Genomic DNA, 55500 nt, shown 5'->3' with positions numbered 1-55500 from the left:
ATAAGTCTAGTTGTAATTTTGCTGCTATGAAAATTACATGTTTGGACATATCAGCGATGGATATATTTTACCATATAAAAATAAATTCAGTTATAGGGTAGGGTTTTCATTTGTTGCTAAAAAATAGTGAAATATCTATTCCGGTTATCAAATGCAATATTGCATATTTTATTGGGGGGCTAAAAAACAAGGCGTATATTAATATTTTTAACTTTCTCAAGTATTTTCAGAATATGAGAGAATAGATGTTTGGGTTATTTGTGATAGAATATTCTTAATAATATAATTTGACGGAACGAAAAAGACCCATAGCGTGTGTAATTGTGCTGGGAACACTTTTACACCGTTTGCCCTAATTGTAGTAGGGAAAACATTTGCCATGAGCCTTTCAGTTACGACTATGCGTAACATATACGGCTAGTATAACACAACTTTTAGATGTAATTCATCATTAAGGTGCGTTTTCATGATAGGGAAGTGTGTCTTGTTCCAATAAGGGGGACAAAACATGTGGAAAGCTCTAAATCAAATTGAAAAAGAGTTATGTGCAGCTGGAATAAGGAAAAATAAACTAGCAAATTATTGGGGAGTTAAGCCAAGTACTGTTACAAAAATTTTTAAAGGTAACACAGACATGAGTTTTGGTTTTCTTTCCAAAACAGTCATCCTATTAAACAAAGGCATACAGGTTCAAGAAAATCTTTTAACGGATTATATATATATAACGAAACCGAAATCAGAAAACTTACGTGAGGCAATGGAAGATTTAGCTTTAAGGGGAAAGTTTAATCTATTAATTAATATTATAAATAGTGAATCACAATCAAAGGTAGCAGAAAATAGAGAATTCGCTAATGTGTATCGAATTATATATAAACGATATATAGGTGAAATTGATGCTGCACAGTACCATAAGGCATTAAGCTTGGAAAGTAAATCAATAAGAACATCAGAGATGGAAGTGTTAATTGAAATTTTATTATGTCAAGCGCAATATCAATCGGGTAACTTTACTTCTTTAATTGAGCGATTAAAATCTCTTGAAATAAAAATAAATAAAATAAGTAATAGGTACATTCGAGAATGTTATAAATTACGATATAAAGAAGCAATTGCCGTTACTTCGTTGCAGGGTGGTGAAGTCATTGAAGCAAGGCATGTTAGTATGGAACTATTAGATGATCTTGAATGGGATAACTTTTTTTCTTTTCCAAAAGTAAATGCATATTTAAAGTTGGGTGAATCGTATATTTTTTCAGCGAATGAATATGAGAGGTCCAGATATTATTTGGAAAAGACTCTAGAAGTGATAGGAGATAGTAAGACTAATGGAATTGAGAAAAAAAGAAAAATGGTGCAATATACATTATCATTTCTAAAGATTCATCATGATAAAGAAATTAGTAGTTTAGATGTTGTTCATTCAGGTGAACTAGCATATTTAAAGATTAAACAGGGTAACAGAATGGAAGCGAGAAAACTATTGAATCAATTAAAAGAGAAGAATGGAAGTTTAACAGACATACAGACTGCATATTTAGCTTTAACATATGAAGGTATTAAAAAAGAAGAGTTAATGAAACGTTCTCTTTTGATGTGTCAAAAGTCAGGGAATATATTTTATTCGAATTTACCAAAAATACACTTGGGTTTAATTTGAATAATTGGTATAATTGTCTTCGGAAAGAGGTGAAATAATGAAAAAAATAATTACAATCGTTCCTGCACTATTAATAGCTGCTACCTTATTCATTAACACTGATTCTATAAAAGAAAAACCTAGTACAAATGATTCAAAACCTACAGTTCAACACATGATGGTTGACCCTGGTGGCGGTTGGTAAAATACATAATAAAAGTTTATATATATTACAAATGACATCGTCTTAATTGACGATGTCATTTGTAGTTTTAGGAGAAATTTCTTTTTTTGCCGAAAGAAGAAAAAAGAAATTTTTGTAAAAAAAATACAAAAACACAAAAAGGGAGATAGAAGAAGATGAAGAGCAATGAAGGGGAAGTTAATCTAATTAAACAAGCTTTATTACTTTTGCAAGAAGAGGATGATCCGAAAGAGACGTTATTTTCTATCTGTTTGAGTGAACCAAAAAAAGAAAAAGTTATGTAAAGAAGACTATCTAACTTTTGGATAGTCTTTTTACACTACATATTTCCTTTAGATTTCTCGTAGTTCACAAACATCTCTAATTGTTCTAATGCTTTTTTTCGTTGTTCTTCGGGTAAGTCATTAATGATTTGAAGAATTTCATGTGCTTCTTTTGTTAGCTGTAAATCTTGGCCCGCTGTTAGATCTGGTGAATCAGATAAATCTAACAAATAATCTGTTGTTACTTTTAAATAATTTGCTATCTTCTGAAGTGTACGTGTACCGGGTGCTTTTTTTCCCTCGACATAATTATAAACAGAAACATGACTAACACCAATTGCATCAGCTAACTGTTGTTGGGTGATGCTCTTCTTTTCAATTAATGATTTCAACCTCTCATGACTAAACATAATAAAAAACACCCCAAGTTTATTTTATATGAAATTATTTTTTAAAATTACAATTATGGTGTCACACTGTCATTATATATTAACTATCAGTTAAGTGGAAAGGTAATTTTTTTAAAAAAAGTTTTGGGAAACCCTTGAACTTAACCTTAAGTTAAGTTATTATGTAAATAACAACAAAAACGGAAGAGAGGAGTTGTTTATGAAAACTCTAAAACAGCTACGTGTAGAACAGGGGTATACATGTAGGGAAGTAGCTGAAGCCGTGGGTATTACTGAAGTTTATTATTGGTATATAGAAAACGGGAAGCGTCGACCTTATTATGACTTAATTGTGAAAATTGCTGATTTTTTTAAAGTGAAGCTAGATGCAATTAAAATTTTTTGTCCATAACTTAACCTTAAGTTAAGTTATGGTTGGTTAAGCGAATTAGAAAGGAGCAAAATGAAATGGGATTAGATCAAATCATTAAAGAGTCAATTCGCGAAGTTGTTCGCGAAGAAATTCAAGCAGCTTTAGCTTCATTCCAACAACAATCACAACCAAACAAGGTAATGCGAGTGAAGGAAGCAGCAGCTTTCTTAAACATAGCGGTTTGTAGGATGTATGAATTAGCAAACCATCCTAAGTTTCCAGTAATACGAGAAGGGCGTAAACTACTTTTTCTACAAAAGGATTTGGAAGCATGGCTTGAAGCACAAAAGGAGGTGATTTAGTGGAAGATACAACATCAGTAGCTATATTTGGAATGTTAATCGCATGCGGTTCATGTTTGTTTTATATCACTTACGAACCTATAAAAGCATGGGCTTGGAGTGATATAAAACAAAATAAAAAGACCCATGGCAGTGGGTCCTTTTCAAAAAAAATGTTGTTATAAGTATACCACGGAAAGCAGGGATATAGTACATGGATTTAATTGAATATCAAGTGCTATTACCTAATAAGTTCTGGGATTTAGCGAAAAGCAAAGATGAATTAAAGCGAATGACTGAACAGTATTTTGCAGTTGGTTATCCGCATTTTGAAATTCAACGAATTATCAAAAGTGGACAAGCATATGTGGCAGTTTGTACAAGGAGGTAAATATTTTATGACAAACATAGTAACTGAAATTGGTGGATTAAATTTCAAAGGTAATGTAGTAGATCATGAATGGTTTAATTACATCACTTTTAGTAATGGTAAGCCTCACATTGTAGCAATTATGGTATTAAGTGAAATTGTTTATTGGTATCGTCCTACAGTTATTCGAGATGAATATACTGGCAAGGTTACTTATAAGAAAAAATTCAAGTCAGATAAATTACAGAAGAGTTATCAGCAATTAGCAGAAACGTTTGGATTTTCAAAACTTCAAGTGAAGCGAGCTTGTGACTTATTGGTGGATATGAGCTTAATTGAAATTGAATTTAGAACAATTATTGTAAATGAAATAACGTTAAACAATGTAATGTTCGTTGAGCCTAAAGTAAATGAAATAAAAAGTATATCAAGTATGTATCAAGAAGTTGAAGAAAACCCTGTTGACTTTGAAGTAAAGAGGGTAATTACTTCAAAGTCGGGTACCTCTTCACATAAAAGTAAAGAAGCACCTAACTTTAAAGTAAAGACAAATACAGAGATTACTACAAAGAATACTACAGAGAATGTAAGTAGTAGTAGCATCTTCTCTTTCTACGAAAATAATTTTGGGATTTTAAATTCGTTCATAGCGGAAAGCATTTCGCAATGGGTAAACGATACAAGCGAAGAACTTGTACAAGCAGCAATGGAACGTGCGTTGAAACAACAGAAGAAATGGAATTATGCGGAGGGCATTTTAAAACAGTGGATTAACAAAAATATCCGTACATTAGTTGATGTTAATGCGGCAGAAATTGAGTTTAAAAACAAAGTTAAAAAAGGAGAGAAAAACAATGCAAGCGTTAGGAAAAAGAGTAGCTTTATCGAAAAATACGATTTTGAGTAAATTTGCTCAAAGTTATGTGTTGTCTCCTAATAGATGTACAAATATTTTCTTGGTCGGAAAAGAAAAAATTAAAGACGTTTGTAATAAACGCTTACTTATAGATACAAAAACAAATGAAGAGTTTTGTCCGCAATGTAGATTGGTAGAGCAAGAGGATCAACAACTTGCAAAGGAAACATTAGCTATTAAGAAGAAAAACGAAATTATTCATTTATACGATTCGTTTTCAGATAACAGCCTTATTAATCCTAAATTGAAAAAAGCAACATTTGATAGTTACACACCACCTACACAGGAATTAGCAAATGCTAAAGAAGTAATGATGGATTTTGCTAGAAACTTTGATCCTAACAAGTCAGAAAGTATTGTAATTACAGGTGACTATAGAGTTGGAAAGAGTCATTTATGTGTAGCGGCTACAAAAGAAATTATGAGAAAAGGCTACAGTGCAATGTTTATAGAAATGAACGCACTTTTTACAAAAATCACATCTACGTGGAATAAAAATAGCGAATTAACAGAGGACAAGCTAATGTCTATTCTCGCAAATGTAGATGTACTTGTATTAGATGACTTCGGAGCTGAGTTTACGGAAAAAGATGCCGAGGGCGTTACTTGGAAGAAAACGAAAACAAAGGATATTCTCGAGCGCAGGTTAGGTAGAACAAACTTATTTACAACAAACTTTGGTGTTATGGAGTTAGCTGGAATGTATGGAGAACGTGAGTTTAGTCGAATTATGGAAGATACCCAAGTGATAAAAATGTACGGTGAAAATTATAGCTTGCGAAATTTCAAAAAGGAGGACTAAAAATGTGCGCATTATGCCATGATACAGGAATTATTCGTAAAGAAACTTATCCAGGTGTAACTCTAACGGAAGGTTGTAACTGTGAAGTAGCAAAGCAACAGCAAGAAGAAAACGATAAGCGTTGGCAAGCATGGCTAGTAAAATTCGAATCAATGAAACAAGAGTTACAACGTAATCAACAACAAAAAGTTAGCTAACAAGAAAAAGGGGGATTTCAGTCGTATGAAGCCTACGAAAATCGAAATCGATGTTACTGATAATAAAATTTATGTGGTCAAGAATGGTGAGGTTACGCCACTGAATCCTCCAGTAACAGGATTCGGAGAACAAGTAATTACTTGGCAAGGCGGAAAAGTTGATCGTGTATCAACTACAATCACAGAAAAAATCAAATAACTGGGGATGCGATTATGAAGCAATTAACAATTGATGATGTTATAGGCAGTTTTAACTATAACGCGATAAGTACCAGTGAAAAGTTTTTGAATCCAAGCTATGAAGTGCATTTCTACGATAAAGAGGAAAGGCAAAAGATGGATTGCTTTGATGCTAGGAGTGAAGCTGAAGCTTGGAATGCAACGTTAGAAGAGCATGGTAAAGGTATTCAGAAGATTAGGGTAATTCATTCGAAGCGTAACAGAGCTGAATTTTTGGCACTAGATTAGGAGAGGAAACAAATGACCTTAAATCGGTGGTTAACGAATGAAGAGTATGAGGTAGCTAAATCTAATGGTATTAGTAGAAGAGCTCTTTACATGAGAGTTTACACATATGGATGGGAATTACAAGAAGCATTAACAATACCGCCAAGAGCATACTGGCATATTGGCAAAGGAAAATTCAACAAATTATTAAAACTAGCAAAAGAAAACGGAATTATTCCTAGTACGTTTTATGGGAGAGTCAATAGCGGATGGAACCCACAAGATGCAGCGACTATTCCTGTTCGTAAACAAAGTGATAGAAAAGATTGGGCTAAGATAGCTGAAGAAAATGGGATTAGTGCTAGTACTTTTAGATCAAGAGTAGCAACTTACGGATGGGATCCAAAGAAAGCAGCTACAACACCAGCTAGGAATAAAAGAGCAAAGAAAAATATTAGTTAAAGGGAGCGGATGGCAATGAAAACAATGGAAAACGGTGTATTTGGAGTAACAAAGTTAATCAGTAAATCAAAGGAAGGACAAGTTGTAATGGATATCAATCAAATTTGTGAATTAAATGATTATCAAGAATCAACTTTACGTACTTGGAATAACAAAACTGATTTTGGAGGACGTGTTTCAAATGCAGCTTTAGGACTTACAGGAGAAGCTGGTGAAGTTGCTGATATTGTTAAAAAAGCAATTTATCATGGACATGGTTTTCAACCATTGCATTGTCCAGGAGAAGAGGACGGAAACACTTATAAATTAGCCTTAGAGCTTGGGGACATTATGTATTATGTATCGATTATGGCGCACGAATTAGGATATACGTTACAAGATATTGCTGAAATGAATATCGCAAAATTAGCTAAAAGATATCCAGATGGATTTAGTCGAGAAGCTAGTCAAGCGCGTGTCGATGTGAAGTAAGACCAAATTTGAATTTTATTAAGAAGAAGGAACGGAGGAATATGTAAAAGACTTTGAAAGGTCCATAAAAAAAAGAATTCAGTAAAACTCTGAATTCTTCTACATGTATTTTTATTTTTTAATCCATTTAGAAATAATAGGATAATGAAAGTCTTTTTCTTGTAGCACATATAAAATTCCTTTTATAGGTCCGAAAATTAATAAAAGAAGCAGTATTAGATATAAAGGAGCTATTCCGAAAATAATCAAAGCGTTGTTTGAAGCTAAGTCTAAGTTAGATAAAGATAACATTAAGATTCTTATTACGAATAGATTCCAAATCATTGTAATTATCCAAATGAATAGTTGGTAAAAAACAGCTTCAAGAATATTTTTTCGAATGTCCTGTGATTTGCATAAGAAATAAAAAATCAATGGTATATAAAAAATTGTGACACTAAAGAAAATAAGAATAAAAAAAGATAATACGGTAAGAAAATGCATAATTAATTTTATGTTCTTTTCTTGAGTTAGGATCATTAAGGTCCTCCTATATGTATGAGACTTGTTGTGCCTATTAATATATATGCTGTAGATAATTATAACATAAAAATTAATTGTAATAGAATACTGCATCGAAAAGAATACGTATTAAATTAAATAAAAGCGTTATTTGAAACCCGAAAGTGTTCTTAGAAAATACATTTTATATTCTGTTTTGAGCTACGATTTTAATATTCTCTGGTGGAATGATATCTCGAATTTTTTCTTTTAAATCTACTTGGACCATTTCTTCAAGATGTTCAAGTGAAACCTCAAAGTTTATGCATTCCGCAGTTGCGATGCTTAATAAAGAATAATTTTCATTCTTTTTAACAACAAGATATTGCGATTGATCTGTTATTACTATACACCCTTGTTGAATGCCTAATTTGCGATTGTCTTCAAAAGTCATAAATGTTTCTCCTTTTATATGTATTGCCGATAAATAGTTTACTACATAAATACATTGGTTCATATTGAGAAACCTTACATTAGTATTACAATTTTATAAGGTTTCTCAATATCTTGTGGACTAGTAATAAGGAGAGTGTTAAAAGGTTCAATTGAATATTTAACAAAATCCTTATTTGAAAACAAGAAGCCCTAGAGTTAGGGCTCTAGGGCTTTTTGTTTTGGTATTCTCACATGGTTTTTCAAAAAGAATAGAACATATTGAAGATAACATGTGAATGTTTCATAAATGTATCAAAAAAGTGAACAAAATTGCTATTGCAGAAGAAGCAGAAATGAAGTTTCTAATACGTAAGTACGTGAAAGGTATTATTTCCAGTGGATAAAATGTGTATGGGGCACCTAATCATTACTTTATCGGAGGAAAAGAATATGTTATGAACTTGGTTGAATGAAAAAATGAAAATTTTACTTTTAGAGTGAAAATGAACAAAAACGCTATTTTATTAGAAAAGGTAGTGATATCTCATGAAGAAGTGTCAAAAGGTTAAAGAAATTGTACGGATGTTAAAAGAACTTGCTGATGAACATAGATTTGGTGGATTTAACGAGTACGATCAAGAAATAACAAATCTATTCGAGGAAATATTGCCTCACCTGTCCCATGAAGGTTTGAATTTTGCAATGGGTTATATAGAGGAAGCAAGTAAGGTAGGGGTTAACAGAAGAAAGCCGATGACAAGTGATGATATGTTCATTTGGAAGATTGATAACAGAAAAATAGTAGGACGAAATATATAAAAAGGAGATTGAGAAATGAACTTAAGGGAGTACGTTGTTTATAAAGGTGAATCATTGCTATGTATCGGAACTATACAGGAATGCGCTGATTATATGGGCGTGCTTCCTGCGACGGTTCGTTTTTATACAAGACCAGTGTATCAAAGGAGAATAGCAAGTCGGAAGAATGCTAGAAATTATATAACTGTTACGGAACTTGAGGAAGATTAATAAAAATTTCATTTTGTAGAAATAAGGAAACTAAAAAAGAGCACCATGCATAAGTGCTCTTTAAGATAGGAGGTAACACTTTGAGCTAGATACTTAGGTTAAAAGTATATGGCGTAGAAGAGAAATAAGACCTAAAATTTATTATTAACTCAATACAAAAGAGCAGTTAACAAGCGTTAACTGCTCAGCCCTCAGAGAAAGGGAAAAGAACATTACAGAGGTCACTGTGAATTCAAGCTGTATCAGCCTATTTATAGTATTGGACATGGTTTAGAATTTTATTCGGAAAAACTCAAAAAAGGCAGCTAGCAAAGGCTAACTGCAATGAGAACATTACAACCATTAATTTAAGGAGTACAAAATCTCATGGTTGAATATTGTATGGACAAAAATATCAAGTTTATGTAACAAAAATTAAAATAGAGCAGTTATTTGAATTAACTGCTCTATTCGATACAACCTGGGTAAGAAGCAGATTGTACGGTGATTAGTATTGGGGAAATATTGAGTTTTAATCATTTTTTAACAAAATGATTAATTCAAATAAAAAGAGCGCTTTTAAGGCGTTCTATGACCAAAACTAATATTGAAAAGAATACCACATGATATTTTATGTATGTTCTTAATAAATGTTCAGTTTTTATACAAAAACGATATTACATTTAAAAAAATAAAAAGGACAGTTAGTTACATTAACTGTCCCGTGCATAAGAAGAATTCGATGGCAATTCATCTTGAACCTTGGTGCAACTATAGTATTAACATATTTTTAAAATTTAACCTTTAAACTAAGAAACAGCTAGCTAAAAGCTAACTGCTTAGTCCCAAGGAAGGGAGAGGAGCGGTTTGTTAGGTCTTAGTCTAAAATAAGGGTTTTAGTTGTTAAGACCTAAATATAGTATGGATTTCACTTTAGAAATTATACATATAGATTTCATTCTTGCAGAAATGGTTAAAATACAAAACAGCTAGTTCAGTGAACTAACTGCTTTGCGATTTACTCGTAGTACAAAGGAAATTAGGCCCTACAAGTACAGATATGTAACTTGAAGTTACAGCTATAGTATAAACGTAATTGGAAATGTTATACGGGAGTGAAAAGGAACCTGAATTTTATTTTGTAACAAAAGGGAAATAAAAAAGAGCACTGTATATAAGTGCTCTTTGACTAAGCTTTTATGAAATGAATTTTGAATGCCTTTTCAATATTAAGGTATGACAAAACTGCTTCGTTGGTGAAGCCGATATAAAAAGAGCACTCGTTTACGGTGCTCTAAAGATAGGAGGTAACTAATTCTGTGAACATAACGAACTTACTAACAATGTATGTTGTATGTAAAAAATAAGAACAACAAAGAACAGTTTGATGTATTAACTGCTTTTTTTGATACAACCTGGGTAAAAAGCAGATTGTAATGTATTTAGTATTAGCGAGATATTTAATTTTAATAATTTTTTTAACAAAGTCCTTATTTAGTAACAAATAAAAAGCACCATAAAAGGTGCTCAACGACTAATTCTGAGCGGATTATGATTATTCTATGTACGTTTCTAATATAAGTGCAGTTTTGTATAAAATCGTTATTTTATCTTAAATAAAAAGAGCACACTTATAAGTGTGCTCTCAAATAAGAAAGGTAGAATGCTATGAATGTAAAGCCTCCATACAATAACATATGCTTGTCCGGTTTAAATGTGAGAAATTTTTAATAAAAACGCTATTTGGTATCTGATTATTTTTCATTCAATGGATAAATAAATATTTTATAATTATAAATTCGAATTGTATAGAAGGTAAAATTCTATAAATATAGAATTTTACCTTTGAGAAAGTTTGTATTCGAGGAGGAAACAATATGTTTATTTATCAAATTGATGAAAATATTACATTAAAGAAATTAGAATTAAAAGATGCAAAAGAGTTATTTGAACTTATATATAGCTCGAGAAATTATCTGCGTGAATGGCTTCCGTGGGTAGACACAAATCAAACTGTAGAAGATAGTGAAGAATATATTAAATCAACGTTGCAACAATATGCAGAAAATAGTGGATTGCGTGCAGGTATTTATTACAAAGGTAATTTGGTGGGAGAAATTGGATATTATGGTATTAATCCACTCCATAAGTGCGCTTCTATAGGGTATTGGTTAGGAAAAGAATTTCAAGGTAAAGGATTAGTGACAAAAGCGTGTAAAGTACTACTTGAATATGCTTTTAGAGAATTGAATCTTAATCGTATTGAGATAAGGGTAGCTTCTGAAAATTATAAAAGTAAAGCAATTGCAAAACGATTAGGTTTTACGTATGAAGGTTGTATAAGACAAAACATGTGGTTATACGATCACTATGTAGACCACATTGTTTTTGGAATACTGAAAGAAGAATTTAATGTTAGTGAGGGAGATTCATTTTGTATACATGTCGAATCATGAAAGGATAGTAGGTAATTAAACAAGATATGAAATTCGTAAAAATATAATAAAAATTTCATTTTGTAGAAATAAGGAAACTAAAAAAGAGCACCATGCATCAGTGCTCTTTAAGATAGGAGGTAACACTCTGAACGGCTAGATTAGAAATATATGATGTGAAAAAGAAATAAGAACAAAATTTTATTATTGATTTAATACAAAAGAGCAGCTAGCAAAAGCTAACTGCTTCAAACAGGAATGCAACTCTAGATGTATATATATTATTGATGAAATATTGATTTTTATTCAGGAAAAATACACTCATTTTGAATTATTGAATTACAAAGAACTTTTAATAAAAACGCTATTTTAATAAGGGAGAGCCCTTACTGAAAGCAAGGGCCCTATGGAAAGTTTCAAAATGTTCTTTTTAGATATGTTAATGGTTAGGAAAACATAAATCTGGAAATAAAACTTGATATTCCGGGATTAATCGAAGATCAATGGTTGAGGTTGCAAAGGATAGATATTTTGCTTCTAATTCATCTAGTGTTACTAGGTGATGAGTACCTAAGCCATTCTGGATGCTATGTTTAGAAAGCGTTGGACCAATTTGTAATTTTCGATTTTTCATAGCTTTGTTCCATGGGCTGTAAAAGAATTTTAAAATGAAAGCAGGATACATGTAAACGATAAATGGATGATTTGATCTATGCCTTCCAGCTGTATAGTTACCATGCAAATAATTGTGGATGAGTCTCCCACCTACGTAGTAAGGTTTGGTTGGCTGAGGATGGAGTATTATCCCATGGTAACGCTGTTTGACAAGGGGAATACCGTATCTTGGATTACTATAACTGTGAGTAGGTTCGTCCACCATCAGAATAGTCCGAATGGAATACATGTTTTCCCCTAAGGTAGCAAGAGAAGAGTAAAAGGCTTTCTTATCAAAATAGCAAAGAAATTCAGTGGTATTTAAAACCATTTTCCAACCCTTAATTTCTTTTTCTATTTCCATTATCTCTTTATCAACTAATATGGCATCAAACTCTAATACTTTTGAATCTCGGATTTCCCAATGAGGTGCAAATAATCTACATATTTCTACTGAACGATCAGTAGATCCTCGATTAATAAGAATACCGTGATTAAATAGTTTTGTGTGGTGCATTAACCACCATGGGAGCAGATACTCTTCATTGTAGAAATGGGAAATTAAAGTTGTATTAATAAAAACATCTCCTTTTTAAAAGTAGATAAAATATTTTTTGTTCTATTTGTAGAAAAGAGGAAGCTAAAAAAGAGCACTATATAAGTGCTCTTGTCGAGAGTGAGTATAAATTCCTATCATTCCATATTAGTATATGCACTGTATTATGTAGTTGCTACTAAAGTTAATGTCAGTTTTTAAAATTAGAGGTTTCTTTTAATGAAACCTCTAAAAAGACAACTAAAGTTACGTTATAGTAAATTCAATTACAATAGGAGTACCTCCATCTAGGACGGCTCCTCCTACAATAGTAGCAGCTGTAGTAGTCACACCAGTAATAGTATCACCTGTTTGAATAACACCATTAATATAAAGCGTGAAAAAAGCATAAGAAGCAGGGAATGTTGTTACAGCACCAGTGTCATCAGTGAAGTCTGTGTTAGCAAAAGTTAAATCTGCTCCAGCGACAGTTCCTGTTGCTGCTGTACTTACAAATCGTCTTCCAGCTATAAAAGGTTTAACAATAGGCATTTATGTTCACTCCTTTTTAAAAATTAACTCAGACAAATTTTTAAAAGTCTTGTCCTGTATTGTATTCTATGTTGTTCTTCCTTTAAAAGATACGGCTTGTATACTAGTAAAAAGTATAATTCTTATGTGTTTAATAGATGCTGTAGAAATTTAAACAAAATAATCCTTTGAATAGAAAGTGAGGTTAGGAGAATGGCTAATTTAAAGAAATGGAAAACAAGAAAAGCTATTGCTCGGCGCAGAAAGGCTTTTGAAAAATATAGAGTTGAAAAGGCTGGGAGAAATATTTTTGTACAGGCTGGTATTTTAAATTGAAGAGAAACCAAATATAGTCCGGCTAGAAAACTAGAGGACACCAATTCATTAAAGCAGCAATTAAAGCTGTTTTAGGAATAGGTGTCCTTTTTATTTTGAAAAGGGAGATGGGGAAATGAAGGTGTTAAAGGATCAGCTACGTGAATGGAAAAAGCAATCGAACCAATCGAAAAAGAAAAATAAGAAAAAACGAAAAGAGAAATTTAGTACTCGTGAAATTGAGGATTTGATGGGGGTGCATAGACCTTGTTATGAACGCAGACGTGGAGCATTAAGACAAAAGTAATTTAAAAATGAAAAGGAGTGGTCTTACATGACTAAACAATTATCTTTCTTACCAAAAATCGATAGAACAGCAACACAAGAGAAGCTAGAAGGTGTACTTGAAAGTGTACGCATATATAGACAGTTTGGAATGATTCGTAAGGAAATGAAAGTCACTCCTTCTTATGAAATGAGAGAACACGGTCCCACATATGCTGTTGGAAAGCCTTTAGAGGATGTAGCAATCGCAAATATACAACAAAGTGAACGTGAAGAGTGGTTGGAGTTAATTTCATTCCGTATTGATCAGTTTTTAAATCGTTTAGGTAATGGCAGTGCGGGAAGAATTCAAAGAGATATTATTAGTAAGCGTTATTTAGAAGAAGAGGACGTATGCGATTATATGATTTATAACGAAATCGGAATGGCTGAACGTACGTATCGTCGTTGGAAATCCAGAGCTTTTTATAATTTAGCTTTTGCTCTTAGATTAGAAGTTTATGAGACTGAAGAAACTGGAGGTAACGAATAATGAACTTTGTTCAACCGATACGTGATCCAGAAGAAATACAGCAGCTAAAAGAGTATTTTAAGGAAAAGAGCTTACGTAATTACATCCTCTTCATTATGGGCATTAATACAGGCCTTAGAATCTCAGATATTTTGAAATTAAAGGTAGGAGATGTCAAAAGCAGTCATATATCTATGAGGGAAAAGAAAACAGGGAAACAGAAACGAATACAAATTACTACAGCACTGAAAAGAGAACTTAAATGGTTTATTGAAGAAAGAGAAGACAATGAGTATTTATTACAAAGTAGACAAGGTAAGAATCGTCCTATTGGTCGTAGCATGGCATATAAGATACTAAGTGGAGCGGCGGCAGAGTTCGGATTAGAAGAAATAGGAACACATACATTAAGAAAGACGTACGGGTATCATATGTACATGCAAACAAAAAACATAGCATTACTCATGGAGATATTCAATCACTCTTCAGAGAAGGTCACGTTACGTTATATAGGCGTAAACCAAGATGCAATGGATAAAGCAATGACTAGGTTTAAAATCTAATCATTGCTTATTTCTTTTTTTATCTAGGGGTATCGCAGCATTTTGGAAAAAAATAAAAAAAGACTCGACCGTTTTTTGGTCAAGCCCTGTATTAAATTACAAACTATTTCCCTTTAAGCACCAGGAATAGTTGGAACCAAATTCTGTACGACTTTGATGAGATTATTTGCGATATCTTGTTGTTGAGATGTAAGTGTATCAGATCCATCAATGAATACTGTAACGCATATCGGGCAAGCTTCGATATGAATCCCCAATAGATTAATTGCTAGACCACCTGGTATATCCACAGTAAGAATCGATGTGGAACCTTCAGGGGGAGTACAAGTCTCACAGTTAGTTTCAAGAGCCATAGAGTCACCTTCTTTCTTGATAGAGTTAATATATAAATATGTTCGAAGATACTCAAAGGACAAAGGTATTTGTACAAGCTTCGAAAATTGTGTTAGTGACTCAGATTTCTCCCCAATGAACTCAAGTCCTTCAGAAGATGTTACAATTATTGGATTAGTATCGGTATCGTGTACAATGAAAATCCCGCCAAGCTTGGTGAATTCATCAATGATTCCTCCTGGTTTCATCATTGTCATGACGTCCAAATCAGTAATATTCCCTTGAATTCCGATCCAAACACACCAGTAATCCGCTGCCAGTTGTTCACCTGTAGTGTATTGATCTTTGATAATTGATGGAGATATCTGCACAACAGTATATTGAGTGAGTGACCAAAGTTGTTTGGCGAAATCATAGGAAGCAACATCATTCTCAAGCAGTAAGACGCCCTTACCAAAAACGAAAGTGCTACTAGGACAATTCATACTGGTTGTCTCAGTCGTAGAAACTGTTTTATTTATATCCAACGTATAATCATTGGATCCCTTTAAATTTTTCATTTGAACCACTGGTTCAGTAACGGTGAGACAACTATCCGAACTCATGATTCCGTCTAATCTTGCAAAAATTTGAGCTTCCCCGGTATTAATTGCTGTAGTCAAACCTTTTGTTTCTTCCTCATTTGAAACTATTGCACTTGAAAGATTGCTAGAGTACCACTCTACAAGTTGTGTAATGTCCCTAGTTGATTTGTCAGAATACGTACCTGTCGCAGTAAACTGATGGCTCAAACTTGAACAAAGAGATAAAGTCTTAGGATCTATCTTGATGGAAACCAAGACAGATATTCTTTTTTCGTAACATTCTTTCTCTTTTGGGATAAACAGAATAGGAGGGTTAAATTGATTGGAAGTGTTCATTTGTGTTAGCCTCACTTTCTTTATCAATACATTTAATCAATATATGTTACATACAGAACTCGGTTTGGACTTGACCGCTCCCCTGATTATTTAGTTCATTTTAATCTGAAACTATTCACTTCCAGTAACGATAATTATGTAAATAAGCTGTCCACATGGGCAGCTTATTTTATTTTTCCTCATAGCGTAGGTTATTTTGCAAAATACTGGTGGTATCCCTATACAGTTACTCATAATTTTCGTACTGTGTAACTCAAAAGAGAAAGTAAAATGAAATCAATGATACCAAGGGATTCAGCAAAAGGGGCAGTTACACACAATATAAGATATGGGTAACTGACTGACACCAGAATGTGAAAAATTGTATACAAATAAATGTAGAAAATAAGGGGAGGGAATATAATTCATGCTAAATGCAGAATTATTAGAAGCGCTAATTAAATATCGAAGGTTTAACGGCAAAAACCCTGATATCTTACAAGTAAATCCAAAGTATTTTAGAAACCTTCTAGAAGAATTGAATTATCCAGAGTGGCTTATTAAAAAGAAAGAAGCAGAAACAGAAACGAAAAAAAGTTTATTAGGAGTGGCAGTTGAGTTAACAGATGCAGTAGAAAAATTTGAACTGTGAAAAAAGTTGGCAGAGTCGTGACCGCTTTTTGGCAGTAAATGTGCCGGTTGTTTTGGAAGTATCGTGTTATATTTGTATTGTGAGAAGTCGCGGAAAACACAACTCACTATGTCGTTTCTAAAATTCTAAACGGTTCGTAATGACGGCACATAAAATCCGAAACCAGCAGATGGTACTGATTGAATGATACCGTTATTAAGGAGAGCTTTTGCTCTTCTTCCATTTACTTAATAATGTGGAAGTAATACTAGGTGATTGGAAGAAGAGTGAAACTTCATTTACCGTATTTATAGTAATGACATAAAGAATTGACGAAAAGGCAACTGGTGCACGGTTGCTCTTTTATGATTTATTCCTATGTAGAAATGGTATAGAATTATATTGGAATTAAATTCTAAAATAGGGGTGAATGGTATGAGTTTAAAAGATAAATTTCCTTTAATAAATATACCGGAAGAGGAAATAAAAAAGGTTTGGGGAGTAATAACTAACGGTCATGAATTGATGAATACACTTTCCGAATATAATCGGTATGCTAAATTTCTAAATAACTGGATAAATAAAAGAATAGAACGTAAGTGTGAAAGATTCCTTGAAGGATTAGCGATGAAAGTATTTTCAAATGAACAATTTAATTCAGAGGATATATTGAAATTGGAAAAAACGTTAAAGAAAAATGGGAATCAAGAGTTAGTTTTTGATATTTTAGAGGAAGCAACTAAAACGGTGTCTGATAATGCTGCAAAAATATTAGGAATAATAGCTGGACAAGTACTAACAGGGAATAGAAGTTTTAATTATAATGATTGGATTCTTGTCAATGGCCTAAAAAACATGAATGATTGGGATCTTGAAAACTTAAAAACGGTGTACCTATACTTTGAGTCATATCCTCTAGAAGAGTATGTAAATTCCGCATGTGTTTATCTCGACTTACCGATGTATGAGTATAGTGATACCACAGATCCTGTAATCTTAAATATTGTAAACGATGATGATTTTCAAATGTTCAAATCTTCTATAATGAGAATTAATAGCTTGCAAATTTTAAGCAATGGGGCTGGGCTAATGGATGATGATGCTATCTCTCTTCGAGGAAATAAGGCTGGGGATGAATTATACGAATTACTAAAAATGATAGATTTATAAGATGGTATAAAAGCATTCCATATGGAGTGCTTTTATCGTGTTGAGAATTGTAACTAAATAGTAATATTATTATAATCAGATTTTAAAGATTGAAATACCTTCTTTCATTGTATTATTATGGTAGGAGGTGATTAGAAAATGAATCAGGTTCAAGAATTAGTTAGTGCACTTACTCCTATTTGGCTTATGGCTGGTGGAGTTGCCTTTCTATCTTACTGTATTTTTGAAGGAATTCCGAAATTGATAGATAGTATAAAATATTAATTAGGTAAGAGGTGAATACTATGAGCTTAAAACCAGGTTTAAATTCGATTGATCAACAAGGTGTGTTTGTTGATGATACTTCGAATGCATTATATGAGTATAAAGTGTTTCATATTGATATTAATCATCCGACGTCACTTATATTTACTAACTTAAGAACAGGAAAGGCATATGGTCCAATCATATTACCAGATGATACAGAAACTATTTCGGACGCTGTTTATAAGGTTTTAAAAGAAAGGGCTAATGAACTTTATCCTAATATATAACAATGAGAAAGTCACAATTAATAAGTTGTGGCTTTTTATTATGCCAGAAATACAAGGTGGTATAAGTAATGGATGCAATGTTAGAAAACATCAAATTGAAAAAGAGACTTGACTATTTATCTAATTTAGCTAACGAAAACCAAGAGTTAAGAGAATCAGTCAAAGTATTAGCATTAACTGTAGAGGACTTAAAAGATAAAGTCGATATGTTAAGTAACCAGGTAAGTTTAAATAATAGTGCGGATATGATCTTGGGTACTCTTGAGGACGCACTTACAAGAATAAGAGAATATGAATTAATGGAGGGTGAATGAAATGGCTAATAACAAATTAAAGATTAATATTGATGCTGATACGACAGAAGCGTTAAAACAAATGAAGGAAGTAACGGAAGCTGCTAATGAATGTGTGGCTGCATTAGAGAAGTTGGAAAAGGTTATGGGTAGATTTGCAAACCAAAGTGATACAGTAGAGCTTTATTGTCAAGGTAAATTAATATCGCAATCTACGATTAAACAAACGACAGATGATATCAAGATGACAGTAACTGATATCAAGGGAGTGAGATAATTGGACAGCGTTTTAAACGGTAAGATTGCTGCACTTGGTCTTATACCTATTGATATGAAAGCGTACATTAAATACCTTAAACCTCTTGAGAAAGCATATAAAAAATCCGGAATAGATGTTCAATATTATAAGTTGTATGGTGAGAAACCTATGTTTTATTCTGTGAAATACCTGGAACAAACATCAATAAAAGAATTATTGGAAAGAGACAGATGGAGAAAGGATTTGAGTATGGATGCAATTAACTAGACTTGAGAAAGCTATTGCTCTTGGGACAATCCTTTCTGCCATCAAAGTGGAAGAGTTTAAAGAGTATGTTGACGTAGAGAAGTTACCACAAGTAATTAAGGAAGTAGAAGCATTGTCTGATAACACATCACAGAAGGTGAAGAAAGAAGCTGATATAAGTTTAATTAGTAAGCTTATTGATTCATTCTTAGAAGAAAAAGAAACTAAAGAAGGTTGTACAGTTTAGATGTATATCGTGCGGATACACAAAGCAATACACAGAGCGACAAGCTAGGACTAAGGATGGATTACAGTGCAAACATTGTAAACATGGTGGTGCAATGATTAATGAAGGAATACAAAACAAAACAACAGAAGCGTAAGTTCTATGACAGTGGTGAGTGGAAGAGTATACGCGAACAAGTAAAGAAGCGTGACAACTATGAATGCCGGGAATGTAAACGCAAAGGTCGTGTTCAAACAGACACCAATGAATACAGTGAAAGTGCCAAGCGTAAGAAGATACAACTCGTTGTCCATCATATAAAAGAACTAGAACATCATCCTGGTCTTGCATTAGACATAGACAACCTTGAAACAGTTTGTGTAAATTGCCATAACAAAGAGCATGGAAGAATTTACGAAAAGAAACAAAATAAATGGGAACATGATGAGAAATGGTGAAAATAAAACAAAAATAACACCCCCCTTAAAATATTTCATGAAAAATTCGTCTTAGGGGCACCGGAGGAGGGGGTTAACTGTCAGATTTTTTTCGAAAATACGCGCGTAAGGGGGGGGGGGTAGATGGCTGTTAGTATTGTAAGGTTAAAGGAACAGTTAATGAATAGTATTGATACGACAGATTTAGTTGAAGTTGAAAAGGTGGAACGCTATATTGATCTAGTTAAAGCATTTCGAAAAATTAATAAAACGATAACTAAAGAAGGGGAATCCGTAACAATCAAAAATGGAACCCAAGTTTTCGTTAAGGCCCACCCTCTTATAAGTGAGAGGAATAAAATTAACAGTTCTTTAATTGCGTTAGGGAGAGATATAAAGTTTGTTGTTAAGAATACTATCCCTGATACAGGATATAACAAAAGTGATCTTACATGATTAAGCAAAACTATGTAGAAGAATATATTGAACTTTATCGAAGTGGGAAAGTGAAGTTCAATAAAGAAAGAAAACTGTTAATTAGATATCTAGAAAAATACGTTTTAAATAGAGACGATTTGTATTTTGATGATGAAATGATTGAGGATTGTATTAACTTCGGTGAGAAGTGGTATTTTCCGATGCAACCATTTCAAAAATTCTTAATAGCATTCGTCTTTTTGTTTTATAAGAAAAATGGACGTGTATTTTATCGTAAATTCCTATGGATGTTAGGGCGTGGCGGCGGTAAAAATGGTCTGATTTCTGTTATTATTCATTTTTTAATTAGTGAATTACATGGCATTCCAGAGTATAACATTTCAGTTGTTGCGAATAGTGAAGAACAGGCGAAAACAAGCCCTGATGAAGTTCATAAATGTGTGAAGAAGAATGAGGTCTTGAAGAGAGCCTTTAAAACAACGTTAACTCAAACGGTTTCAAAGGCTACTGAAAGTGTACTGAAGTTTAGGACTTCAAACGGTGATACAAAAGATGGTTTGCGTGATGGTGCCGTTGTATTTGATGAAATACATCAATACGAAAGTAATAAAGATGTCCGCGTTCATATCAGTGGTTTAGGGAAAAAGAAAAACCCACGTGAGTTTTATATTGGTACAGATGGATATGTTCGTGACGGTTTCTTAGATAAGCAAAAAGAAAAGGCAATGAAGGTATTGAACGGTGAAGCACGTCCGAATGCTGTCTTTCCTTTTATCTGTAAATTGAATGATGAAAACGAAGTGGATGATATTGATAATTGGGAACTTGCTAATCCTATGTTATCTAAGCCATTGAGCGAATATGCTGAGGGGTTACTTGAAACTATAAAAGAAGAATACGAAGATTTAGAGGATGACCCAAGTAATAGAGAAGAGTTCATGACAAAACGAATGAATTTACCTGTTACAGATTTAGAAAGGTCAGTTGCAAAATGGGAAGAGATTGCGGCAACTAATCGCGAATTGCCAGATTTACAAGGTCATGAATGTATCGGCGCACTTGATTATGCAAGTATTCGTGATTTCGCAGCATGTGGATTACTTTTTAGAAGTAAGGGTGATTATTTATGGAAGTCTCATTCGTATGCTAGAAAGGAATTCGTTGATAAATATTATAGTTATTCCAAAAAGCATGATGCTGAAATTGCAGGTAAGAAGAAGTTTGCACCAATTCGAGAATGGGAAGAGCAAGGCCTTCTGACAGTTGTGGAAGGAGAAACAATTGATCCACATACCATCGTTGCTTGGTTCGTTGAAATGCGAAATTATTATGATATCAAAAAAATCATAATGGATAATTATCGTGCAGACTTACTAAGAACACTTTTTGAGGATGCTGGATTTGAAGTTGAAGTAATTAGAAATCCGAGAGCTATTCATGGTTTGCTTGCTCCTAGAATTGAAGTTGCATTTGCACATCGCCAAATTGTATTTGGTGATAATCCGATAATGCGTTGGTATACCAATAATGTACTCGTTGTTATTAAAAAAGATGGAAATAAAATGTATGAGAAGAAAGAACCAGTTCGCAGAAAAACAGATGGATTCCAGGCATTTGTACATGCTATGTATCGAGCGGATGAGGTAAGAGAAACAGATGTTGGTGCAGCGCTAGACTTGCTGAATGCATTGAACTTCTAAGAAGGGGGTGAAGGGGAAATATGAGTTGGTTGTCGGATGTACTTGGTAAAAATAAAGAGATTAATATGATGCTAAATGATTTTGATTTCTTTGGTATTGAAACAGATCAAAGAGCGTATTTAAAAAAGGTAGCATTAGAAACTTGTATTAATTTTATTGCTCGAACCGTTTCGTTGTCTGAATTTCGGATGATGAAAAAGGATACACGTCAATATAATGATTGGCATTACTTATTGAATATTAGGCCGAATACAGATCAAAGCGCAGCTGATTTTTGGCAAGATTTTGTGTATAAATTGATTTTTGATAATGAAGTGTTGGCAATTCTTACAGATCAAAATGATTTACTCATTGCTGATCATTTTGATCGTGTTGAATATGCAGTATATCCTGATGTGTTTAAAAATGTAACCGTAAAGGATTATACATTCCAAAGGTCATTTCAAATGGACGAGGTTATTTACATTACTTATAACAATGAAGAATTGACAAAATTTATGAGTGGAATATTCAAGGATTACACTCAACTTTTTAGTCGTATGATTGAGACAAATATGTTTTCTAATCAAATACGTGCAACTGCTGAGATGGAATCCGCACAGAATTTGGAGGGAGAAAACCTTACTAAATTACAAAGCTTTATGGATAAATTGTTTGGGGCGTTTCGGAAAAACGCTTTTGCAATCGTTCCAAAAATAAAAGGTTTTAACTATACGGAAATTGCCGATGGTTCAAATAATGGAAGGTCTGTAGAGGAACTATCAAAATTAAAAAAAGATTTAATAGATCATGTGGCTAATATTTTAGGTATTCCTACGGCATTAGTTCGTGGTGATATGGGAGACTACGAAACATCAATTAAAGCCTATATAAAATTCTGTATTAGTCCTCTAATTAAAAAAATCGAAGATGAATTAAATGCGAAATTAATTGAAAAAAAGAACTTCCTATTAGGAGAAAAAATTGAAGTAACTGGTGTGAAAGAGAAAGATATTATAGATCATGCTGAGGCTGTTGATAAATTAGTAGCAAGTGGTGCATTCACTAGAAATGAGGTGAGGAAGTTGTTTGGTGCTGAACGCTCTAATAATCCAGCACTAGACGAATTTGTAATTACGAAGAATTATCAATCTGCAAATTCAATTGAAGGAGGTGATAAGAATGAAAAATAAAATACAACATATTCCTTATCAGTTTTCTAATGCAGTTAATCCAGAAAATGATGAGCACGAAATGGTGTTATCAGGTTATATCGGTAGTAGCAGTTGGTGGTACGATGCTATTAGTGCTGAAAGTGTAAGAAGCGCTTTGAAAGAAGTTAGAGCATCTACAGTTAAAATTAAACTAAACAGTGGTGGTGGCGATGCCGATCAAGGTGTTGAGATTTATAATTACTTAAAGGACTTAGATAAAAAAGTCATTGTGGAAGTTACATCACTAGCAGCTTCTGCTGCATCGATTATTGCAATGGCTGCTGACGAGATTGTTATGCGAACAGGCTCACGAATGATGATTCATGAAGCGTCAACAATAGCTTATGGAAACAAGCAGGATATTCAAAAAACATTGAATGCACTCGAAGTGTATGATGAGTCGATAGTTTCAATTTATCAGCAAAAAACAGGTAAAAGTCGTGAAGAGATTACAGATTTATTAGAAGCTGAAACGTGGTTTACTGCTGAACAAGCAGTACAAGAGGGTTTTGCTGACAAAGTAGAATTTGTTAATCGAGAAAGTGATAGTGGTATTACTGATGAACAGTTGGAACAGATTATTAATAGGGTAACGAATAACTTACAACAAAATATGAATTTATCAAATAAACCTAATCCAGAACCACCACATTTACAAGTGGAGGGTAATCAAAAACGGAAAAGGTTTTTTTAATTCTAAAAAATTAGGAGGAAACAATTATGGTTATGAAAATTAAAGGTACAATGGAAAACTTTGAAGCGAAAAAACAAGCATATATGAATCTGGTGAAAGCGGAAGATACAAAAATGGAGGATTTATCCGCTGCATTTGATGATATGTTTGATACTCTTGTAACGGATTTATCAGAAAAGATTTCAGCACAAGCACGTATCGAAGCGCAAGACGCTCAAATTTTGACGTCACGTGGACAAAACGTTTTAACGTCTGAAGAACGTAAATTCTTTAATGCAGTTGTACAAGATGGGGGATTTAAGGATGATTCAATTCTTCCATATACTACACAAGAACGTGTATTTGAAGATTTAGTAACTGAACATCCATTACTTGAAGCAATTGGAATGCAAGATTTAGGAGCAGTAACGAAGTTTATTTATTCTGACGCAACAAAAGCGTATGCATGGGGAGAATTATTCGGTGATATTAGAGGGCAAATAAATGCAGCCTTTAGAGAAGAACAAATTGGACAACTTAAATTAACTGCATTTAGTGCTATTCCAAATGACATGCTCGAATTAGGGCCAGTATGGGTAGAGCGTTATGTTCGAACATTATTAGTAGAAAGTTATTCTGTTGGTTTAGAGTTTGGCTTTGTAAATGGTGGCGGATCAGTAGCGCATCAACCTGTAGGTTTAATGAAAGATGTAAATGCAACTACAGGTGCGGTTACTGATAAAAAATCATCCGGTACACTAACATTTGCTCCTTCTGAAAATGGTGAAGTAATTGCTGGTGAGCTTTATGAAGTAGTAAAAGCTTTATCTGTTGATGGGAAAGGAAAATCCCGTAAAGTATTAAATAAAATTGTGATGGTTGTCAATCCTGTAGATGCAATTGGTGTACAAGCACGTAACACAATTCAAACGGCTAATGGCCAATGGGTAATGGCATTACCTTATAACATTCAAACTGTTGAATCTGAAGAAGTTCCAGTTGGAAAAGCATTATTCTTTGTGAAAGGACAATATATCGCAGCGATAGCAGGTGGATACAAACTTAAAAAGTTTGACCAAACATTAGCGATTGAAGATGCTACGCTTTATACAATCAAACAGTTTGCTAATGGTAAACCAAAAGATAATAAAGCAGCTCTTGTTTATGATTTGAAAATTTCTTTTACACCACCAACTCCACCAGCAACTAAATAAGGAATGATGTGAATGGATAAGGTAATTTCAAATGAAATATTACAGCAATTCAAAGATAGGATGCGATTAGGTGATGATGAAGATGAAAACCTAAGACGCATCCTATTTGCATCCAATAAAGATTTAGCTAGGGTTTGTGGTAATTATGACCTTAATATTGATGAGGTGTTCAAGGAATTAGTCTTTGAACGCTCTCGTTATGTTTATAACGATGCCTTAGAGTATTTCAATAAGAATTTTTTAAGCCAGATTAATAGTTTAAGCATTGGAAAAGCTTTAGAAGAAATTAAGTTGGACGGTGATTAATATGCGTCCTTTTCAGTATAAAAAAACGCTGAATACAGGTGATTTTAGAAATCGAATTAGCATTGAGCAACCTATAGTAATAAAAGATGAATTAAACCAAGTAATCGAAACATCTTGGCAAGAATTAAAGAAAGCCTGGTCAATGATAAAAACGGTGAAAGGTTCCGAGTACATTGAAGCTTCAGCTTCACAAGCTACAAGGGTTTATCGTTTTGTGATTCCATTTACTTCTGATATTACAGAAGAAATGAGAATCAATATGAAAGGTCGTATCTTTGACATTATCGAACCGCCAATGAATGATGATGAAATGTATCAAACATTGACTATTATCGCAAAGGAGCATACTTGATATGAATGATTTTGCGAGTGATCTTGCTAGAGAATTACAAAGATATGCACATGTTGTGGAAGAAGAATTGTTGACAGCACAAGAAGAAGTAGCCGATCTTGCTGTAAGTAAATTAAGACAAAGTGGCCCTAAAAAAACAGGTGCTTATCGTAAAGGGTGGCGTAAGAAAAAAGAAGGTAATAGCGTTGTCGTCCACAATACAAAAGGACAATTAACACATCTTTTAGAAAAGGGACATGCGAAAGTCGGTGGTGGTCGAGTTCCAGCACAAGTTCATATTCGTCCAGTTGAAGAGTATGTAATTGACGAATTGCCAAGACGTATCGAAAGGGCGGTTCAACAATGATATTAGGTGAATTAACAAAAATTCTTGAAGCTACCGGTTATCCTGTGGCTTATTCGCATTTCACAGCAACGCTAAATAATCCAGTTCCGGCACCGCCTTATATCTGTTTTCTTGTGGATGGATCAGCAAATTTAATGGCTGATAACAAGGTTTACCACAAGATAAATGATTTGAATATAGAGCTTTACACAACTAAAAAAGATTTAGTAGCGGAAGCCAAGCTAGAGAAGGTCCTAGACGATCATGATATCCCTTATGAATCGTATGGGACTTTTATTGAATCTGAAAAGTTGTATCAAAAAAATTATGAAACGAGGTTGATATAAATGAATGAAAACAAAGTAGCTTTTGGTTTGAAAAATGTCCATTATGCACTTTTCGATATTAAAGATGGTGTAGTCACATTTAGCACACCGATTCCATTACCAGGTGCAGTTGAATTAACGTTTGATCCACGAGGGGATTTAATTGAATTCTACGCGGATGACATGCTTTACTATGCGGCAAGTAATAACCAAGGTTATGACGGAACGCTATCCATCGCGACAATTCCAGAACAATTTGCTGTTGATGCATTAGGAGAGGAATTAGACGAAGAAGACGGTGTGTTAAACGAATTAGCTGACGCGAAAGGGAAATCATTTGCATTATTATTTGAATTTGATGGTGATGTACGAGCAACGCGCCACGTTATGTTTAACTGTTCAGCAAGTCGTCCAACACTTGCATCTAAAACGAAAACAAATTCAGCGGAGCCAAATACAAATGAACTTAAATTTGTATCAAGCCCTATTGATATTAACGGAAAACGTATGGTTAAAACGAAAACTACAACTAAATCAAAACAAGCGATTTATGATAATTGGTACAAAAAAGTGTATACAAAAGTACCTGCATTACCGAAAGGAGCATAAGTAGATGGAAAAGACAATTTCAATAGATGGAAAACAAATCAGATTAAAAAGTACAGCAGCAACAGTTAAACGATATAAAGCACAATTCAGACGTAATTTATTTGCAGATATGATGGGGTTAGGAGCAATTAGTACATTAACTTCGTCAGATGGATCACAACAACCTATCGATACATCTAATCTTGATTTAAGTAAAGTGGACTTTGAGCTTGTTTATGATTTGACTTGGTTATTCGCTAAAACGGCTGATTCAAGTATTCCTGATCCTATGACGTGGCTGGATGAATTTGAAGAATTCCCAATTGAAGAAATCATGCCAGAAATAATGGAACTAATTCAAGTCACTATGGGAGCAAAAAAAAAATAAAAGAAAACAATGGAGAGCAAGGGACATTCAGTGATGAAGAATTAACCACTGATTTGTTCCTTGCTCTTTGTTATAAAGCGAAATTAACGCGTTGGGATTTAGAAGATATGACAATTGGTGATTGTTTTGATTACATTGCTGAATTCGCTGAAATGGAGAATCCAGACAAAGAAAAAGTTAGAAAAGCAAATCAAAAAGATTACGATGCGTTCTAAGAAATGAGGTGAGAAAATGGCAGGAAGAATTAAAGGGATTACGATAGAAATCGGCGGAAATACTCAACCGTTACAAAATGCTTTAAAAGATGTAAATAAACAAAGTGATGCCTTGGCTAAAGAATTAAAAGATGTTGAACGCCTGTTAAAGTTTGATCCAGGTAATGTGGAAGCATTAGCACAAAAGCAAAAATTACTTACACAACAGATTGAAAATACAACGCAAAAGCTAGATAAATTGAAAGCAGCGGAACAACAAGTACAAGCTCAATTTCAAAACGGTAAAATTTCTGAAGAACAATATCGTGCATTTAGACGTGAAATTGAATTTACAGAAGGGTCACTTAATGGTCTTAAAAATAAACTAGGAAACATGAAAGCTGAACAAGAGAATGTAGCGAGTTCCACAAGGCAATTAGAAACATTGTTTAGAGCTACAGGAAAAAGCGTTGATGATTTTGCAGGAGCATTAGGAAATCGTCTTGTGAATGCAATTAAAAGCGGAACAGCTACAAGTCGCCAATTAGAACAAGCGATTGGGATTATTGGTCGTGAAGCATTAGGAACTGAAGCGGATATTGAAAAGTTACAAAGAGCGTTACAATCTGTGGATGCTGGCAATTCAATACAACAAGTTCGAAATGAATTAAGAGATTTACAGCAAGAAGCCCAAAGGACGGAAAGAGAATTTCAAGAATTAGATATTGGCTTAGAAAACGTTCTTGGTGCAATGGTAGCTGGTGGCGGAATTGCCGGGACAATCGAAAAAGCACTTGATATGTCTAAACTGAAAACAAAAATTGATATAAGTTTCGAAGTGCCTGACTCCTCGAAAAAATCGGTGGAAGAAGCTATTAGGAGTGTCACTACTTATGGAGTTGATGCTGAAGCATCTTTGGAGGGTGTGCGTAGGCAATGGGCCTTAAATAAGAATGTAAGTGATGAAGCGAATGCATCCATCGTTAAAGGTGCTGCAACAATTGCGCAATCCTATTCAGGATTAGATTTTACTGAATTAATTCAAGAGGTTAATGAAATAGGTAATGAATTTGGTATATCACAAGAAGGCGCTCTTGGTATGACAAACGCTTTACTTGGAATAGGCTTTCCACCTGAACAATTAGATATTATCGCTGAATATGGAGGGCAGCTAATACGAGCTGGATACAGTGCTGAAGAAGTCCAAGCAATAATGGCGGCTGGGGTCGAAACCGGCACTTGGAATTAGATTATAGTTCCCTTGTATGGTGACATACAATGAAAAACTCCTTTAATTCAGTGAAACTCTCAAATGAGACAATACTGAGCGAAGCCTTTTAATTAAGGAACGTGCAACGACTAGTCGAAAGACGTAGGGTGTAAGCAAATGACACTCGAAATGGGGAGCAACTCAAGTAGTTGAAGATATAGTCTAATCTATGCGGTGACGTATAGCAGTTCATAAGAGAACGGGCGTGACGTTGCGAATCACGTTGAATATAAATGATTGATAATCTCTTAGATGGATTGAAAGAAGGGCGTATTAAAGCGGCTGAATTTGGCCAAGGTGTCGATAAAGCTATGAAAGAAACGTTAGAAGGTACTAATATTTCAGCTGAACAATTGCAAAAATGGGGGCAATCTGTAGCGAATGGTGGTAAAGAAGGCTCAGCCGCTATGTCGGAGATTGCAGCAGCTTTAGCCAATGTAGAAGATAACACGAAGCGAAACGAGTTAGGTGTCAAACTTTTCGGCACAATGTGGGAAGATCAAGGTGACAACATAACATACGCGATACTTGGAGCTCAAAGTAAAGTAGTTGATTTTGATAAGAACCAGCAAAAATTAAATGAATCTATTAAGAAAATGGATGCAAGTCCAGCTGTGAAATTCCAACAAGCTATGCAAGATTTACAAGTTGCTCTCGAACCATTGCTAGGGGTTGTAGCAGATGTTATTTCTAAATTTGCTGAATGGATTTCTAATAATCCAGAATTGGCAGCAACATTAGCAGCTGTAGCAACCGCTATTGGAATAATCTCAGGTGCAATTATGGCGCTTGCGCCAATAGTTGTAACGGTAATGAGTATTTTTGGGGTTGGTGCGGCTGTAGCAGCTGGGATTGTCGCCATTGTTCCAATTATCATAGCAGCTATTGTTGCCCTTGGTTTTGCTATTAATAAAAACTGGGAAGATATCAAAAATTGGACGATAGATACCTATAATTTTATTAAAGATTATTTAGTAGGATTGTGGAGCGGAATAGTAGAAACCGCATCCTCTTGGTTATCTTCGCTTGTAGAATCAGTGTCTGGATGGTGGTCCTCCCTAGTAGAATCAACGATAACATGGCTATCTTCAATGGTAGAGACGGCATCTAGCTGGTGGTCTTCTCTAGTAGAAACCACATCTCAATTTTTTATGCAATTGTTCCAAAAATGGCAAGAAACTTGGCAGTCTATTCTTACATTCTTAGATCCAATTATTTCATTAATTTCTACCTTGTTAAAAGCAGGGTGGCTATTAATACAAGCGGGGGCGCAAATTGCCTGGGCGGCAATATCTCAATATATTATTCAGCCGATTCAGGAAGCATATAACTGGGTGAGTGTAAAAATCAGTGAATTGGTTGCATGGCTTGGTACGCAGTGGGAATTAGCGAAATCCTATACATTAGCAGGTTGGAATTTAATAAAACAGTATGTTATTCAACCGGTTCAGGAATTGTGGAATACAACAAAGCAAAAGCTTTCTGATTTAGCTAATTGGATATTAAGTAATTGGGAATCTATAAAATCTTATACACTTTCAGCATGGAATTTAGTTAAACAATACGTAATTAATCCAATAACTGAAACGTATAATCAAGCCAAACAAAAATTTACTGATCTATATAATTCAGCGAAAGAAAAATTTGATTCTGTAAAAAATGCCGCACAAGAAAAATTCGATGCGGCTAAACGTAATATTATTGATCCGATCAAAGAAGCGGTTGGTAAGGTAGAAGAATTTATTGGGAAGATCAAGGGATTCTTTGAAGGTTTAAAGCTTAAAATACCTAAGCCTGAAATGCCACCTATGCCACACTTTAGCTTAGAAACTAGTACAAAAAATGTTTTAGGTAAAGACGTTACTTATCCATCTGGAATTAATATTGACTGGCGTGCAAAAGGTGGTATCTTCACTAAACCAACTATCTTTGGAATGATGGGTGGGAATCTACAAGGCGCTGGTGAAGCTGGACCAGAAGCGGTATTGCCTTTAAATAAAAAGACACTTGGGTCTATTGGTGCAGGAATCGCAGCAGCCATGCCACGAGAACAATTTGCTATGCCGGGAGAAATAAATCAATTAATGGGTGACATGAGCCGTATGATGGCTAGCTCTGTGAGTCAATTATCAGGATTAAAGACTGTCATGAGTGGTGTGTATGGAAATATGTCAAATAGCAAACAGGCTATGACAAGCAGTGTATCAAATCAAGTATTTAATAACTCATTTGGATCATCTGGTGACGGAGTAATTCCGATGCTTGGTGGTGATTTGGTTGTTGAGGTTCCTGTTGTTATAGAGGGGCGAGATGTGGCGCGTGGTACGTATCGATATACAACCGAGTACCAAGAAAGAGAAAAACAAAGAGACTCAGCCTTTTAGGTTTGGGTTTCTTTATTTTATAAAGAAATGAGGTGTCAACATGAGTTCTTTTACATTTAACAAAATACGTAAAGGCTTTATTCAAATTGCGAAAGGATGGAAAAGACCTACTTGGGCACCATTGAAACGAAATTTTCTAAACGTTCCAGGATATCCAGGCGCAAGATTGTTAAACACACAAACAGAAATGCGCGTTTTATCTATTCCGGTAGGAATTATAGTGCCTGATGGATCTAACTTAGAAAAGCTGAAAGAAGAAATTGCAAGTTGGCTAATAACAGATCAACCCACAGAACTTATTTTTGATGTAGAACCAAACAGAACGTATTTAGCAATTGTGGATGATAGCTTTGATCCAGATGAATTTGTAACACTTGGAATAGGGACTCTTAAATTTATTTGTCCAATGCCTTACAAATTAGGACCAATTCGAAACGCAAAAGCAAAACTAGAACAAAATAATATTATAAAAATGGATGCTTTGAATGAGGGCAGTGTGTTTTCAGAACCAAAATTCAAGATACAGGTAGAAAATCCCTCCACATTCATCGATATTATAAATAAAAATGGAAATCAACATTTTCGTATAGGATACCCAGTTAAGATAGATGAAACGCCAATAAGTCGGTATGAATTGGTTATGCATGATAAAGCGAATTCTCTAGTGGGTTGGACGGAAGTGGGAAAAGATTTTGTTTCAGATTATGGAATCGTAGCAGGAAAAATGATAGCGGATGGCGCACGTATCATGCCATCTGATTACGGTCAGGGGCAATTTTGGCATGGACCAGCAGTGAAAAGAAGCATTACAGGTGGACCGCTACAAGATTTCACACTTGATGCAATAGTTGAGTGTCGAAACTTAAACCCTGCAACTATGGGACGTGTAGAACTTTATTTATTAGATGAAAACAGCGTTGTAGTTGGAAAAGTAGGTATGTTTGATGCATATAGAAATTCTAGCGAGAATTTCGGTGAGGTTATGGCAGGAAACGGTGACTACAATCATCTGATTATAGCGGAAACTGGTTATTATCGTTCAACTTGGAATAATTTTTATGGCCGTCTACACATTGCACGAGTAGGGAACTATTGGCAAGGTGATATTGCCTTGCTTGATGAGAAAGGAAATTACCATACAGAAAAATTCGCCCAATGGTGGGATACGGGCAATAGCTTTATGAAAAAGGTAGCTCAAATTGTTGTGCATATATGTTCGTTTAATGATGCACCATCATTAATTGCAGCTGTACACGATATTAAAGTACAAAAAGTGAATAGCAATACAGAACGTCAAATACCTTATATTGTTCAAAAAGGAGATCTTGTAGAAATCGATTCATCGGATGCAAGTATTCGTATTAACGGAGCAGATGCGATAAATATAAAGGATTTTATGAGTGACTATATACGTATTGAAAAAGGAAAGAATGAAATCGAAATATCCCCAAACAACATTGGACAGATTGATGTCACGTATAGGGAGCGATACAGATGAGCAAAGCAAATAATCTATTACACATTGTGGATTTTAAAACAGAACAAATCATGGGTGTTATCAAAGAACAGGATTATTGGGATGATTTACGCCAATGGGAGCTTAAAGATAACAAAGATAAATTTGAGTTCACAACAGCTGATGGCACAAAGATAGCGGCATCACTAATACAACAGAACCTTGTCGTTAAACAAACTCGTGACGGTACTTTTGTTTCATACATTATTACAGAAGTAGAACAAGATACAACAGGTCGTCCAAAAAAGATTTATACACTTGGTGAACATACAAAGCTAAAGAAAGCGACTGTAATTAAACCACAAACTTTACAAGCTACTACAGTCAATGAATCTACGGACTTTGCTTTACAAGGTACAGAGTGGAAACGTGGGATTACTGAGTTTGTTGGTATACGTACCATTCATATTAAGGATTTTACAAATTCGCTTGATCTCTTAAAACAAATCGCATCTACGTTTGAACTTGAGATTCGTTTTAGAACAGAAATAATGGGATCTTTTATTGTCGGTCGATATGTAGATTTAATAAAAAAAGTAGGACGTGACAACGGAAAAGAATTCTTGTTAGGAAAAGATGTACAAGGCATCCGGCGTATTGAGAATAGTCAAGATGTAGTAACCGCTCTTGTCGGTGTTGGTCCACAAAATAGTGAAACTGGTGAATTTCTCACATTTGAAGAAATAAACAATGGCAAACTTTATGTAGGAAATAACGATGCGTTACAACGTTGGTCGAAAGATGGCAAACATTTATTTGATATTTATTCACCGCAAACAGAAGATCAAGGTATGACGAAATCACGACTCAAACAGTTAACCGAAGCGGAATTAAAGAAGCGAATTGATAGTTCTACTTCATATGAAGTAAGTGCAGTAGCGCTTGAAAAAGTGTTTGGCTTATCTCATGAATCGGTTCGTAAAGGAGATACGGTACGAATAAAAGATACAGGGTTTAGTCCACCACTTTTCTTAGAAGCTAGGTTAATAGCAGCAGATGAATGTGACACCGATCCATCGAAAGATAAATATATCTTTGGTAATTATCGTGAAATTAAAGATACACGAAGCCTGATCGATAGGTTATACGCACAAATCATGGGTAGCTTATCAAATAAAGCATCTAAAGAATTACTAGATATGTTAGATAAAAAGCTTCAAGAAAACGTAAAAGAAACAGAAGTCATTCGAAAAGAATCGGAAGCAGCAAAGAAAATTGCTGAACAAGTGGCTGAAAGCTTGAAGAATAATACCGTTGATATTATTGAAGGTATAAATCCACCAACAGAAAACTTAAAGGATAGAAAAACGTTGTGGCAAGATATCAGCATAGGTAAGCCTGGTATTCTGAAATTGTGGAAGGATGGTAAATGGGATTCTGTTGTTCCTGATGTGGAATCCGTTAAGAAAGAAACATTGGAACAGGTGAGCAAAGATATCGAGACCACAAAAAATGAATTAAATCAAAAGGTTCAAGAAGCGCAAAAACAAGCAACAGGGCAATTTAATGAAGTGAAAGAAAGCTTACAAGGTGTTAGTCGTACCATTTCTGATGTGCAAAATAAACAGGTTGAAATTGATAAGAAGGTAACAAAGTTTGAGCAGGATTCTAACGGTTTTAAATTATCTATTGAATCGTTAACTAAAAAAGATACTGATATCAGCAATAAATTTAATACAGTCGAGCAAACTGTGGAAGGCACAAAAAAGACAATATCTGATGTGCAACAAACTGCAAATGATCTGAAGAAAACAACAACTGAAATTAAAGAGCAAGCAGGCAAGATTAGTGAGAAGTTAACAAGTGTAGAAAAGCAAGCAAATACTCTAACAAATAAAACAACTGAGATTGCAAAAAGTGTGGATGGAATCAAAGAAACAGTAACAAAAGTAGAAAATAATCAGGGTGGATTTGATAAACGTGTAACAGCAGTAGAGAAAACCGCTGAAGGTATTTCTCAAAACGTTACCAAGATACAAGAAACACAAACGGTACAAGGTAAACAAATTACTGAAGCACAATCTGCAATCAAACAACATTCTGACGCACTTGATCTGACAGTGAAAATGAAAGATGTTGAGAACTATGTAGGCGGTATTGGTTCTATCAACGAAATTAGAAACGCAGGTCTTGAATTAGGTAACAAGTATTGGTCAATTAACCAGGGTACTGTCATTCAGCCAAACTCAAAATACAAAGGATACGCAACTTTCTGGAGTGATTACTCAGGAAAGACTAGTGATCACTGGTCTGGTACCGCTTCTGAATTTATATCAGTTACAAATGGTGAGGATCTTATTTCTTCAGGTTGGTTTGCTACTGACAATATAGCTTCATTGGATCAAAAAGCATGGATGGAAATTGAGTTCTGGAATGCTACAAAAGGAACTAGAATGAGAACGCAGCGTGTAGAAATCCAATGGGCTAAACAAGGCGATTGGGCAAGAATGATGATGGTTTCAAAGGTTGCAGCTAATGAAGAGTGGGTTAGATGGCGTTATTATGTTCAAAGAAACGGGCGTATACGAGCTGCCCTGCCGATGTTACAGCGCGGTAAAGTAGCGACAGAATTTTGGTTACATCCGAAAGATCAAACTGATGCTGATAAAATGATTGAAGATATCGCTAATAGAGTGGCTAATAATGATTACGATAAAAAAACAACTGAATTAGAGCGCCTTATTTCCGCAAATGCGGAGGGGATTAAACTTGCTGCAGTAAAAAACGAAGTATATACGAAACAACAGGCTGACGGAAGATATGCGGATAAAGCGTATGTAGAAAAACAAGAGGGACGTATTGAGGTAACTGAAAAAGCGATTACTAGTACCGTCCAAAAAGGCGATATTATCTCAGCTATTAACCAAACAGCTGAAAAGATTCAAATAAATGTTGCTAAGTTGCAGATTAACGCTGATACCATTGTAAAATGGCTCACCGCTACAGGCATTAATGCAGATGTAATTAAAATCGAAAATGGGAAAGTTACGATTGATAAAAATGGTATTACAGCAAAAATGGCTGACTTCTTTTTTGAAGATGAGCGTGGGCAGAAATTTTCAGTAACACCAAGGAAGAATCTCATTCCAGATCATGACTTTTCACACATTTCTTTTAAGAATTTTAATAATTATTTTTTGAAGATTGAATACAGTCCTACATGGACAATTATGTCTAATCCATATATTGAGAAACCAGTGGTTAATAATTATGAGCCAATGGTTAATCCGTTGCGGATAGATTTAGGAAACTGGATTCGTTTTACATTATTTGATGGTGTAAAACCAGGTAAGAAATACACATTGTCGGCTCATTTCAGAGCAACTACCAATGATAATCGTGTAAACATTACAAACAAGCCAATCATGAGAGCGGTATTCGGTAAATATAACGGTGACACTCCCGTGGAGCTTGGACGAGCATCAAAAACTTACGATGCACCAAGCATTCAAACTGGGAAAATAGTAAGATACGCTTTAACCTTCACTGTGCCGAGTAACTATGTAGAAGGAAATGGTTATGTTTATATTGATTTATTTGGCGAGGGGCTCTTAAATAATATGCAAGCAATTGCTGTATCAGGTGTTCAGTTGGTGGAAGGTGACGTTCCTTCCGTTTATAACTGGGATACAACACATGGAGAACTCGTAAACGGAACACTGCCTTTTTCTACAATTGCACTTGGTACAAAAGATAATGTTATTTACCACAATCATGTGAACAAATGGAATTATATGAATGCGCCACTTGAAATCATAAGCAATGGCGAAATGATGGCACTCGTTGGAGATGATCGTGCGGGACTCAGTTTTTATCCCCGTGGCGGTGGAGAACGTAGAAGTTACATCGGTCACATTTACAACAATGAAAATAGATTCCGAATTGAATCAAAAGATCCTGTTGCAACGACACAATCAATTGAATGTAATGGGATTAACGTATGTGGTGGATACTTTGGTGCTAATGCAGGTTCTATTCATTATACAAATGGTAGCTTAGGTTTAGGGTGGTATTTCCATGATGGTAGATGGAATTATGTTGATTTCACAAACATGACTTCTAGAACATAGAGAGGGAGATGAGTATGAATCCAGACAAATTTATGCGTCCAATGCCACCTAATGAACAGTCACCATTCTTAGGTAGAGTAGTTGATTTGAAGAAAGGTGAAAATCAAGTCACCGTTAGCATTCCAAACGATATGCTAGAATTTTGCGGTATCAAGGAAGATACAAAAATTGAAGTTTGGGGACTTCCTGATGGCACGTTGAATATGCGGATTGCTACTGCATGTGATTTATGTAATAAAGGCGGCAGAGTTTACGAGATTGAGCTTTTCGGTAAAGTAAGCCTTATCTGTGCCGAAGATTATGTAAAGCTAACTGGAAAGAGACCAGGGGCTTCTGATGAAGTAACACTTGAACATGTGGAAGAAGTAGAAAATAGAATGATAGAAGAAGCATTATCAGCAGATCAATATTAACTAAATACGTTTAAATAAGTAGGACAGCCATGAGCTGTTTTTAATTTTGAATAAAATACGGTTTTTCTAACAAAGAGGAGCGATTTTGCTGCTCTTTTTATTTTGAAATGAGGTGGTCAAAGTGGAAGGGTTACAAGAAGTAAAAAGTGATGTTCATGAAATAAAACAAGATATCAAGGAAATTCGTTTGGAAATTAAAAGCTTAGAAATGCGAACAACGGGTAACGAAAAAGACATTATTAATATCACTAAACAGTTAGATAAGATTGGTGCCAATACTACCTGGATATTAAGACTTATTGTAGGCGGACTTGTTGGAGCAGCTCTTACTTTCTTATTGAAAGGAGGTGGTATGTAATGTTTGAAATTACAGTAATGATTGGCATTGTAGTAGGTCTTTCACAAATTGGCAAAACAATTGGATTACAAACAAAATATGTTCCGTTATTGAATGTAACGCTTGGCATTGCGCTAGGCGTTTTATTTTTGGGCGGAGATATAAAAACAAATGTATTTCAAGGAATCATCATTGGACTGTCAGCAAGCGGATTATTTGATCACACAAAAATTATGAAAAAGGATGTTGATGAAAAATGAAAAAGACATTAAAACATATTTCTTCTGTAGTCTTTGCGGTTATTTTAGTTTTATCTATTGCAACAAGTGCTTTTGCTGATAGAACGCTTATTATTCCTGATTTACCTAAACAACCATATCGTTATGGCGTGGGTGCATATGAGGGTGTTGTAGCTCATTCTACAGCAACTCCAGAAGCTCCAGCTATTAACATTCAAAAATATGAGTCTCGTACATGGAGAAACGCATTTGTTCACTATGCAGTCGATTGGAACGAAACAATCCAAATTGCCGATACAAAGTATATTGCTTATGGCGGTGGACCTGCTGCGAATAAGCGCTTTGTCCACGTTGAATTATGTGAAACAGCAGACTATGCAAAATTCAAACGTTCATATGAAAAATACGTAAAACTATTAGCAAAAATTTTAAAAGATAACAAGATATCTGTAGAAAAAGGATTATGGACACATAACGATGTAACACATCACCTTGGAGGTACAGATCATGAAGATCCAATTGATTACTTAAAGTCTCATGGTGTTTCAGAAGCTCAATTTAGAGCAGATGTACAACGAGCATATAATAATGCTAATGTGGATGTTTCTGTGCCTGAAAAGCCATCTAAACCAGCAGAGGTACCAACAGCTGTAACAGATGGCATCGCTTATATTGAAGGTTACAACGTTAACTTACGTAAAGGACCAGGTACAAGTTATTCTAAGATTCGTCAACTAAACAAACCAGAATCTTATATTGTGTGGGCGGAAAAGGATGGTTGGTTAAATCTTGGTGGAAATCAGTGGATTAAGAACGATCCATTTTATGTGAAGTTTAACAAGAAAAGTACAGTGGATTCTTCTATTGTAGGGAAGCGTGTTGTTTCAAAAGTTAACAATCTACGTTTCTATGATGCCCCATCTTGGCAGGATAAAGATGTTGCTGGCTCTGTAGATACAGGATTAGGATTTACGATTGATGCGAAAGTGAATGTTAATGGTTCACCACAATATAAAGTACACAATAGCAAAGGTAAAACATACTATGTAACAGCAAATGAAGCCTATATAAATGTGAAGTAAGGATAAGAGCCGTCTCTTTTCGTGGGAACGGCTTTTTTTATTTGTGGAAGCTAAATAATAGATAGTGAATTTCTCAATACTTGCTCTTCTTTTAGGATGTATATTTAAGTAAAAAGTTAATGTGCAAAGGAAGGTGTGGGCAAATATGGAAATTAAATCACAAGAGTTAATAGCGACTGTAATACCTCGTGAAATTTTTAGTACGGAGAAGCTTCCTCCTGGAACAAGGTTTATAAAATGGGAAGTAGAAAATGATGATGCTGAGCATATTAGTTTTGATGTAATGAAAAATGTATCCGAGGGAATAGGGACTACGATATTCAAAGATGTATTAAGTGGAAATCGAACAAATTTAATAAGAAATAATAGCCTTTGTATCGCCAGCCCCAAGGGTTCTAATTTTCCTTTTCAGGTAAGTGTATATGCTATTGTTATTTAATAAAATAAAAACAAAAAACAACTTTCTCAATACCTTTAATTTACACAAATGATATATTTTAGGAGAGGTTACTAATGTAGCCTTCCTAAAAAACTTTAATTGAGAAAAGGGGAATGTTAATGGAAACGCAAGCGCAACAATTAGTAGCAACGGTATTATCTCAACCAAAACCTTTAGATGGACAAAAAAACCGCTCAAGTGGAAACTTTAGTACGGAGAGTCTTCCTTCAGGTACACAATATTTAAAGTGGGAAGTTGAAGGGGGAGGGAATCCAGATTTTGTTAGCTTTAATGTTATGAAAGATGTATCTGCCGGTACAGATCCTGTTGTTTTTCACGATGTATTAAGCGGTAATAGAACAAGTGTAGTATCAGCGAGATCATTGTATATTGCGAATCCTAAAAATGCATCGGAACCATTTACTGTAAGTGTGTATGCAATTTATTAATTCTTAAACAGTACAATATATTAAAAGTAAAACATGCCATGTAACTGTAAATGAGACATATGTATATGTGAAATGATTCTTTACAAAAGATAAAAAAAAGAGCCGTCCTGCTGGGCGGCTCTTTTTTATTTAATATTAAAATAAACCTTTTGCATACCTAATGTTTTATAAACAAATTTGAAATCATCATTCTTTTTTATGTATTGTACAGAATAACCTTCAGCTTCAGCACCTTTAAATACTTCACTTTGTAATGGCGTCGGAATGACAGGGTGATGTTCTGTATCCATCTGATATACTTTTCCATCTGCAGAAACATATTCTGTATTCATAATATCATCAGAACGATACGCGAAATCAGCTGTATCTGCATCTACTACTTTGGTTTTTACTTTTACTAGAACATATTCCATGTCGTCAGCTGGAGCTTTATTGAATTGATTTTCCTGTTGAATTAATTTCCATGCTTGTTCACCTCGAAGAACCTCTTGAATAGAAACCTCGACTTTTGCTTTGTAAGACTTTGAAGTTGCCTGATCAAAAATTTTATCTTCAAAAGTTGCTGATTGTCCTATAGCTACTGGGTTTGAGCGAGAACCTGCTTTTGATTCTTCTTTCTTCTCTTCTTTTTTAGGTGAAGAACTTGATTGTTGTTCCTGTTTTGGTTCGGAATCCTTCTTTTTAACTTCCACATTTGAAGATTCTGAACAAGCACCAAGTACACTTGTAATTAATGCACTTGCAGCGACTACCTTAATTAAATTTGTTTTCATTTCTTATCCCCCTTGATATGTATAACATTGTTAATAAGTATATCAAATTATCAAGGGAAATTTTACAAAATTTTTTCTAATATAGACTTTTTTGTAAGAATTTAATAAAGCTAACTCTCAAAAGAGCTAGCTTTACGAATTTATCATGTTAATAGGAGCATCCCCATCGACAATGGCACTATGAACCTTTTGGATGTCAGGTCTGCTGATAGGTCATTAATTATAGCCTGTTGATAATCATTTATTCTTCATCAATCCAAATCTCTTAAACATGCATATTTAGAGCTTTTGCTATTCTGATTGCTACTGGGAGTGTAGGGATACTTTTTTCATTTAAAATTAAACTCATTGTGGAACGATAGAAGAACTATAAAAAAGTGCTAACAAGTTTGCAAACGAACTTGCTAACACATATAAGAAATAGATAAAAAATATCGCTGATATGTCACCTTCAAATATAGACTTAATCATATATAAAACACTAATACTGAATACTCATAAAATCATTCGTGATACCAAGAATATAACCATCCGGATATCCCTTTACTTTTGCGACGAAAACGAGGCATGATATTGATTTCTACTTCAGAATTTGCATCAGATAATAAAAAAATGCGGTTTGTAAAGTTAAAAGTACAACAAGCTACAAACGGTATGAAATGGATTAAGTTATTTAGAACATTAAAAGATGATTTTCAAATAGGTGGAGAAATTGAATTAGACCATATTATCCAATATCCGAAAGATTATATTGTCGGAACAAACAGAAGAGTATTACTTCCGTATAATGAGAGAATATATAAAGTGCAAGGTACTAAAAAAAAGCTAGGTATAAAAGTAAAGGAGAAAGGATATCTATTTAAAGAATTTCAGCGGAAATTTTCACATTTCACATTACTGCCAGAATGCAAAAGGGTAGCAACAAATAATGAAAATGAATTATTTCCTTTAGTTGCACCAAAAGGATTAGAGACCATAATATTAGAAATTTGGTCCGAAAATATAGTATTGGAAATAGAACAAGCATTATTTGATAGTGAAATAGTTTTAGCTAAAATAGGAGCAACATCTTATGTAGTAAATGCAGATTCACCAGTATTATTAAAGATTGTAAGATTTAATATGGAAAAAGTGTTACAAAATCCATATAAAATGCAGTATTGCCAAAAATATAAAACAAATCTTGTAGATGATGTTGTAAAAGCAGTTCATGCTACGGCAGGTAAGCGAAGTGATACGACATTAGCATTAATCGCAATGAAGAAGTGTGATGGAAGAGAGAAGATTGATCCGAAACAAATTATTCGTGAAGGATTTGCACGAACAAAACGTATTTCAACATTTATTAATTTATTTATAGGTCAAAGTGTATCTCGTGAAACAATTGTAACTAGTATTTTTAATTTATTAGAACAAAAAGGATTTTTGAAAGGCAATTGGAATAAGAGGAATTTGCCTTGTACATATGTCAATTTATCAGTTGAACGAATCTCGAAGTTTGATTTCTTGCCTATTATTTCAAAAATAAAAGGTAAAGAAATATCATATAAATTATATGGGGATACGGAGTGGCAACCAATCGACTATATGTTATTACATATAAATAAACATAATGTATTTTTACCACAACCATCAAAAAGAAATGATGTGGGTGCCCGTTTTAAGGAATTTGTATCTGAAACATTAATGGGAATGTTACAACATACGCAAAAGGAAAATGAACAAGTTTATTTCATTGTAGATGCGAATTTGAGAAAATATTGGATTAAAGAGTTGCAAAATGAAAAAATTAATATAGATATTGTACCTGAGATTATTCCAGATATGTTAAAGGTTCCGAATTTAAATGTTATAAGAATAAATACTGCTTTTGATGTACCAAGCTTTGTTGTAATAGAGCGTGAAAATGATATGGATAGAACTGGATTATATGCGGATCAAACAGGGATGTATTATAGCACTGGTGAATATCCATTAAATTGTAGTGACACAATTCAACAATATATACTTGAAATTCTACCATTAGGTGTAAAACATGTAGAAAGGGAATATATCGCTAAAATGATACATTTCATGTGTTGTAATTCAAGTATACTTTCGGAAAAAAATGTGCATATGCCATATTCTATGCATATGGCTAAAGTAATAAAGAGTTATGCCACTGATATAGATGCAAGAGAGTTTAAAGAATTCGATGATGAATTAGATGTTGATGTAATAAAGAGAGAAAAGAAAGATTCAATAGTGCTAATTTAAATAATAGTAAACAAATCCTGTTCATTATACCGATCAGGATTTGTCATTTGTACATGTAAATATAGCTATCCTTTGTCATGTATCTTTTCTATTTTGTATTTACTTTATAAACATTCAGGATTAAGATGTTTTTTAGAAATACAAAAACTGAATCACATGGAAAATTAATTTTAAAACTTAATAGAAATTTGAAAGGAATGGGGAATTGTGAAGAAATTAGATGTATTATTAATGCTACTGAGCGGCCTCTTTCCAATTGCAGGAATGTTAAAGCAAATCCCTCTTGAACAATCTTTATATATTGGAGGACTTTTATTTTTTACTAGTTTCGGTAGTTACTTTGCAAAAAAGATATATTCACGTATATGTAGCTGGATAGCATATGCACCATTTATAACACTACTGTTAGTTATTTGGAATCAGGATATTTCAACAAGTGCTATAATAGCAAATGCCAAAATTGCCGCCTGTATCGCTTTAATACCTTGTATATTTCGCTTTCGTACATACGGGCTTACTTTAGGTTTATTCTCATTATGGGCCGCTTTATTATGGGATATAAAAGAAGTACAGTCGTTAGTCATACTTGAGCGTATGACGAGTTTAATGACAAGCAATTACGTATATCTTCTACTCTTAGCTGGAGGACTTATATTAGGTGGATTACTTGCGACGTTAATACACCGTAAAGAGAAGGATGATAATAAAGAAAATATAAATCTATTTCAACAAAAAAAGAAACGCAAAAAACTATCATTTAAGATGCCACTTCCAAGATTACCGAAATTTAAGATGAATTTATTTAAGTTTGGTGGAAAAGGTTCTAAACGTAAAACGCCAGAAAAAATACGTAAGCATAATTACGAAGAATCAGCTCCAGCTGCAACATATGAAATGTCGGAGCAAATAGATCAATATAAAGAAGATACTGTTCAAGGACAAACGAGGATGGAACGTCGTAAAAATAGGTATAATGCATAATAAATTTCAGTAAACCTTTAATGATTTATCGTTAAATTGATAAATTATTAAAGGTTTTTTATGTAATTAAATATAGATTGCCAATGAGAAATTCATAGCATATTCTAAAGTTGAGGACTTAAATAAAATAATGGGAGGACAAAATGCTTATTATTGCATATATTTCTGTCTGTATATTATTTTCAGTTAGTTTTTTACATATTTATTGGGCTTTCGGGGGTAAGTGGGCGACAAATAGTGTCATTCCAACTAAAGCTGGAGAAAAGGCGTTTACACCAGGTGTAGGAATGACATTGTTCATTGCGTTATTATTAAGTATGGCAGCAATGATTTTATTACAACAAACAAATATTGTTCATTTCAAAGTTCCCAATATTTTTATTCAAATGGGATCCTGGGTTTGTATGGTTGTTTTTTTCATAAGAGTAATTGGTGAGTTTCATTATTTTGGTATCTTTAAACGAAAAAAAGGTACGCAGTTTGCTAGAATGGATACTGTTTTATATATACCACTTTGTGCATTTTTATCATTATCCTTTTTATTATCAATTATAAAGTGAACTTAGGAAAGATAATCATGTAATGTATTTAGTAAATAAAGATGCGGATATTAAATAAGAGGTTTCTGTGCAATCAGAAACCTCTTATTTTTTGTGATTGTAAACATCGGTTATTAGGGAGCTTATTTATTTAATTAAGATAATAGAATGTTTATATTTGAAAGAAATGAATTGGGATTTAGTTATTACTTCTATGAATGATGCATTTTCTTCATTTTTTTGGTCCCTAAAATACAACTAATAATTGCGAGTAATGCATTTGAAGAAATAAAGTTTACGGTCCAATAAATTCCTGTTCCAGCGATTATATCGATAATTATAAATCTTTTAATTGCCGAACTTTTGACTACATGAAAAACAAATTGATTGTTATCCAATGTTATCACATCCCTTATCTAATATATGACAAGGCATGCTTGTTCTAGTCTCCATGATAGATAATACACAAAAGAGTAATTAGCAGAAGCATATAAAGTAGTTATATATAAAGGATAACTTATTGGAAGTTAAATTCTTAAATTCAGTGAAAAAAATAAAAATCATAATTTATCCTGTGTTATTGATGGAATATTATGTTTTACTTAAGAGGTTATGCGGAAAGTTTGAAGAAGAATTCTTTCATTAAAAGTACGATTCCCAGCAGAAACAAGACTTCAATTGAGAACCAAAACATACTTTTTTGAGGTTTTTTAAACTCCATAATAATTGATGAAAATAAAAAAATTGCAATCAGTATGATGATTAAGAGTCGGATTATATCAACCATTCATAACACTCCTATTATTTAATCAATACTATTATATAATCTTTTCCAAAGATATAGAATGCTAGAAACATTTTATTATAATTTCAATAAATAGAACAGACGGTGTATAGTATCTGTTTTTCTGCAAATTATTTCAAACGTGTAGTGGAAAGTAATAAAAGTGATAAATCCACGTTTTAATAAAAGGATGTAAGCGTATTCTTAACGAAGTATAGATAATTAAGAGAGGCGGTGACACTATGAAATATGTAAAAGTTAGCATGAATGGTGGAAGTGAGCACAAGTTCTCAATGACTTTAGAACGATTTGAAGAGCTTATTACTACAGAGAATGGATTATTAGAAAATAAATTAGTTTGTATTGAAAATGTATTGATTAACCCTACTAATATATCTTCCGTAGTTGAAAAAATTGGTGTACCTGCTAAATTTATGGAAGTTTAAAGGTAATTAGATAAAAAACATCCATGGGGATGTTTTTTGTTTATAAATAAAGTAATTGTACAATGAATATATGAGCAGATTTTAATAGTAATCATGTAGGCTATCAAGAATGAATGGATATAGAAAGGTCTTTTCTAGCTCTCCAATGTGTATGTATCTCTTTGGCATCTAGATATTGTGCTTTTTCATGCACAATGTAATACGTACAAGCATATAGTATGTAATAGGACAAGATCTTCGTGTCCTACTAAATACTCAGAAAAAACCTCTAATCACAATAGAGCATCCAATAGCAGGGTGCTCTTATTTTTTATGAAAAATGTAGCTACATAAAGGTTTCGTTACAATTATAGTTTTCATTAACTTTTGATTTTAAACTTATCTTTAACGTTAATAAATATTATGGTTAATATAATAGCAATAATTAAATTAGACAAATAGAAATTTTGGTGAATCAGTAGTTCGAAGATGACATCGAATGTATACAATAAAGCGAAAGCAGGTAATATACAAATAAATATAAATCTCCAATTTTTTAAATAATGTTTATAATTAGTAAGTACTTTCTCCATTCATATTGCTCCTGTATTTTTTATTTTCTATATAATTATACATTTAAATAAAAAGATTTACAAAGTATTTAAAAAATATTTAGCAACTAATGTGATTTTGGGAGATAGATAAGGAGAAAGCAAAAAACATTATAGATCTATAGATTGAGAGAAATATAGAGAAAGCTTTTGTTAAAAACTTAGATGGTTGCAGCAATATGTGTAATAAACGATTTGGCTTTAAAAAGACTTTTAAACATCTAGACTAAAATGATACACTATAATCTACGTTATTTTAGAAATGAATAGAGGGATTTATATGATAGATAAAATTAAAAATGTTGTTGAGGATATGTATGAAGATGAAGCAAAACATTTACTTCAAAGTATTCTCATACAGTTAGATGTATTAGACGGGAATTATAGCGAAGATATGCTAAAAAATTTAACGAATATCCCTAAGCAATTGACGAGTCATACAACTCAGGAAAAGAATTTAGAAGAAAGTACACACATTCATATTGCCTTTGATGATTCAACAGCTGGATGTTTAAAATATATGTTGAAACAAGAAGGATTACACGAGGAGAATGTTGTTTCATACTCTGAATTCTTTTCAATTGGTCCCATACATCAATTACATACGAATGAAGGTCAATTAGCAAGGTCACAGTGGTTATTAAATAACTTAACTTCTTATGATTGTTATTTTGAAGAAGAGTATTTACCAAGATTTAAGGAGACTTTAGAAGAGCTACATTCAATTCCGAATGAAACACCGATTACCATTTGGAAGGCGGATAATGCCCATGAGCATGTAGGACTTTGTTTTGCAACTGCGCAATTAAAAGATAAGAAAAATATTCGTGTTATAAATACTTCTGAAGCGAGTAGAGAAATATTAAAACAAGATTATGATATTCGTGGAACTGGAGAATTATCTCCTGAAAGTTTAGCTCTTTTTCTAAAACGTTTTGTGGAATTTCCGTATTTAACTGAAGAGAAGCGAATGAAGTTTGCACATGAGTGGGATATATTTTCGCAAAGCATGGAGTTTTTAAGAGTTTGGAAAGACGATGAAGTGCATTCTGTACAAGAAGGTTATTTTGATCAATTCATTATTGAGTGTGCAAAAAATGTAGGAGCAGATAAAGAATTTCATAAAGCTCCGAGAGTAATAGGTGAAGCACTTGGTCTTGCGGATCAATTGGTTGGGGATACGTTTTTGGAATATCGCTTGAAAGAATTAATTAAGCAAGAAGTATTTGAATCTGAAGGTTCATTAGATCAAATGCGTTTTTATAGTGTGAAGTTAAAAAAATAATAAATATATCCAGTGTATGAAAAAGTTCGTATTTTAAAATGCGAACTTTTTTCAATTGAATTTAGGCTATACATAAGCTTCCTATAGTTAACGAATTACATATGAATGTTAAAGGAAATGAAAAGAAGGTGATTTGTTAATATGTATAATCAGCAAAACTATCCATATGATCAAGGGATGTATTATAATCCACAAAACTACGGTTATGAATCTACAAATGAAGTGAGAGATATTGAACAAGAAGATTACAGACCAGATGATGCGGAAGATGCTCCAACGTCACCACCACCGTCACAAGCTCCGTCGTTACCGTCCACATTTGCTTCTCCTGCACAAGCAGGTAATATGAAATCATGGATGTGTAACTGTCTAGGAAGATGGGGCTATTTACGTTTACATCGATCTGGGCCTTTCGGAAGAGATTTATGGTTCTTTCCAACTGAGGTAAGAAGAAATGGGGTTTCAGGTTATACTTGGCAAGGTGGTCGCCGTCGTAAAGTAAGTTACCGATATCAACAAATTAGTAACTTTATGTGCTTCGCATAAAGAAAAGTGAGCGAGTAGAATACTTTTACTCGTTCACTTTTTTATTTTTCAATATACGAAGTAAGATTTTAATTAAAAATTTACAATTTTCACGTTTTTATTAGAGTATAATGCATATGTTGGTTGATTTTCAAAAACAAGTGAGAGTGAGGGAATGCAATGTCAATGAAAAACAAAGTGGGCCTAAGAATAGAGGATGGCATTAATTTAGCTTCAGCTCAGTTTAAAGAAGATGCGTATGAAATTTATAAAGAATCGAGAAAAGTGCAGCCTATATTATTTGTAAATCAAATTGAAATCGGTAAAGAATGGCTCATTACAAGATATGAAGATGCTCTGCCGCTTTTAAAAGATAATCGCTTAAAAAAAGATCAGGCAAATGTGTTTCCTCAAGATACAAAGAACATGTATCTTTCCGTTGACAATAGTGATCATTTAACAACGCACATGTTAAATTCAGACCCACCTAACCACAGTCGTTTACGATCTTTAGTTCAAAAAGCTTTTACACCAAAGATGATTTCACAATTAGACGGAAGAATTCAGAGAATAGCGGATGATTTAATAAGTGAAATAGAGCGGAAAGGTACATTAAATCTTGTGGATGATTATTCATTCCCATTACCGATTATTGTAATAAGTGAGATGCTTGGCATTCCAAAAGAGGATCAAGCGAAATTTAGAATTTGGTCTCATGCGGTCATTGCATCGCCGGAAACACCTGAAGAAATAAAAGAAACCGAAAAACAACTATCTGAGTTTATTACATATCTTCAATATATAGTTGATGTAAAACGAAAAAATCCAAAAGAAGATTTGGTTAGTGCGTTAATACTTGCAGAAAATGAAGGGCAGAAACTTAGTGCTCGAGAGCTATATTCAATGATCATGTTATTAATTGTAGCCGGACACGAGACAACAGTGAATTTAATAACAAATACGGTATTAGCACTTCTTGAAAATCCGAAGCAATTACAGTTATTAAAAGATAATCCGAAATTAATTGATTCAGCTATTGAGGAAGGATTGCGTTATTATTCTCCAGTTGAGGTGACAACTGCAAGATGGGCGGCTGAGCCGTTTCAAATTCATGACCAAACAATCCAAAAAGGAGATATGGTTATTATCGCATTAGCTTCCGCAAACCGTGATGAAACAGTATTTGAAAACCCAGAAGTATTTGATATTATGCGTGAGAATAACCGTCACATTGCTTTCGGACATGGTAGTCATTTCTGTTTAGGAGCTCCACTTGCTAGGTTAGAAGCAAAGATTGCTATTACTACTCTGTTTAAAAGAATGCCGGAACTACAAATAAAGGGCGATCGTGAAGATATTAAATGGCAAGGAAATTATTTAATGCGTTCTTTAGAGGAACTGCCTTTGACTTTCTAGAATAGTTAAAATGAGACATGCATACATTGAAAATGTTTTACATAGAGTATGTATGTGTTATTTAAATTCGAAACGGAAGGGTGAAAACATCCCAATGATCAACTAATTCTATTTTTAAGAGATCTTCGTTAAAAAACGAAATATTCTTCTGAATAGGATTAGTATGTACATATATAGAAAAGGGATGTGTTTCGCACTGCGAAAAATATAGTCTTTTCATATGATTTGTGCTGCCTCCTGTTCAGAACATGAAATAGGAGGCTTTTTTATGTCGACGACTATAGAACCGAAACAAAATCATGGGGTATCACAAGTATTGAAAAATCGATTTGTACAGGGAATTCTTGCATCAGCATTATTTTTACAAATAGGAATATGGGTTCGAAACTTTGCGGTATTATTGTATGTTATGGAAATGACGAAAGGTGATGCTTTCGCTATATCAATGATTTCAGTTGCTGAATTCGCCCCGATTTTTATATTCTCATTCATTGGTGGAACTTTTGCTGATAGGTGGAAGCCGAAGAGGACAATGATATGGTGTGAAACGTTAAGTTCTATTTCAGTATTCGCTGTATTAATTACACTTATGTTTGGAACGTGGAAAATTGTGTTTTTTGTGACGCTAATCTCTGCAATCCTTTCGCAGTTTTCTCAACCATCTGGAATGAAGTTGTTTAAACAACACTTATCGACGGAACAAATTCAATTAGCAATGTCGATATATCAAACGATTTTTGCGATATTTATGGTGTTAGGGCCAATTCTCGGAACATTTATTTTTCATAGTTTTGGAATTTATATTTCAATCATTATAACAGGTATCGCGTTTTTACTTGCTGCAGGTGTATTGTTATTTCTTCCGAAAGATCTTGAAAACGAAGCAGAAAAGAAAGACATCACGCTGTTGCAGGAAATGAAGGATGGTATTAAATACGTCAAAAAGAAAAAAGCATTAACTTTACTTGGATTATGTTTTATGGCAGCAGGACTAGGAATAGGCTTAATTCAGCCACTAGGCATATTTATTGTAACTGAGCAGTTAGGGTTATCAAAAGAGAGTTTACAATGGTTACTAACAGTAAATGGCGCAGGGATGATTGTTGGCGGAGCTTTAGCGATGGTATTCGCGAAAAACGTTGCGCCGCAAAAAATGTTAATCGTAGGTATGCTTGGTCAGGCTATTGGAATTGGTATAATTGGTTACTCCACAAATTTATGGGTGACACTTACGGCACAACTTTTTAGTGGGTTAGCTCTACCATGTATTCAAATAGGTATTAATACACTTATTATACAAAATAGCGATACGGATTTTATTGGTAGAGTAAATGGCATTTTAAGTCCACTGTTCACCGGTTCAATGGTAGTAACGATGAGTATTGCTGGTTCATTAAAGGAGATGTTTTCGTTAAGTATGATGTACGAGGGGACGGCTCTACTATTTGTTATTGGATTATTGTTTATTTTACCTATATACAATTTAAAGCCAGTAATAGCAGTAGAAAGTGAAATGAATGGTAAAGGAAGTGCTGTGCAACATGAATCCTAATCCAAACGTTAAATACCCAATTGAAGGAAATCAAAACGTTCATTTTATAAAAAATACAATAACGAAATCTAATATACTTGTTGGTGACTATTCTTATTATGATGCGAAACATGGGGAAACATTAGAAGATCGAGTATTATATCATTATGAATTTATCGGAGATCGTCTCTTCATTGGGAAGTTTTGCTGTATTGCATCTGGAGTTACCTTTATTATGAACGGAGCGAATCATCGAATGGATGGATTTTCAGCTTATCCGTTTAATATTTTTGGGAATGGATGGGAGAAGTTTACACCAGATTTGTCTGATTTACCGTATAAAGGAGATACAGTTATAGGAAATGACGTTTGGATTGGTATGGATACAACGATTATGCCCGGAATTAAAATAGGAGATGGTGCAATCATTGCAGCGAAATCTGTTGTGACTAAAGATGTCGCACCATATACAATTGTTGGTGGAAACCCTGCAAATAAAATAAAAGAGAGATTTTCAAATGAAATAATAGAAGAATTATTGCAAATTCAATGGTGGCATTTTGACATTGAAAAGATAACTGAAAATATCGATGCTATTGTACGAGGGTATATAGAAACATTAAGAAAGCTAAAAAGGTAATAAAAAATAGATGACAAAGAGTATCATACCTCCGAATTTTGTTAATGATAATAGAACAAGGAGGTGTGATACTATGGCACAAGACGTTTTATGTGAAGTAAACAATTGTAAATTTTGGGCTAACGGTAATAAATGTAGTGCAGATGCAATTTATGTAGTTAGTCATAAAGGGAAACAAGCATCTACAACGGAAGAAACAGATTGCAAAACTTTCGATCCAGAATTGTAAATTTTTGAAGGGTAGCCAAATCGTGGTTGCCCTTTTATTAATACTAGTATTGATAATAAATCTCATTTTCATTCATTATTTTTAACTTTTTCTGTTATTTTTTTATATTTTCTTCATAAGTGATGTAATCCAACGTAGTTCATGCTCAATACGTGATTTAGTAAATTCAACAACTTCTGTAATAAAAGGTGAGACAACGTCAAGGGATTGGATGGCTGTAAGTTGTTTTTGAAGCACGTTTTGGCGCGTAGTTAAAATTTCTATTCTAGCCTCGTAATCAAGTTTGTCGAAAAGCGCGATACGTACAAGGACCTCAGTGTTGTTTGTCGCAATCTTTTCGGGGAATTCTCTTAACATTTCATAAAAAATTTCTTCTCCTGTTTCTGTTATATTGTACATATTTCGGTTTGGTTTTCCGACTTGTTTCTGTACATTTTTCGTTATGGCTCCCATGTTTTCAAAACGCCGAAGAGTAGGGTAAAGCATGTTATGATTTAATTCAAAATTATTGCCTAACCGATTTTGAATATTTTTCTTTATTTCATAGCCATGTTTTGACCCTGTTGTTAATTCTGCAAGTAATAAAATATCAACATACATAAAAAAGCCTCCTCATATATTTCTCAAGTTTTTATTTGAAAAGTTTTGCTATGTATATGTTAAAATAACATATGTTAGTTTATACAACTTTGAATTACCTACCTATCACTTTTATTGTAAAAGAAAAGGGAGGAAAGAACTATGGACTCACCTGAAAATGTTATTTTAGTTCATGAAATTTCAAAGCTAAAAACAAAAGAAGAGCTGTGGAACCCGTATGGATGGTATCAATTTATGAGGGATAATTACCCAGTACATTATGATGAAGAGCAAGATGTTTGGAATGTTTTTTTATATGAGGACGTGAATCGTGTTTTATCAGACTATCGCTTATTTTCAAGTAGAAGGGAGCGGAGACAATTCGCAATCCCTCCTTTAGAAACTAGAATAAATATAAACTCTTCAGATCCGCCAGAACACCGTAACGTACGTTCAATTGTTTCTAAAGCATTTACTCCAAGAAGTTTAGAACAGTGGAAACCTCGTATACAAGCTATTGCAGACGAACTTGTAAAAAATATAAAAAAGTATGATGAAGTTAATATTGTTAATCAATTTGCTGCACCTTTACCTATTACCGTTATATCAGACCTATTGGGAGTACCTACTACAGACCGTAAACAAATTAAAGAATGGTCTGATATTTTATTTATGCCGTATAGTAAAGAAAAGTTTAATGATCTGGATGCCGAGAAAGGGATCGCATTAAATGAATTTAAAGCATATCTTTTACCGATCGTTCAAGAAAAAAGATATCATTTAACCGATGATATTATTTCAGATTTAATACGAGCTGAATATGAAGGTGAAAGATTAACCGATGAAGAAATTGTAACTTTTTCATTAGGTTTATTAGCAGCTGGTAATGAAACGACTACAAATTTAATTATTAATAGTTTTTATTGCTTTTTAGTGGATTCACCTGGAATTTATCAAGAATTAAGAGAAGAACCTAAATTAGTTGCAAAAGCGATTGAGGAAGTATTACGCTATCGCTTTCCTGTTACATTAGCTCGGAGGATTACAGAGGATACAAACATATTTGGTCCTTTAATGAAAAAGGATCAAATGATTGTTGCATGGGTTAGTGCAGCAAATTTAGATGAGAACAAATTCTCACATGCTTCTAAGTATAATTTACACCGCATAGGAAATGAAAAACATTTAACCTTTGGTAAAGGTCCGCACTTTTGCTTAGGGGCACCGCTTGCACGTTTAGAAGCGGAGATTGCATTAAGTACCTTTATAAATGCTTTCGAAAAAATAGAGTTATCTCCATCTTTTAATTTAGAAAGATGTATATTAAAAAATGAGCAAACTTTAAAATATTTACCTATTCGCTTAAAAACTCAATAAAACGTTCAACAAGGTACATTGTATTGTACCTTGTTTTTTATTTCTCAATTGTAAAATTTTAGTGTGTTTTATAGTATGGAGGTGTGTGAAAAAAGCGTAGAGGAGGATGCTTATGTTAACGTGCAATGGGAGTAAAACGTTTCAAACATTTATTAAAGCTGTAACTGATTTAATAAATGGTGATTTATTAGAAGAAGAAATCGTGTGTAAAATTGAAACATTACTAGAAGAACTTTTAGAAAAGAAAACATGGCTTCCGTTAGATAAACAGAAGTCAAATTCGGCTCAATATGCACGACACTTACTGTATGAAGATCCATTAAAACGTTTTGAAGTATTAGCTCTCGTATGGAAAGATGGACAATCTACACCATTACATGATCATGATGGCACATGGGGAGTAGAAGGCGTTTTTTCAGGAAGGATAATGGTGCAGAACTTTGTTCAAACGAAGCAGCTTGGAAATTCACTTTCTTATTTAACACATACAGGAAATCTTTATTTGGGAGAAGGCGAAACAGATAAAGTAATTCCACCAGCTGATTGTCATATTCTAGAAATATCCGAAAATGAAAGCGTAATCACTATTCATATATACGGAAAGCGTTTAGAAAAGTTTAAAGTATATATCCCAACAGAAGAAAAAAATGTATATATGTGTGAGACAAAATATATTAGTTATAATTCATAGCATAAAATCCAAAGCTTTTCTTTAAAAAGAACAGCTTTGGATTTTATTTTTAATTATTTCTTGACCTGAAACGCTTTTCATAAATTATAAATAAGGAGTACTTCACGAGATTCGTATGAAAACGATACCTTTTATTTAATAAAAACTCGTGTATTTATAGAAAGTGGTGAAGAAATAATGAAATTAATCGCAATTGATCTAGATGGAACTCTTCTTTCAGGGAATAAAATGATTAGTAAAGAGAATGCAGAAGCAATTCGAAAATGTCAAGAAGCTGGCCATGTTGTAGCAATTTGTACAGGACGTTCTATTGTGGATATTGAACGACTATTGTTAGAAGTTGGTTTGGAGTGTCCGATTATCGCAGAAAATGGTGCGCTTATATATAAAGATAAAAAAATGATGAAGAGATATCCAATTCAAAATATGCAGGCACTTGAGATTGTAGAATATCTTGAAGAGAATGGCTTGTATTATCAGCTCTATACTAATAAAGGTGTGTATGTACCCGATTATGGAGTAGAGAGTGTACGTAATGAAATCGAGTATGTGAAGAATGCAAAAGGAAATTTCGATTTGAAAGAGTTAGAAACGATTGCTGCATTATACCTTGAGCATACAGCATTTCATAGCATAGAAAGTTGTAAACCAATTGTAGAAATGGATATACATGTGCATAAACTTTTACCGTTTTCTTATGACATAGAGAAATTAAAAAAATTAAAAGAAACGTTTCTGCATAATACGGATTTAGCTATTACATCTTCCTATTGGCATAATTTAGAGATTAATCATCGAGATGCTCAAAAAGGAAATGGATTATATACTTTAGCAGAACATCTTAATATTCCAGTTGAAAACACTGTAGCAATAGGCGATGGCTTAAACGATGTTTCTATGATGGAGAAAGCAAATATATCAATTGCAATGGGAAATGCAGTTGAAGAAATAAAAGCGATGTGTAAATACGAAACGTTAACAAATGAAGAACATGGTGTCGCACATGCTTTATATAAATATGTAATGTAATAAAAAGAAAAAAAGAATCCAAAAAGATTCTTTTTTTCTTTTTATTAGGGGTAAGGTATTCTATGAGATTCATAGAAGCCTTATTACACCTCATTATATAGAATATATTGGAATAAATGTTTATATTTTTCATGAAAGTTGTGAATTTTTTGTGAATTTTATGATTATTATATTTTTATCCCGCATTAACGGGCAGTAAGACCCCCCACCTCAAAATTCAGCGGAAGCAAAGAAGTTAGGTGGGGGATCAACTGCCCGTAAAAGCCCGATTGGTTCAAC

73 protein-coding genes and 1 pseudogene are annotated in these 55500 nt (G+C 33.7%); 64 read left to right on the top strand and 10 right to left on the bottom strand.

Features of this window, described 5'->3' with window-relative positions; all coding sequences use genetic code 11:
* The first annotated feature begins 508 nt into the window (after positions 1-508).
* The 3 genes from JDS92_RS08010 (at position 509) to JDS92_RS31230 (ending at position 2128) form a co-directional block, all read left to right on the top strand.
* Complete coding sequence (locus JDS92_RS08010; protein ID WP_199631782.1) at positions 509-1660, top strand: AimR family lysis-lysogeny pheromone receptor; 1152 nt, start codon at positions 509-511, stop codon at positions 1658-1660.
* Between the two features lie 37 nt (positions 1661-1697).
* Positions 1698-1844 carry a complement C1q protein gene (locus JDS92_RS08005; protein WP_098652993.1) on the top strand — a complete coding sequence of 49 codons (147 nt, stop codon included), beginning with the start codon at positions 1698-1700 and terminating at the stop codon, positions 1842-1844.
* Between the two features lie 155 nt (positions 1845-1999).
* Positions 2000-2128, top strand: coding sequence for a hypothetical protein (locus JDS92_RS31230; RefSeq protein WP_257151872.1), 129 nt, complete (start codon positions 2000-2002; stop codon positions 2126-2128).
* 35 nt (positions 2129-2163) lie between these two features.
* Here the strand turns inward: JDS92_RS31230 and JDS92_RS08000 are convergent, their stop codons facing one another.
* Entirely contained in the window at positions 2164-2517 is a 354-nt protein-coding gene (locus JDS92_RS08000; RefSeq protein ID WP_098652994.1) for a helix-turn-helix domain-containing protein, read from the bottom strand.
* Positions 2518-2716: 199 nt separating this feature from the next.
* Between JDS92_RS08000 and JDS92_RS07995 the strand changes: the two genes are divergently transcribed.
* From JDS92_RS07995 to JDS92_RS07945, 11 genes are read left to right on the top strand one after another with little or no spacing between them, the layout of a single operon-like run.
* On the top strand, positions 2717-2908 hold the full coding sequence (locus tag JDS92_RS07995; protein ID WP_016095530.1) for a helix-turn-helix domain-containing protein: 192 nt from the start codon (positions 2717-2719) through the stop codon (positions 2906-2908).
* Positions 2909-2964: 56 nt separating this feature from the next.
* A complete protein-coding gene (locus JDS92_RS07990) occupies positions 2965-3231 on the top strand; it encodes a helix-turn-helix domain-containing protein (protein WP_000522028.1) in 267 nt (88 codons plus the stop codon).
* A complete protein-coding gene (locus tag JDS92_RS07985) occupies positions 3231-3395 on the top strand; it encodes a hypothetical protein (protein ID WP_098652996.1) in 165 nt (54 codons plus the stop codon). Before JDS92_RS07990 ends, JDS92_RS07985 begins: the two co-directional genes overlap by 1 nt.
* 29 nt (positions 3396-3424) lie before the next feature.
* Complete coding sequence (locus JDS92_RS07980; protein WP_199631781.1) at positions 3425-3601, top strand: hypothetical protein; 177 nt, start codon at positions 3425-3427, stop codon at positions 3599-3601.
* 7 nt (positions 3602-3608) lie between these two features.
* Entirely contained in the window at positions 3609-4487 is an 879-nt protein-coding gene (locus tag JDS92_RS07975; protein ID WP_098652998.1) for a DnaD domain-containing protein, read from the top strand.
* A complete protein-coding gene (locus JDS92_RS07970) occupies positions 4435-5298 on the top strand; it encodes an ATP-binding protein (protein ID WP_098652999.1) in 864 nt (287 codons plus the stop codon). Before JDS92_RS07975 ends, JDS92_RS07970 begins: the two co-directional genes overlap by 53 nt.
* Before the next feature lie 2 nt (positions 5299-5300).
* On the top strand, positions 5301-5495 hold the full coding sequence (locus JDS92_RS07965; RefSeq protein WP_098653000.1) for a hypothetical protein: 195 nt from the start codon (positions 5301-5303) through the stop codon (positions 5493-5495).
* Positions 5496-5520: 25 nt separating this feature from the next.
* The gene (locus JDS92_RS07960) at positions 5521-5694 is read left to right on the top strand and encodes a DUF3954 domain-containing protein (protein ID WP_000805161.1); all 174 of its coding nucleotides are present in this window, start codon (positions 5521-5523) and stop codon (positions 5692-5694) included.
* A 14-nt stretch (positions 5695-5708) separates the two neighbouring features.
* On the top strand, positions 5709-5963 hold the full coding sequence (locus JDS92_RS07955; RefSeq protein ID WP_097880804.1) for a hypothetical protein: 255 nt from the start codon (positions 5709-5711) through the stop codon (positions 5961-5963).
* Positions 5964-5975: 12 nt separating this feature from the next.
* The gene (locus JDS92_RS07950) at positions 5976-6404 is read left to right on the top strand and encodes a hypothetical protein (protein WP_199631780.1); all 429 of its coding nucleotides are present in this window, start codon (positions 5976-5978) and stop codon (positions 6402-6404) included.
* A 15-nt stretch (positions 6405-6419) separates the two neighbouring features.
* Positions 6420-6875, top strand: coding sequence for a nucleoside triphosphate pyrophosphohydrolase family protein (locus JDS92_RS07945; RefSeq protein WP_199631779.1), 456 nt, complete (start codon positions 6420-6422; stop codon positions 6873-6875).
* A 111-nt stretch (positions 6876-6986) separates the two neighbouring features.
* On the opposite strand, the gene JDS92_RS07940 is transcribed toward JDS92_RS07945, so the two are convergent.
* Together JDS92_RS07940 and JDS92_RS07935 are read right to left on the bottom strand one after the other, a co-directional pair.
* Positions 6987-7394 (bottom strand): magnetosome magnetite crystal formation protein family, encoded by a 408-nt coding sequence (locus tag JDS92_RS07940; RefSeq protein WP_199631778.1) that lies wholly within the window; start codon positions 7392-7394, stop codon positions 6987-6989.
* Positions 7395-7560: 166 nt separating this feature from the next.
* On the bottom strand, positions 7561-7809 hold the full coding sequence (locus tag JDS92_RS07935; RefSeq protein ID WP_033728672.1) for a hypothetical protein: 249 nt from the start codon (positions 7807-7809) through the stop codon (positions 7561-7563).
* A gap of 527 nt (positions 7810-8336) precedes the next feature.
* On the opposite strand from JDS92_RS07935, the gene JDS92_RS07930 reads away from it, so the two are divergent.
* From JDS92_RS07930 to JDS92_RS07920, 3 genes are all read left to right on the top strand, one after another.
* Entirely contained in the window at positions 8337-8609 is a 273-nt protein-coding gene (locus JDS92_RS07930; RefSeq protein ID WP_199631777.1) for a hypothetical protein, read from the top strand.
* A gap of 15 nt (positions 8610-8624) precedes the next feature.
* Positions 8625-8819 carry a MerR family transcriptional regulator gene (locus tag JDS92_RS07925; RefSeq protein ID WP_199631776.1) on the top strand — a complete coding sequence of 65 codons (195 nt, stop codon included), beginning with the start codon at positions 8625-8627 and terminating at the stop codon, positions 8817-8819.
* A gap of 1856 nt (positions 8820-10675) precedes the next feature.
* The gene (locus tag JDS92_RS07920; protein WP_199631775.1) at positions 10676-11254 is read left to right on the top strand and encodes a GNAT family N-acetyltransferase; all 579 of its coding nucleotides are present in this window, start codon (positions 10676-10678) and stop codon (positions 11252-11254) included.
* 418 nt (positions 11255-11672) lie between these two features.
* Here the strand turns inward: JDS92_RS07920 and JDS92_RS07915 are convergent, their stop codons facing one another.
* On the bottom strand, positions 11673-12404 hold the full coding sequence (locus JDS92_RS07915) for a glycosyltransferase family 2 protein (protein ID WP_242475991.1): 732 nt from the start codon (positions 12402-12404) through the stop codon (positions 11673-11675).
* A gap of 285 nt (positions 12405-12689) precedes the next feature.
* Entirely contained in the window at positions 12690-12974 is a 285-nt protein-coding gene (locus JDS92_RS07910; protein WP_199631774.1) for a DUF4183 domain-containing protein, read from the bottom strand.
* Between the two features lie 192 nt (positions 12975-13166).
* Between JDS92_RS07910 and JDS92_RS07905 the strand changes: the two genes are divergently transcribed.
* The 4 genes from JDS92_RS07905 (at position 13167) to JDS92_RS07890 (ending at position 14627) form a co-directional block, all read left to right on the top strand.
* The gene (locus tag JDS92_RS07905; RefSeq protein WP_199631773.1) at positions 13167-13289 is read left to right on the top strand and encodes a DUF3983 domain-containing protein; all 123 of its coding nucleotides are present in this window, start codon (positions 13167-13169) and stop codon (positions 13287-13289) included.
* Positions 13290-13404: 115 nt separating this feature from the next.
* Positions 13405-13575 carry a hypothetical protein gene (locus JDS92_RS07900; RefSeq protein ID WP_199631772.1) on the top strand — a complete coding sequence of 57 codons (171 nt, stop codon included), beginning with the start codon at positions 13405-13407 and terminating at the stop codon, positions 13573-13575.
* A gap of 27 nt (positions 13576-13602) precedes the next feature.
* A complete protein-coding gene (locus tag JDS92_RS07895) occupies positions 13603-14085 on the top strand; it encodes an ArpU family phage packaging/lysis transcriptional regulator (RefSeq protein ID WP_199631771.1) in 483 nt (160 codons plus the stop codon).
* Positions 14085-14627, top strand: coding sequence for a site-specific integrase (locus JDS92_RS07890; RefSeq protein ID WP_199631770.1), 543 nt, complete (start codon positions 14085-14087; stop codon positions 14625-14627). Before JDS92_RS07895 ends, JDS92_RS07890 begins: the two co-directional genes overlap by 1 nt.
* A gap of 113 nt (positions 14628-14740) precedes the next feature.
* On the opposite strand, the gene JDS92_RS07885 is transcribed toward JDS92_RS07890, so the two are convergent.
* Complete coding sequence (locus tag JDS92_RS07885) at positions 14741-15880, bottom strand: Ig-like domain-containing protein (RefSeq protein ID WP_144467764.1); 1140 nt, start codon at positions 15878-15880, stop codon at positions 14741-14743.
* Between the two features lie 406 nt (positions 15881-16286).
* Between JDS92_RS07885 and JDS92_RS07880 the strand changes: the two genes are divergently transcribed.
* The 30 genes and pseudogenes from JDS92_RS07880 to JDS92_RS07740 all read left to right on the top strand — a co-directional run bounded on the left by JDS92_RS07880 (position 16287) and on the right by JDS92_RS07740 (position 39550).
* Entirely contained in the window at positions 16287-16511 is a 225-nt protein-coding gene (locus JDS92_RS07880) for a hypothetical protein (protein WP_087969365.1), read from the top strand.
* 414 nt (positions 16512-16925) lie between these two features.
* The gene (locus tag JDS92_RS07875; protein ID WP_087969364.1) at positions 16926-17660 is read left to right on the top strand and encodes a hypothetical protein; all 735 of its coding nucleotides are present in this window, start codon (positions 16926-16928) and stop codon (positions 17658-17660) included.
* 138 nt (positions 17661-17798) lie between these two features.
* Positions 17799-17924 carry a hypothetical protein gene (locus JDS92_RS31225; protein ID WP_256972382.1) on the top strand — a complete coding sequence of 42 codons (126 nt, stop codon included), beginning with the start codon at positions 17799-17801 and terminating at the stop codon, positions 17922-17924.
* A gap of 20 nt (positions 17925-17944) precedes the next feature.
* Entirely contained in the window at positions 17945-18193 is a 249-nt protein-coding gene (locus JDS92_RS07870) for a hypothetical protein (protein ID WP_087969363.1), read from the top strand.
* A gap of 68 nt (positions 18194-18261) precedes the next feature.
* Entirely contained in the window at positions 18262-18507 is a 246-nt protein-coding gene (locus JDS92_RS07865; RefSeq protein WP_087969362.1) for a hypothetical protein, read from the top strand.
* Between the two features lies 1 nt (position 18508).
* Positions 18509-18763 (top strand): hypothetical protein, encoded by a 255-nt coding sequence (locus JDS92_RS07860; protein WP_087969361.1) that lies wholly within the window; start codon positions 18509-18511, stop codon positions 18761-18763.
* Entirely contained in the window at positions 18764-19012 is a 249-nt protein-coding gene (locus JDS92_RS07855; protein WP_087969360.1) for a hydrolase, read from the top strand.
* On the top strand, positions 18999-19238 hold the full coding sequence (locus JDS92_RS30815; protein WP_097860011.1) for a hypothetical protein: 240 nt from the start codon (positions 18999-19001) through the stop codon (positions 19236-19238). The genes JDS92_RS07855 and JDS92_RS30815 overlap by 14 nt, the downstream gene beginning before the upstream one ends.
* Before the next feature lie 101 nt (positions 19239-19339).
* Positions 19340-19675, top strand: coding sequence for an HNH endonuclease (locus JDS92_RS07845; protein ID WP_199631769.1), 336 nt, complete (start codon positions 19340-19342; stop codon positions 19673-19675).
* 123 nt (positions 19676-19798) lie between these two features.
* Entirely contained in the window at positions 19799-20110 is a 312-nt protein-coding gene (locus tag JDS92_RS07840; protein WP_016125621.1) for a P27 family phage terminase small subunit, read from the top strand.
* Positions 20107-21792 (top strand): terminase large subunit domain-containing protein, encoded by a 1686-nt coding sequence (locus JDS92_RS07835; RefSeq protein ID WP_199631768.1) that lies wholly within the window; start codon positions 20107-20109, stop codon positions 21790-21792. Before JDS92_RS07840 ends, JDS92_RS07835 begins: the two co-directional genes overlap by 4 nt.
* A gap of 20 nt (positions 21793-21812) precedes the next feature.
* Positions 21813-22964 (top strand): phage portal protein, encoded by a 1152-nt coding sequence (locus JDS92_RS07830; RefSeq protein ID WP_199631767.1) that lies wholly within the window; start codon positions 21813-21815, stop codon positions 22962-22964.
* Complete coding sequence (locus JDS92_RS07825) at positions 22954-23679, top strand: head maturation protease, ClpP-related (protein ID WP_199631766.1); 726 nt, start codon at positions 22954-22956, stop codon at positions 23677-23679. The genes JDS92_RS07830 and JDS92_RS07825 overlap by 11 nt, the downstream gene beginning before the upstream one ends.
* 32 nt (positions 23680-23711) lie before the next feature.
* Complete coding sequence (locus JDS92_RS07820; RefSeq protein ID WP_371404327.1) at positions 23712-24872, top strand: phage major capsid protein; 1161 nt, start codon at positions 23712-23714, stop codon at positions 24870-24872.
* A gap of 12 nt (positions 24873-24884) precedes the next feature.
* A complete protein-coding gene (locus JDS92_RS07815) occupies positions 24885-25178 on the top strand; it encodes a hypothetical protein (RefSeq protein ID WP_098139958.1) in 294 nt (97 codons plus the stop codon).
* A gap of 1 nt (position 25179) precedes the next feature.
* Complete coding sequence (locus JDS92_RS07810) at positions 25180-25530, top strand: phage head closure protein (RefSeq protein ID WP_199631765.1); 351 nt, start codon at positions 25180-25182, stop codon at positions 25528-25530.
* Between the two features lies 1 nt (position 25531).
* On the top strand, positions 25532-25876 hold the full coding sequence (locus JDS92_RS07805) for an HK97 gp10 family phage protein (RefSeq protein ID WP_199631764.1): 345 nt from the start codon (positions 25532-25534) through the stop codon (positions 25874-25876).
* Positions 25873-26202, top strand: coding sequence for a hypothetical protein (locus JDS92_RS07800; RefSeq protein ID WP_199631763.1), 330 nt, complete (start codon positions 25873-25875; stop codon positions 26200-26202). Before JDS92_RS07805 ends, JDS92_RS07800 begins: the two co-directional genes overlap by 4 nt.
* Entirely contained in the window at positions 26203-26790 is a 588-nt protein-coding gene (locus JDS92_RS07795) for a major tail protein (RefSeq protein WP_001004909.1), read from the top strand.
* Between the two features lie 4 nt (positions 26791-26794).
* Positions 26795-27157: a hypothetical protein gene (locus tag JDS92_RS07790; RefSeq protein WP_199631762.1), complete on the top strand. Its 363-nt coding sequence runs from the start codon at positions 26795-26797 to the stop codon at positions 27155-27157.
* A gap of 231 nt (positions 27158-27388) precedes the next feature.
* A pseudogene (locus tag JDS92_RS07785) lies at positions 27389-28597 on the top strand (DUF2207 domain-containing protein); the annotation flags it as partial.
* A gap of 257 nt (positions 28598-28854) precedes the next feature.
* Positions 28855-31005 carry a phage tail tape measure protein gene (locus JDS92_RS07780; protein WP_199631760.1) on the top strand — a complete coding sequence of 717 codons (2151 nt, stop codon included), beginning with the start codon at positions 28855-28857 and terminating at the stop codon, positions 31003-31005.
* A gap of 40 nt (positions 31006-31045) precedes the next feature.
* A complete protein-coding gene (locus tag JDS92_RS07775) occupies positions 31046-32503 on the top strand; it encodes a distal tail protein Dit (RefSeq protein WP_199631759.1) in 1458 nt (485 codons plus the stop codon).
* Positions 32500-36591: a phage tail spike protein gene (locus tag JDS92_RS07770; RefSeq protein ID WP_199631758.1), complete on the top strand. Its 4092-nt coding sequence runs from the start codon at positions 32500-32502 to the stop codon at positions 36589-36591. Before JDS92_RS07775 ends, JDS92_RS07770 begins: the two co-directional genes overlap by 4 nt.
* Positions 36592-36605: 14 nt before the next feature.
* The gene (locus JDS92_RS07765; RefSeq protein WP_199631757.1) at positions 36606-37004 is read left to right on the top strand and encodes a hypothetical protein; all 399 of its coding nucleotides are present in this window, start codon (positions 36606-36608) and stop codon (positions 37002-37004) included.
* A gap of 121 nt (positions 37005-37125) precedes the next feature.
* Entirely contained in the window at positions 37126-37362 is a 237-nt protein-coding gene (locus JDS92_RS07760) for a hemolysin XhlA family protein (RefSeq protein WP_199631756.1), read from the top strand.
* Positions 37362-37601, top strand: coding sequence for a hypothetical protein (locus JDS92_RS07755; RefSeq protein WP_053446340.1), 240 nt, complete (start codon positions 37362-37364; stop codon positions 37599-37601). Before JDS92_RS07760 ends, JDS92_RS07755 begins: the two co-directional genes overlap by 1 nt.
* Positions 37598-38662, top strand: a complete 1065-nt coding sequence (locus JDS92_RS07750) for an N-acetylmuramoyl-L-alanine amidase (RefSeq protein ID WP_199631755.1) — start codon at positions 37598-37600, stop codon at positions 38660-38662. Before JDS92_RS07755 ends, JDS92_RS07750 begins: the two co-directional genes overlap by 4 nt.
* A gap of 145 nt (positions 38663-38807) precedes the next feature.
* Positions 38808-39101 (top strand): hypothetical protein, encoded by a 294-nt coding sequence (locus JDS92_RS07745; RefSeq protein WP_199631754.1) that lies wholly within the window; start codon positions 38808-38810, stop codon positions 39099-39101.
* Between the two features lie 119 nt (positions 39102-39220).
* Positions 39221-39550 (top strand): DeoR family transcriptional regulator, encoded by a 330-nt coding sequence (locus JDS92_RS07740; RefSeq protein WP_199631753.1) that lies wholly within the window; start codon positions 39221-39223, stop codon positions 39548-39550.
* Between the two features lie 125 nt (positions 39551-39675).
* On the opposite strand, the gene JDS92_RS07735 is transcribed toward JDS92_RS07740, so the two are convergent.
* On the bottom strand, positions 39676-40323 hold the full coding sequence (locus JDS92_RS07735; protein ID WP_199631752.1) for a hypothetical protein: 648 nt from the start codon (positions 40321-40323) through the stop codon (positions 39676-39678).
* Positions 40324-40896: 573 nt separating this feature from the next.
* On the opposite strand from JDS92_RS07735, the gene JDS92_RS07730 reads away from it, so the two are divergent.
* The 3 genes from JDS92_RS07730 (at position 40897) to JDS92_RS07720 (ending at position 44120) form a co-directional block, all read left to right on the top strand.
* On the top strand, positions 40897-42579 hold the full coding sequence (locus JDS92_RS07730) for an RNaseH domain-containing protein (protein ID WP_242475990.1): 1683 nt from the start codon (positions 40897-40899) through the stop codon (positions 42577-42579).
* A gap of 207 nt (positions 42580-42786) precedes the next feature.
* On the top strand, positions 42787-43560 hold the full coding sequence (locus JDS92_RS07725) for a DUF3959 family protein (protein WP_199631751.1): 774 nt from the start codon (positions 42787-42789) through the stop codon (positions 43558-43560).
* Positions 43561-43703: 143 nt separating this feature from the next.
* Positions 43704-44120: a DUF3995 domain-containing protein gene (locus tag JDS92_RS07720; protein WP_000905314.1), complete on the top strand. Its 417-nt coding sequence runs from the start codon at positions 43704-43706 to the stop codon at positions 44118-44120.
* Positions 44121-44311: 191 nt separating this feature from the next.
* On the opposite strand, the gene JDS92_RS07715 is transcribed toward JDS92_RS07720, so the two are convergent.
* The gene (locus tag JDS92_RS07715) at positions 44312-44503 is read right to left on the bottom strand and encodes a hypothetical protein (RefSeq protein WP_087944425.1); all 192 of its coding nucleotides are present in this window, start codon (positions 44501-44503) and stop codon (positions 44312-44314) included.
* Positions 44504-45125: 622 nt separating this feature from the next.
* Here JDS92_RS07715 and JDS92_RS07710 point away from each other — a divergent pair.
* The gene (locus JDS92_RS07710; RefSeq protein ID WP_098711286.1) at positions 45126-45329 is read left to right on the top strand and encodes a hypothetical protein; all 204 of its coding nucleotides are present in this window, start codon (positions 45126-45128) and stop codon (positions 45327-45329) included.
* A 359-nt stretch (positions 45330-45688) separates the two neighbouring features.
* On the opposite strand, the gene JDS92_RS07705 is transcribed toward JDS92_RS07710, so the two are convergent.
* Complete coding sequence (locus JDS92_RS07705) at positions 45689-45901, bottom strand: hypothetical protein (RefSeq protein ID WP_097958584.1); 213 nt, start codon at positions 45899-45901, stop codon at positions 45689-45691.
* Positions 45902-46199: 298 nt separating this feature from the next.
* Between JDS92_RS07705 and JDS92_RS07700 the strand changes: the two genes are divergently transcribed.
* From JDS92_RS07700 to JDS92_RS07675, 6 genes are all read left to right on the top strand, one after another.
* Positions 46200-47204: a DUF1835 domain-containing protein gene (locus JDS92_RS07700; protein WP_199631750.1), complete on the top strand. Its 1005-nt coding sequence runs from the start codon at positions 46200-46202 to the stop codon at positions 47202-47204.
* A gap of 141 nt (positions 47205-47345) precedes the next feature.
* Positions 47346-47750 carry a hypothetical protein gene (locus JDS92_RS07695; RefSeq protein ID WP_000282699.1) on the top strand — a complete coding sequence of 135 codons (405 nt, stop codon included), beginning with the start codon at positions 47346-47348 and terminating at the stop codon, positions 47748-47750.
* Between the two features lie 159 nt (positions 47751-47909).
* Positions 47910-49145, top strand: a complete 1236-nt coding sequence (locus JDS92_RS07690) for a cytochrome P450 family protein (RefSeq protein ID WP_000062110.1) — start codon at positions 47910-47912, stop codon at positions 49143-49145.
* A gap of 268 nt (positions 49146-49413) precedes the next feature.
* Positions 49414-50697, top strand: a complete 1284-nt coding sequence (locus JDS92_RS07685; RefSeq protein ID WP_000108180.1) for an MFS transporter — start codon at positions 49414-49416, stop codon at positions 50695-50697.
* Positions 50687-51316 (top strand): Vat family streptogramin A O-acetyltransferase, encoded by a 630-nt coding sequence (locus tag JDS92_RS07680; RefSeq protein WP_199631749.1) that lies wholly within the window; start codon positions 50687-50689, stop codon positions 51314-51316. The genes JDS92_RS07685 and JDS92_RS07680 overlap by 11 nt, the downstream gene beginning before the upstream one ends.
* A 73-nt stretch (positions 51317-51389) precedes the next feature.
* A complete protein-coding gene (locus tag JDS92_RS07675) occupies positions 51390-51545 on the top strand; it encodes a DUF1540 domain-containing protein (RefSeq protein ID WP_000046090.1) in 156 nt (51 codons plus the stop codon).
* A gap of 102 nt (positions 51546-51647) precedes the next feature.
* On the opposite strand, the gene JDS92_RS07670 is transcribed toward JDS92_RS07675, so the two are convergent.
* On the bottom strand, positions 51648-52145 hold the full coding sequence (locus JDS92_RS07670) for a PadR family transcriptional regulator (protein WP_199631748.1): 498 nt from the start codon (positions 52143-52145) through the stop codon (positions 51648-51650).
* Positions 52146-52286: 141 nt separating this feature from the next.
* Here JDS92_RS07670 and JDS92_RS07665 point away from each other — a divergent pair, with 141 nt between their 5' ends.
* The 3 genes from JDS92_RS07665 (at position 52287) to JDS92_RS07655 (ending at position 55221) form a co-directional block, all read left to right on the top strand.
* Entirely contained in the window at positions 52287-53501 is a 1215-nt protein-coding gene (locus tag JDS92_RS07665; RefSeq protein ID WP_199631747.1) for a cytochrome P450, read from the top strand.
* 112 nt (positions 53502-53613) lie between these two features.
* Complete coding sequence (locus JDS92_RS07660) at positions 53614-54192, top strand: cysteine dioxygenase family protein (RefSeq protein ID WP_000954448.1); 579 nt, start codon at positions 53614-53616, stop codon at positions 54190-54192.
* 177 nt (positions 54193-54369) lie between these two features.
* Positions 54370-55221, top strand: a complete 852-nt coding sequence (locus JDS92_RS07655; protein WP_199631746.1) for a Cof-type HAD-IIB family hydrolase — start codon at positions 54370-54372, stop codon at positions 55219-55221.
* Positions 55222-55500: the final 279 nt, after the last annotated feature.

The sequence above is a fragment of the Bacillus cereus group sp. N12 genome (assembly GCF_016483575.1).
GTDB lineage: Bacteria > Bacillota > Bacilli > Bacillales > Bacillaceae_G > Bacillus_A > Bacillus_A toyonensis.
Note: the sequence above shows the minus strand (reverse complement) of the source record. Positions and strands in the feature narration are given on the sequence as shown.

Excerpts from the sequence above, each read along its gene's own strand:
- JDS92_RS08010 (WP_199631782.1), top strand. The coding sequence starts at position 509 with ATGTGGAAAGCTCTAAATCAAATTGAAAAAGAGTTATGTGCAGCTGGA.
- JDS92_RS08005 (WP_098652993.1), top strand. The coding sequence starts at position 1,698 with ATGAAAAAAATAATTACAATCGTTCCTGCACTATTAATAGCTGCTACC.
- JDS92_RS31230 (WP_257151872.1), top strand. The coding sequence starts at position 2,000 with ATGAAGAGCAATGAAGGGGAAGTTAATCTAATTAAACAAGCTTTATTA.
- JDS92_RS08000 (WP_098652994.1), bottom strand. The coding sequence starts at position 2,517 with ATGTTTAGTCATGAGAGGTTGAAATCATTAATTGAAAAGAAGAGCATC.
- JDS92_RS07995 (WP_016095530.1), top strand. The coding sequence starts at position 2,717 with ATGAAAACTCTAAAACAGCTACGTGTAGAACAGGGGTATACATGTAGG.
- JDS92_RS07990 (WP_000522028.1), top strand. The coding sequence starts at position 2,965 with ATGGGATTAGATCAAATCATTAAAGAGTCAATTCGCGAAGTTGTTCGC.
- JDS92_RS07980 (WP_199631781.1), top strand. The coding sequence starts at position 3,425 with ATGGATTTAATTGAATATCAAGTGCTATTACCTAATAAGTTCTGGGAT.
- JDS92_RS07975 (WP_098652998.1), top strand. The coding sequence starts at position 3,609 with ATGACAAACATAGTAACTGAAATTGGTGGATTAAATTTCAAAGGTAAT.
- JDS92_RS07970 (WP_098652999.1), top strand. The coding sequence starts at position 4,435 with ATGCAAGCGTTAGGAAAAAGAGTAGCTTTATCGAAAAATACGATTTTG.
- JDS92_RS07965 (WP_098653000.1), top strand. The coding sequence starts at position 5,301 with ATGTGCGCATTATGCCATGATACAGGAATTATTCGTAAAGAAACTTAT.
- JDS92_RS07960 (WP_000805161.1), top strand. The coding sequence starts at position 5,521 with ATGAAGCCTACGAAAATCGAAATCGATGTTACTGATAATAAAATTTAT.
- JDS92_RS07955 (WP_097880804.1), top strand. The coding sequence starts at position 5,709 with ATGAAGCAATTAACAATTGATGATGTTATAGGCAGTTTTAACTATAAC.
- JDS92_RS07950 (WP_199631780.1), top strand. The coding sequence starts at position 5,976 with ATGACCTTAAATCGGTGGTTAACGAATGAAGAGTATGAGGTAGCTAAA.
- JDS92_RS07945 (WP_199631779.1), top strand. The coding sequence starts at position 6,420 with ATGAAAACAATGGAAAACGGTGTATTTGGAGTAACAAAGTTAATCAGT.
- JDS92_RS07940 (WP_199631778.1), bottom strand. The coding sequence starts at position 7,394 with ATGATCCTAACTCAAGAAAAGAACATAAAATTAATTATGCATTTTCTT.
- JDS92_RS07935 (WP_033728672.1), bottom strand. The coding sequence starts at position 7,809 with ATGACTTTTGAAGACAATCGCAAATTAGGCATTCAACAAGGGTGTATA.
- JDS92_RS07930 (WP_199631777.1), top strand. The coding sequence starts at position 8,337 with ATGAAGAAGTGTCAAAAGGTTAAAGAAATTGTACGGATGTTAAAAGAA.
- JDS92_RS07925 (WP_199631776.1), top strand. The coding sequence starts at position 8,625 with ATGAACTTAAGGGAGTACGTTGTTTATAAAGGTGAATCATTGCTATGT.
- JDS92_RS07920 (WP_199631775.1), top strand. The coding sequence starts at position 10,676 with ATGTTTATTTATCAAATTGATGAAAATATTACATTAAAGAAATTAGAA.
- JDS92_RS07915 (WP_242475991.1), bottom strand. The coding sequence starts at position 12,404 with ATGCACCACACAAAACTATTTAATCACGGTATTCTTATTAATCGAGGA.
- JDS92_RS07910 (WP_199631774.1), bottom strand. The coding sequence starts at position 12,974 with ATGCCTATTGTTAAACCTTTTATAGCTGGAAGACGATTTGTAAGTACA.
- JDS92_RS07905 (WP_199631773.1), top strand. The coding sequence starts at position 13,167 with ATGGCTAATTTAAAGAAATGGAAAACAAGAAAAGCTATTGCTCGGCGC.
- JDS92_RS07900 (WP_199631772.1), top strand. The coding sequence starts at position 13,405 with ATGAAGGTGTTAAAGGATCAGCTACGTGAATGGAAAAAGCAATCGAAC.
- JDS92_RS07895 (WP_199631771.1), top strand. The coding sequence starts at position 13,603 with ATGACTAAACAATTATCTTTCTTACCAAAAATCGATAGAACAGCAACA.
- JDS92_RS07890 (WP_199631770.1), top strand. The coding sequence starts at position 14,085 with ATGAACTTTGTTCAACCGATACGTGATCCAGAAGAAATACAGCAGCTA.
- JDS92_RS07885 (WP_144467764.1), bottom strand. The coding sequence starts at position 15,880 with ATGAACACTTCCAATCAATTTAACCCTCCTATTCTGTTTATCCCAAAA.
- JDS92_RS07880 (WP_087969365.1), top strand. The coding sequence starts at position 16,287 with ATGCTAAATGCAGAATTATTAGAAGCGCTAATTAAATATCGAAGGTTT.
- JDS92_RS07875 (WP_087969364.1), top strand. The coding sequence starts at position 16,926 with ATGAGTTTAAAAGATAAATTTCCTTTAATAAATATACCGGAAGAGGAA.
- JDS92_RS31225 (WP_256972382.1), top strand. The coding sequence starts at position 17,799 with ATGAATCAGGTTCAAGAATTAGTTAGTGCACTTACTCCTATTTGGCTT.
- JDS92_RS07870 (WP_087969363.1), top strand. The coding sequence starts at position 17,945 with ATGAGCTTAAAACCAGGTTTAAATTCGATTGATCAACAAGGTGTGTTT.
- JDS92_RS07865 (WP_087969362.1), top strand. The coding sequence starts at position 18,262 with ATGGATGCAATGTTAGAAAACATCAAATTGAAAAAGAGACTTGACTAT.
- JDS92_RS07860 (WP_087969361.1), top strand. The coding sequence starts at position 18,509 with ATGGCTAATAACAAATTAAAGATTAATATTGATGCTGATACGACAGAA.
- JDS92_RS30815 (WP_097860011.1), top strand. The coding sequence starts at position 18,999 with ATGCAATTAACTAGACTTGAGAAAGCTATTGCTCTTGGGACAATCCTT.
- JDS92_RS07845 (WP_199631769.1), top strand. The coding sequence starts at position 19,340 with ATGAAGGAATACAAAACAAAACAACAGAAGCGTAAGTTCTATGACAGT.
- JDS92_RS07840 (WP_016125621.1), top strand. The coding sequence starts at position 19,799 with ATGGCTGTTAGTATTGTAAGGTTAAAGGAACAGTTAATGAATAGTATT.
- JDS92_RS07835 (WP_199631768.1), top strand. The coding sequence starts at position 20,107 with ATGATTAAGCAAAACTATGTAGAAGAATATATTGAACTTTATCGAAGT.
- JDS92_RS07830 (WP_199631767.1), top strand. The coding sequence starts at position 21,813 with ATGAGTTGGTTGTCGGATGTACTTGGTAAAAATAAAGAGATTAATATG.
- JDS92_RS07825 (WP_199631766.1), top strand. The coding sequence starts at position 22,954 with ATGAAAAATAAAATACAACATATTCCTTATCAGTTTTCTAATGCAGTT.
- JDS92_RS07820 (WP_371404327.1), top strand. The coding sequence starts at position 23,712 with ATGAAAATTAAAGGTACAATGGAAAACTTTGAAGCGAAAAAACAAGCA.
- JDS92_RS07815 (WP_098139958.1), top strand. The coding sequence starts at position 24,885 with ATGGATAAGGTAATTTCAAATGAAATATTACAGCAATTCAAAGATAGG.
- JDS92_RS07810 (WP_199631765.1), top strand. The coding sequence starts at position 25,180 with ATGCGTCCTTTTCAGTATAAAAAAACGCTGAATACAGGTGATTTTAGA.
- JDS92_RS07805 (WP_199631764.1), top strand. The coding sequence starts at position 25,532 with ATGAATGATTTTGCGAGTGATCTTGCTAGAGAATTACAAAGATATGCA.
- JDS92_RS07800 (WP_199631763.1), top strand. The coding sequence starts at position 25,873 with ATGATATTAGGTGAATTAACAAAAATTCTTGAAGCTACCGGTTATCCT.
- JDS92_RS07795 (WP_001004909.1), top strand. The coding sequence starts at position 26,203 with ATGAATGAAAACAAAGTAGCTTTTGGTTTGAAAAATGTCCATTATGCA.
- JDS92_RS07790 (WP_199631762.1), top strand. The coding sequence starts at position 26,795 with ATGGAAAAGACAATTTCAATAGATGGAAAACAAATCAGATTAAAAAGT.
- JDS92_RS07780 (WP_199631760.1), top strand. The coding sequence starts at position 28,855 with ATGATTGATAATCTCTTAGATGGATTGAAAGAAGGGCGTATTAAAGCG.
- JDS92_RS07775 (WP_199631759.1), top strand. The coding sequence starts at position 31,046 with ATGAGTTCTTTTACATTTAACAAAATACGTAAAGGCTTTATTCAAATT.
- JDS92_RS07770 (WP_199631758.1), top strand. The coding sequence starts at position 32,500 with ATGAGCAAAGCAAATAATCTATTACACATTGTGGATTTTAAAACAGAA.
- JDS92_RS07765 (WP_199631757.1), top strand. The coding sequence starts at position 36,606 with ATGAATCCAGACAAATTTATGCGTCCAATGCCACCTAATGAACAGTCA.
- JDS92_RS07755 (WP_053446340.1), top strand. The coding sequence starts at position 37,362 with ATGTTTGAAATTACAGTAATGATTGGCATTGTAGTAGGTCTTTCACAA.
- JDS92_RS07750 (WP_199631755.1), top strand. The coding sequence starts at position 37,598 with ATGAAAAAGACATTAAAACATATTTCTTCTGTAGTCTTTGCGGTTATT.
- JDS92_RS07745 (WP_199631754.1), top strand. The coding sequence starts at position 38,808 with ATGGAAATTAAATCACAAGAGTTAATAGCGACTGTAATACCTCGTGAA.
- JDS92_RS07740 (WP_199631753.1), top strand. The coding sequence starts at position 39,221 with ATGGAAACGCAAGCGCAACAATTAGTAGCAACGGTATTATCTCAACCA.
- JDS92_RS07735 (WP_199631752.1), bottom strand. The coding sequence starts at position 40,323 with ATGAAAACAAATTTAATTAAGGTAGTCGCTGCAAGTGCATTAATTACA.
- JDS92_RS07720 (WP_000905314.1), top strand. The coding sequence starts at position 43,704 with ATGCTTATTATTGCATATATTTCTGTCTGTATATTATTTTCAGTTAGT.
- JDS92_RS07710 (WP_098711286.1), top strand. The coding sequence starts at position 45,126 with ATGAAATATGTAAAAGTTAGCATGAATGGTGGAAGTGAGCACAAGTTC.
- JDS92_RS07705 (WP_097958584.1), bottom strand. The coding sequence starts at position 45,901 with ATGGAGAAAGTACTTACTAATTATAAACATTATTTAAAAAATTGGAGA.
- JDS92_RS07700 (WP_199631750.1), top strand. The coding sequence starts at position 46,200 with ATGATAGATAAAATTAAAAATGTTGTTGAGGATATGTATGAAGATGAA.
- JDS92_RS07695 (WP_000282699.1), top strand. The coding sequence starts at position 47,346 with ATGTATAATCAGCAAAACTATCCATATGATCAAGGGATGTATTATAAT.
- JDS92_RS07690 (WP_000062110.1), top strand. The coding sequence starts at position 47,910 with ATGTCAATGAAAAACAAAGTGGGCCTAAGAATAGAGGATGGCATTAAT.
- JDS92_RS07685 (WP_000108180.1), top strand. The coding sequence starts at position 49,414 with ATGTCGACGACTATAGAACCGAAACAAAATCATGGGGTATCACAAGTA.
- JDS92_RS07680 (WP_199631749.1), top strand. The coding sequence starts at position 50,687 with ATGAATCCTAATCCAAACGTTAAATACCCAATTGAAGGAAATCAAAAC.
- JDS92_RS07675 (WP_000046090.1), top strand. The coding sequence starts at position 51,390 with ATGGCACAAGACGTTTTATGTGAAGTAAACAATTGTAAATTTTGGGCT.
- JDS92_RS07670 (WP_199631748.1), bottom strand. The coding sequence starts at position 52,145 with ATGTATGTTGATATTTTATTACTTGCAGAATTAACAACAGGGTCAAAA.
- JDS92_RS07665 (WP_199631747.1), top strand. The coding sequence starts at position 52,287 with ATGGACTCACCTGAAAATGTTATTTTAGTTCATGAAATTTCAAAGCTA.
- JDS92_RS07660 (WP_000954448.1), top strand. The coding sequence starts at position 53,614 with ATGTTAACGTGCAATGGGAGTAAAACGTTTCAAACATTTATTAAAGCT.
- JDS92_RS07655 (WP_199631746.1), top strand. The coding sequence starts at position 54,370 with ATGAAATTAATCGCAATTGATCTAGATGGAACTCTTCTTTCAGGGAAT.